The organism is Streptomyces sp. BE303 (assembly GCF_036290945.1).
GTDB lineage: Bacteria > Actinomycetota > Actinomycetes > Streptomycetales > Streptomycetaceae > Kitasatospora.
Window position 1 is genome coordinate 57,672 of record NZ_JAQYWZ010000880.1, and the last position, 57,671, is coordinate 115,342.

At 73.3% G+C, this 57,671-nt stretch carries 47 protein-coding genes and 3 tRNA genes (2 of these 50 cut by a window edge); 38 read left to right on the plus strand and 12 right to left on the minus strand.

The features are described from left to right. From folC to rodA, 8 genes are all read left to right on the plus strand, one after another. Window positions 1-867, plus strand: partial view of a bifunctional tetrahydrofolate synthase/dihydrofolate synthase gene (gene folC / locus PUR56_RS31545; RefSeq protein WP_329951473.1) — the 3' portion only. 525 nt of this gene lie to the left of the window's left edge; the window shows 867 of its 1,392 coding nt (coding positions 526-1,392); its start codon lies beyond the left edge, outside the window; it ends in the stop codon at window positions 865-867. Between the two features lie 2 nt (window positions 868-869). Beyond that, window positions 870-1,220, plus strand: coding sequence for a DUF4233 domain-containing protein (locus PUR56_RS31550; protein ID WP_329951474.1), 351 nt, complete (start codon window positions 870-872; stop codon window positions 1,218-1,220). 115 nt (window positions 1,221-1,335) lie between these two features. Continuing rightward, window positions 1,336-1,749 carry a nucleoside-diphosphate kinase gene (gene ndk, locus PUR56_RS31555; protein ID WP_329885131.1) on the plus strand — a complete coding sequence of 138 codons (414 nt, stop codon included), beginning with the start codon at window positions 1,336-1,338 and terminating at the stop codon, window positions 1,747-1,749. Between the two features lie 311 nt (window positions 1,750-2,060). Beyond that, window positions 2,061-3,086 carry a rod shape-determining protein gene (locus PUR56_RS31560; protein WP_327683829.1) on the plus strand — a complete coding sequence of 342 codons (1,026 nt, stop codon included), beginning with the start codon at window positions 2,061-2,063 and terminating at the stop codon, window positions 3,084-3,086. Window positions 3,087-3,175: 89 nt separating this feature from the next. Next, the gene (gene mreC, locus PUR56_RS31565; RefSeq protein WP_329885132.1) at window positions 3,176-4,129 is read left to right on the plus strand and encodes a rod shape-determining protein MreC; all 954 of its coding nucleotides are present in this window, start codon (window positions 3,176-3,178) and stop codon (window positions 4,127-4,129) included. Between the two features lie 3 nt (window positions 4,130-4,132). Further along, a complete protein-coding gene (gene mreD / locus PUR56_RS31570) occupies window positions 4,133-4,777 on the plus strand; it encodes a rod shape-determining protein MreD (protein WP_329885133.1) in 645 nt (214 codons plus the stop codon). Window positions 4,778-4,837: 60 nt separating this feature from the next. Continuing rightward, a complete protein-coding gene (gene mrdA, locus PUR56_RS31575) occupies window positions 4,838-7,108 on the plus strand; it encodes a penicillin-binding protein 2 (RefSeq protein WP_329951475.1) in 2,271 nt (756 codons plus the stop codon). Further along, window positions 7,105-8,304, plus strand: a complete 1,200-nt coding sequence (gene rodA / locus PUR56_RS31580) for a rod shape-determining protein RodA (RefSeq protein ID WP_329885135.1) — start codon at window positions 7,105-7,107, stop codon at window positions 8,302-8,304. The genes mrdA and rodA overlap by 4 nt, the downstream gene beginning before the upstream one ends. Window positions 8,305-8,398: 94 nt before the next feature. Here the strand turns inward: rodA and PUR56_RS31585 are convergent, their stop codons facing one another. Both PUR56_RS31585 and PUR56_RS31590 read right to left on the minus strand, forming a co-directional pair. Next, window positions 8,399-9,052 carry a nitroreductase family protein gene (locus PUR56_RS31585; protein ID WP_329885136.1) on the minus strand — a complete coding sequence of 218 codons (654 nt, stop codon included), beginning with the start codon at window positions 9,050-9,052 and terminating at the stop codon, window positions 8,399-8,401. Window positions 9,053-9,102: 50 nt separating this feature from the next. Further along, window positions 9,103-9,609 carry a MarR family winged helix-turn-helix transcriptional regulator gene (locus PUR56_RS31590; RefSeq protein ID WP_329951476.1) on the minus strand — a complete coding sequence of 169 codons (507 nt, stop codon included), beginning with the start codon at window positions 9,607-9,609 and terminating at the stop codon, window positions 9,103-9,105. Between the two features lie 138 nt (window positions 9,610-9,747). Here PUR56_RS31590 and PUR56_RS31595 point away from each other — a divergent pair, with 138 nt between their 5' ends. Beyond that, window positions 9,748-10,884: an SGNH/GDSL hydrolase family protein gene (locus PUR56_RS31595; protein ID WP_329951477.1), complete on the plus strand. Its 1,137-nt coding sequence runs from the start codon at window positions 9,748-9,750 to the stop codon at window positions 10,882-10,884. A 132-nt stretch (window positions 10,885-11,016) separates the two neighbouring features. On the opposite strand, the gene PUR56_RS31600 is transcribed toward PUR56_RS31595, so the two are convergent. Further along, on the minus strand, window positions 11,017-12,306 hold the full coding sequence (locus PUR56_RS31600; protein ID WP_329885139.1) for a M14 family zinc carboxypeptidase: 1,290 nt from the start codon (window positions 12,304-12,306) through the stop codon (window positions 11,017-11,019). A gap of 672 nt (window positions 12,307-12,978) precedes the next feature. Between PUR56_RS31600 and PUR56_RS31605 the strand changes: the two genes are divergently transcribed. After that, window positions 12,979-14,907: a TIGR03960 family B12-binding radical SAM protein gene (locus PUR56_RS31605; RefSeq protein ID WP_329951478.1), complete on the plus strand. Its 1,929-nt coding sequence runs from the start codon at window positions 12,979-12,981 to the stop codon at window positions 14,905-14,907. Window positions 14,908-14,991: 84 nt separating this feature from the next. Here PUR56_RS31605 and PUR56_RS31610 read toward each other — a convergent pair whose 3' ends face one another. Then, window positions 14,992-16,398, minus strand: a complete 1,407-nt coding sequence (locus PUR56_RS31610; RefSeq protein WP_329951479.1) for a recombinase family protein — start codon at window positions 16,396-16,398, stop codon at window positions 14,992-14,994. 363 nt (window positions 16,399-16,761) lie between these two features. Between PUR56_RS31610 and PUR56_RS31615 the strand changes: the two genes are divergently transcribed. The 10 genes from PUR56_RS31615 (at window position 16,762) to PUR56_RS31660 (ending at window position 29,469) form a co-directional block, all read left to right on the plus strand. Beyond that, window positions 16,762-17,562, plus strand: a complete 801-nt coding sequence (locus PUR56_RS31615) for a TIGR03936 family radical SAM-associated protein (protein ID WP_329951480.1) — start codon at window positions 16,762-16,764, stop codon at window positions 17,560-17,562. A 396-nt stretch (window positions 17,563-17,958) separates the two neighbouring features. Further along, window positions 17,959-21,651: an Rne/Rng family ribonuclease gene (locus PUR56_RS31620; protein WP_329951481.1), complete on the plus strand. Its 3,693-nt coding sequence runs from the start codon at window positions 17,959-17,961 to the stop codon at window positions 21,649-21,651. Window positions 21,652-21,870: 219 nt separating this feature from the next. Beyond that, complete coding sequence (gene rplU / locus PUR56_RS31625; protein ID WP_329885143.1) at window positions 21,871-22,188, plus strand: 50S ribosomal protein L21; 318 nt, start codon at window positions 21,871-21,873, stop codon at window positions 22,186-22,188. A gap of 12 nt (window positions 22,189-22,200) precedes the next feature. Next, window positions 22,201-22,458: a 50S ribosomal protein L27 gene (rpmA, locus tag PUR56_RS31630; protein ID WP_209416555.1), complete on the plus strand. Its 258-nt coding sequence runs from the start codon at window positions 22,201-22,203 to the stop codon at window positions 22,456-22,458. A gap of 112 nt (window positions 22,459-22,570) precedes the next feature. Continuing rightward, window positions 22,571-24,049: a GTPase ObgE gene (obgE, locus tag PUR56_RS31635; protein ID WP_329951482.1), complete on the plus strand. Its 1,479-nt coding sequence runs from the start codon at window positions 22,571-22,573 to the stop codon at window positions 24,047-24,049. 242 nt (window positions 24,050-24,291) lie between these two features. Beyond that, window positions 24,292-25,428 (plus strand): glutamate 5-kinase, encoded by a 1,137-nt coding sequence (gene proB / locus PUR56_RS31640; RefSeq protein ID WP_329885146.1) that lies wholly within the window; start codon window positions 24,292-24,294, stop codon window positions 25,426-25,428. A gap of 142 nt (window positions 25,429-25,570) precedes the next feature. Next, window positions 25,571-26,095, plus strand: a complete 525-nt coding sequence (locus PUR56_RS31645; protein WP_329885147.1) for a hypothetical protein — start codon at window positions 25,571-25,573, stop codon at window positions 26,093-26,095. Between the two features lie 102 nt (window positions 26,096-26,197). Beyond that, on the plus strand, window positions 26,198-27,520 hold the full coding sequence (locus tag PUR56_RS31650; protein WP_329951483.1) for a glutamate-5-semialdehyde dehydrogenase: 1,323 nt from the start codon (window positions 26,198-26,200) through the stop codon (window positions 27,518-27,520). A gap of 148 nt (window positions 27,521-27,668) precedes the next feature. Continuing rightward, complete coding sequence (locus PUR56_RS31655; protein WP_329951484.1) at window positions 27,669-28,256, plus strand: SCO2584 family spore wall biosynthesis protein; 588 nt, start codon at window positions 27,669-27,671, stop codon at window positions 28,254-28,256. A gap of 124 nt (window positions 28,257-28,380) precedes the next feature. Beyond that, window positions 28,381-29,469, plus strand: coding sequence for an SCO2583 family membrane protein (locus PUR56_RS31660; RefSeq protein WP_329951485.1), 1,089 nt, complete (start codon window positions 28,381-28,383; stop codon window positions 29,467-29,469). A 78-nt stretch (window positions 29,470-29,547) separates the two neighbouring features. On the opposite strand, the gene PUR56_RS31665 is transcribed toward PUR56_RS31660, so the two are convergent. Further along, window positions 29,548-30,642 (minus strand): M48 family metallopeptidase, encoded by a 1,095-nt coding sequence (locus tag PUR56_RS31665; protein WP_329951486.1) that lies wholly within the window; start codon window positions 30,640-30,642, stop codon window positions 29,548-29,550. A 299-nt stretch (window positions 30,643-30,941) separates the two neighbouring features. Between PUR56_RS31665 and PUR56_RS31670 the strand changes: the two genes are divergently transcribed. The 8 genes from PUR56_RS31670 (at window position 30,942) to PUR56_RS31705 (ending at window position 35,683) form a co-directional block, all read left to right on the plus strand. Next, entirely contained in the window at window positions 30,942-31,088 is a 147-nt protein-coding gene (locus tag PUR56_RS31670) for a hypothetical protein (RefSeq protein WP_329885152.1), read from the plus strand. Window positions 31,089-31,273: 185 nt separating this feature from the next. Then, on the plus strand, window positions 31,274-31,432 hold the full coding sequence (locus PUR56_RS31675) for a hypothetical protein (RefSeq protein ID WP_327676842.1): 159 nt from the start codon (window positions 31,274-31,276) through the stop codon (window positions 31,430-31,432). 153 nt (window positions 31,433-31,585) lie between these two features. Then, on the plus strand, window positions 31,586-32,218 hold the full coding sequence (nadD, locus tag PUR56_RS31680; RefSeq protein ID WP_329885153.1) for a nicotinate-nucleotide adenylyltransferase: 633 nt from the start codon (window positions 31,586-31,588) through the stop codon (window positions 32,216-32,218). An 18-nt stretch (window positions 32,219-32,236) separates the two neighbouring features. Further along, entirely contained in the window at window positions 32,237-34,123 is a 1,887-nt protein-coding gene (locus PUR56_RS31685) for a LytR C-terminal domain-containing protein (RefSeq protein ID WP_329951487.1), read from the plus strand. A gap of 128 nt (window positions 34,124-34,251) precedes the next feature. Further along, window positions 34,252-34,722, plus strand: a complete 471-nt coding sequence (gene rsfS / locus PUR56_RS31690) for a ribosome silencing factor (RefSeq protein WP_329885155.1) — start codon at window positions 34,252-34,254, stop codon at window positions 34,720-34,722. Continuing rightward, window positions 34,719-35,366, plus strand: coding sequence for a histidine phosphatase family protein (locus tag PUR56_RS31695; protein WP_329885199.1), 648 nt, complete (start codon window positions 34,719-34,721; stop codon window positions 35,364-35,366). The genes rsfS and PUR56_RS31695 overlap by 4 nt, the downstream gene beginning before the upstream one ends. A 134-nt stretch (window positions 35,367-35,500) precedes the next feature. Further along, window positions 35,501-35,573, plus strand: a tRNA-Ala gene (locus tag PUR56_RS31700). A 37-nt stretch (window positions 35,574-35,610) separates the two neighbouring features. After that, window positions 35,611-35,683 (plus strand) — tRNA-Ala (locus PUR56_RS31705). A 180-nt stretch (window positions 35,684-35,863) separates the two neighbouring features. Here the strand turns inward: PUR56_RS31705 and PUR56_RS31710 are convergent. Then, entirely contained in the window at window positions 35,864-36,853 is a 990-nt protein-coding gene (locus PUR56_RS31710) for a helix-turn-helix transcriptional regulator (protein ID WP_329951488.1), read from the minus strand. Between the two features lie 103 nt (window positions 36,854-36,956). On the opposite strand from PUR56_RS31710, the gene PUR56_RS31715 reads away from it, so the two are divergent. The 8 genes from PUR56_RS31715 to PUR56_RS31750 all read left to right on the plus strand — a co-directional run bounded on the left by PUR56_RS31715 (window position 36,957) and on the right by PUR56_RS31750 (window position 49,981). Continuing rightward, window positions 36,957-38,429 (plus strand): MFS transporter, encoded by a 1,473-nt coding sequence (locus PUR56_RS31715; protein WP_329951489.1) that lies wholly within the window; start codon window positions 36,957-36,959, stop codon window positions 38,427-38,429. 206 nt (window positions 38,430-38,635) lie between these two features. Further along, window positions 38,636-38,708, plus strand: a tRNA-Ala gene (locus PUR56_RS31720). A 146-nt stretch (window positions 38,709-38,854) separates the two neighbouring features. Then, window positions 38,855-40,432, plus strand: coding sequence for a hypothetical protein (locus tag PUR56_RS31725; protein ID WP_329951490.1), 1,578 nt, complete (start codon window positions 38,855-38,857; stop codon window positions 40,430-40,432). A gap of 451 nt (window positions 40,433-40,883) precedes the next feature. Further along, window positions 40,884-43,793, plus strand: a complete 2,910-nt coding sequence (gene leuS / locus PUR56_RS31730; RefSeq protein ID WP_329951491.1) for a leucine--tRNA ligase — start codon at window positions 40,884-40,886, stop codon at window positions 43,791-43,793. A 418-nt stretch (window positions 43,794-44,211) separates the two neighbouring features. Beyond that, window positions 44,212-45,018, plus strand: a complete 807-nt coding sequence (locus tag PUR56_RS31735) for a hypothetical protein (protein ID WP_329951492.1) — start codon at window positions 44,212-44,214, stop codon at window positions 45,016-45,018. Between the two features lie 53 nt (window positions 45,019-45,071). After that, the gene (locus PUR56_RS31740; protein WP_329951493.1) at window positions 45,072-45,917 is read left to right on the plus strand and encodes a DegV family protein; all 846 of its coding nucleotides are present in this window, start codon (window positions 45,072-45,074) and stop codon (window positions 45,915-45,917) included. A gap of 273 nt (window positions 45,918-46,190) precedes the next feature. Then, window positions 46,191-47,309 carry a ComEA family DNA-binding protein gene (locus PUR56_RS31745; protein WP_329951494.1) on the plus strand — a complete coding sequence of 373 codons (1,119 nt, stop codon included), beginning with the start codon at window positions 46,191-46,193 and terminating at the stop codon, window positions 47,307-47,309. A gap of 302 nt (window positions 47,310-47,611) precedes the next feature. Beyond that, window positions 47,612-49,981 carry a ComEC/Rec2 family competence protein gene (locus tag PUR56_RS31750; RefSeq protein WP_329951495.1) on the plus strand — a complete coding sequence of 790 codons (2,370 nt, stop codon included), beginning with the start codon at window positions 47,612-47,614 and terminating at the stop codon, window positions 49,979-49,981. A gap of 206 nt (window positions 49,982-50,187) precedes the next feature. Here PUR56_RS31750 and PUR56_RS31755 read toward each other — a convergent pair whose 3' ends face one another. After that, window positions 50,188-50,481 (minus strand): hypothetical protein, encoded by a 294-nt coding sequence (locus tag PUR56_RS31755; RefSeq protein ID WP_329885164.1) that lies wholly within the window; start codon window positions 50,479-50,481, stop codon window positions 50,188-50,190. Between the two features lie 71 nt (window positions 50,482-50,552). On the opposite strand from PUR56_RS31755, the gene holA reads away from it, so the two are divergent. Next, entirely contained in the window at window positions 50,553-51,551 is a 999-nt protein-coding gene (gene holA, locus PUR56_RS31760) for a DNA polymerase III subunit delta (protein WP_329951496.1), read from the plus strand. 162 nt (window positions 51,552-51,713) lie between these two features. On the opposite strand, the gene PUR56_RS31765 is transcribed toward holA, so the two are convergent. The 3 genes from PUR56_RS31765 to PUR56_RS31775 all read right to left on the minus strand — a co-directional run bounded on the left by PUR56_RS31765 (window position 51,714) and on the right by PUR56_RS31775 (window position 53,663). Continuing rightward, the gene (locus PUR56_RS31765; RefSeq protein ID WP_329885166.1) at window positions 51,714-52,400 is read right to left on the minus strand and encodes a hypothetical protein; all 687 of its coding nucleotides are present in this window, start codon (window positions 52,398-52,400) and stop codon (window positions 51,714-51,716) included. A 507-nt stretch (window positions 52,401-52,907) separates the two neighbouring features. Beyond that, window positions 52,908-53,177: a 30S ribosomal protein S20 gene (rpsT, locus tag PUR56_RS31770; protein WP_329885167.1), complete on the minus strand. Its 270-nt coding sequence runs from the start codon at window positions 53,175-53,177 to the stop codon at window positions 52,908-52,910. Between the two features lie 180 nt (window positions 53,178-53,357). Then, window positions 53,358-53,663 (minus strand): antibiotic biosynthesis monooxygenase family protein, encoded by a 306-nt coding sequence (locus tag PUR56_RS31775; protein WP_329951497.1) that lies wholly within the window; start codon window positions 53,661-53,663, stop codon window positions 53,358-53,360. Window positions 53,664-53,946: 283 nt separating this feature from the next. Between PUR56_RS31775 and lepA the strand changes: the two genes are divergently transcribed. After that, window positions 53,947-55,815, plus strand: a complete 1,869-nt coding sequence (gene lepA, locus PUR56_RS31780) for a translation elongation factor 4 (protein ID WP_329885169.1) — start codon at window positions 53,947-53,949, stop codon at window positions 55,813-55,815. Window positions 55,816-55,894: 79 nt separating this feature from the next. Here lepA and PUR56_RS31785 read toward each other — a convergent pair whose 3' ends face one another. Together PUR56_RS31785 and sigJ are read right to left on the minus strand one after the other, a co-directional pair. Further along, entirely contained in the window at window positions 55,895-56,962 is a 1,068-nt protein-coding gene (locus PUR56_RS31785; protein WP_329951498.1) for an NAD(P)/FAD-dependent oxidoreductase, read from the minus strand. 137 nt (window positions 56,963-57,099) lie between these two features. Continuing rightward, on the minus strand, window positions 57,100-57,671 hold the 3' portion of the coding sequence (gene sigJ / locus PUR56_RS31790; RefSeq protein ID WP_329951499.1) for an RNA polymerase sigma factor SigJ. It continues 367 nt past the right edge of the window; the window shows 572 of its 939 coding nt (coding positions 368-939); its start codon lies beyond the right edge, outside the window; the stop codon is at window positions 57,100-57,102.

The window sequence follows — 57,671 nt, forward strand, 5'->3', positions numbered from 1 at the left end:
ATCGACGCCGCCGTCGCGGTGATCACCCCGATCGGCCTGGACCACACCGACAAGCTGGGCGGGACCACCGGCGAGATCGCGGTGGAGAAGTCCGGGATCATCAAGCCCGACGCCATCGCGATCGTCGCCCACCAGCAGCTCGACGCCGCCGAGACCATCCTGCGGCGCGCCGTCGAGGTCGACGCCACGGTGGCCCGCGAGGGCATGGAGTTCGGCGTGATCCGCCGTGAGGTCGCGGTCGGCGGCCAGCTCGTCACCCTGCGCGGCCTCGGCGGCGAGGAGTACGAGGACGTCTTCCTCCCGCTGCACGGCGGCCACCAGGCGCAGAACGCGGCGCTGGCCCTGGCGACGGTCGAGGCCTTCTTCGGCGTCGGCGGTGCCCGCGGCGGGAAGCTGGACGTGGACAAGGTGCGGCAGGCGTTCTCCGGCGTCGACTCGCCGGGCCGCCTGGAGATCGTCCGCCGCAGCCCGACGATCCTCCTGGACGCCGCGCACAACCCGCACGGCGCCCAGGCGGCGGTCACCGCGATCGGCGAGTCCTTCGGATTCACCCGGCTGGTCGGCGTGATCGGCACCAGCGGCGACAAGGACGTGGCCGGTCTGCTGGAGGTCTTCGAGCCGCTCCTGGCCGAGGTCGTCATCACCCGGAACTCCACCCACCGCGCGATGGACGTGGACGCGCTGGCCGCGCTCGCGGTCGACATCTTCGGCGAGGACCGCGTCCAGGTCGAGCCCCGGCTCGACGACGCCATCGCCGCCGCCGTCACCCTCGCCGAGGAGGAGGGCGACCTCGGCGGCGCCGGGGTGCTGGTCACCGGTTCGGTCATCACGGTGGGCGAGGCCCGCCTGCTGCTCGGGAGGAAGTGACGATGAGGACGCTCTGTTCCTCGACGCTGATCGGCGAGGCACTGCTGATCATGTTCGCCGGTCTGGTGGCGATGCAGCTCTCGGACGTCCCCGCGGGCACCGTCTGGACCGTCAGCGGCATCGCGATGGCCCTCTGCGTGCTGCTCTGCGGCATGATCAACAGGCCCGGCGCGGTCGCCGTCGGCTGGGCGCTCCAGGTCGGGCTCATCGCGAGCGGCTTCGTCCTGCCGACCATGTTCGGCCTCGGCCTCGTCTTCGCCGGCCTCTGGTGGTGCTCGGTGCACTACGGCCGGAAGATCGACGAGATCAAGGCCGCCCGGACCGCCGCCGCCGAACCGGCGCCGGCGGCCTAGACCGGACCTCCGACGGGCGGCCGGGCATTCGCTCACGCAAGGTAACCTCTGCGGTAGTCGCACTCCGCACGTCGAACGGCGTGCGATCCGTACCGATTTCCCCAGGAGACGCACCGTGTCCCAGCGCACTCTCGTCCTGCTCAAGCCCGACGCCGTCAAGCGAGGCCTGACCGGCGAGATCATCAGCCGCATCGAGCGCAAGGCCGGCTGGCGCCTCGCCGCCGTCGAGCTGCGCACGTTCGACCGGGCGACGCTGGAGCAGCACTACGCGGAGCACGTCGGCCGCCCGTTCTACGAGCCGCTCCTGGAGTTCATGACCTCCGGCCCGTCCCTCGCCCTGATCGTCGAGGGCGAGGAGGTCGTCGCCGGCATCCGCATGCTGGCCGGCGCCACCAACCCGCTGGAGGCCGGGGCCGGCACCATCCGGGGCGACTACGCGACCATCACCCGCGAGAACCTGATCCACGCCTCCGACTCGTCCGAGTCCGCGGAGCGCGAGATCAAGATCTTCTTCCCGGCCCACGCCTGATCCGGACGGGCGCCAGGGACCTTCGGGTGCCCCGGTCGGGACCATTGGCCCGGCCGGGGCATTCTTATCGGGAAATAGGGAACCAGGGGGGCCGACACGGCGTCCCAATGCCCGGAGAAGCGATCACGCTCCGGACAATGGACGGTACGCCCCACGTCGACGTCCGTGCCGGCCGGCGTGACTACGATGGACGCGACTCAAGGGCCCGGTAAGGCAGCTCAGCTGGTCTCCGCCCAAGCGTGGGCGCGCGCATTCCGTCCACCTCCATGACACCGAGCCCGGGAAGGCACCCACACCCCATGGCGAGCAACCTGTCGTTCATCGGCCGCGACTTGGCGATCGACCTCGGAACTGCCAACACGCTGGTGTACGTCAGGGGCAAGGGGATCGTCCTCAACGAGCCGTCGGTGGTAGCGGTCAACACCAACACCGGGGGAATCCTGGCCGTCGGTTCCGAGGCCAAGAAGATGATCGGACGCACCCCGGGCAACATCGTGGCCATCCGCCCGCTCAAGGACGGCGTGATCGCCGACTTCGAGATCACCGAGCGGATGCTCCGCTACTTCATCCTCAAGATCCACCGCCGCCGCTTCCTCGCCCGCCCCCGCGTCGTCGTGTGCGTGCCCTCCGGCATCACCGGGGTCGAGCGCCGCGCCGTCATCGAGGCCTCCCTGCAGGCCGGCTGCCGCCAGGTGCACATCATCGAGGAACCGATGGCCGCCGCGATCGGCGCCGGTCTCCCGGTCCACGAGCCCACCGGCAACATGGTCGTCGACATCGGCGGCGGCACGACCGAGGTCGCCGTCATCTCGCTCGGCGGCATCGTCACCGCGCAGTCCATCCGGGTGGCCGGCGACGAGCTGGACAACGCCATCGTCCAGCACATCAAGAAGGAGTACTCGCTGCTCCTGGGCGAGCGCAGCGCCGAGCAGATCAAGATGAGCATCGGCTCCGCCTTCGGCCTGGAGGGCGAGAAGGACGAGCACGCCGAGATCCGCGGCCGCGACCTGGTCAGCGGCCTGCCCAAGACCGTCGTCATCTCCGCCGCCGAGGTCCGCGAGGCCATCGACGAGCCGGTCAACTCGATCATCGACGCGGTGAAGACCACCCTCGACCAGTGCCCGCCCGAGCTGGCCGGCGACGTCATGGACCGGGGCATCGTGCTCACCGGCGGCGGCGCCCTGCTCCGCGGCCTGGACGAGCGGCTGCGCCGGGAGACCGGCATGCCGATCCACATCGCCGAGAACCCGCTGGACTCCGTCGCGCTCGGATCCGGCAAGTGCGTCGAGGAGTTCGAGGCACTCCAGCAGGTGCTCGACGCCGCACCGCGCCGCTAACAGAACCGAAACGTCCGAACTGAGCGGGTCCCCGCCCGGGTCCACAGCCCGGGCGGAGGGGCCAGGTACGAAGGGGCAGCACCAGCACCGTGAGGGACACACGAGAGAGCCGGCTGCTGCTCATCCTGCTGGTGGCCGTCGCCTTCGCGTTGATCACCGTCGACATCAAGGGCGGTGAGAGCTCCCCGCTCGGCGGGGCCCGGCGAGCCGCGGCCTCCGTCCTCGGACCCGTCGAACGGGGCGCCGCCACCGCCGTCGACCCGGTCGCCGACACCGTCCGGGCCTTCCGCGACGCCGCGGCCCACAGCGGCCGCACCGACCAGCTCGCCCGCGAGAACACCGAACTGCGGCAGAAGCTGGCCTCCTCCGACATGGCCGGCGGGCGCACCCAGCAGCTCGACGACCTGCTGCGCACGGCCGGCGCCGGCGGATACACCGTCAAGGCCGCCCAGACCATCGCGATCGGCCCGGCCCAGGGCTTCTCCTGGACCATCACCATCGACGCCGGCAGCGACGACGGGCTCACCCGGGACATGACCGTGGTCAACGGGCAGGGCCTGGTCGGCCGGATCACCACCGTCGCCCCGACCACCGCCACCGTGCTGCTCGCCTCCGACCCCGGCTTCTCCGCCGGCACCCGGCTGGAGGGCACCGGCGAGATCGGCTTCGCCTCCGGCGGCGGCAGCAGCGCCATGAAGGTCTCGCTGCTCAACGGCAAGGCCCAGGTGAAGGAGGGCGACCGGCTGGTCACCTTCGGCTCGCAGAGCGGCCGCCCGTTCGTGCCCGGCGTCCCGGTCGGCAAGGTGGTCCAGGTCGAGGCCAACCCCGGTCAGCTCACCAAGACCGTCCTGGTCGAGCCGTTCGTCCAGTTCACCCGGCTCGACCTGGTCGGCGTCGTCGTCGTCCCGCCGCGCACCGACCCGCGGGACGCCGTCCTGCCGCCCGCCCCCGCGGCGGCCGGTCAGGGCCAGGCCCCGGCGGCGCCCGCCGCCCCCGCGGCCCAGGCCGCCGTCCCGCCCGCCAAGCCCAATGGGGGGAACTGAGCCATGCGCCTCGCCCGCATCCCCGTCTCCGCCGCCCTGATCCTGCTCGGCCTGATCCTCCAGGTCAGCGTCTTCGGCCGGCTGCAACTCCCGGGGGCCACCCCGGACATACTGCTGCTCGTCGTGGTCGGCCTGGCCATGGTCTACGGGCCGACCGGCGGCTGCCTGGTCGGCTTCGCGGCCGGCCTGCTCGCCGACGTCGCACCGCCCTCCGACCACGCCATCGGCCGGTACGCGCTGGTGCTCTGCCTGATGGGCTACGCCGCCGGGCTGCTCCGCCCCGAGCACGGCCGCCAGCGCTCGGTCTCCAGCGCGCTGCTCGTGGTCTCCGTCGCCGCGATCGCCTCCACCCTGCTGTACGCGATGGTCGGCGCCCTGGTCGGCGACACGGCCGCCCGGCACGTCGGGCTCGGCTCGCTGGTGCTGACCGCGATGCTCTACGACCTGCTGCTGGCCCCGTTCGTGGTGCCCGTCGTGATGGTGCTCGGCCGCCGCTTCGGCAAGGACCCGGTGGCCGCCGCGGGCCCCGGCGACGACGAGGGCGGCCCGGGTCTGGGCACCCTGGCCCGCTACCGCACCACCCGCGACGCCGCGTCCCGCCCGATGTACAAGAAGAAGCGCCTGCTCGGCGCGGGCAAGCGCCCGTAGTCCGGCCCCGGCCCCCGATCCGACCAGACCGCCCTCGCGATTTCCTGGAGCGCACGAGACGTGAGCAACATCCCCGAGACCGGCCGAACCCGGCGGGTGACGATCCGTCTGGTGGTGCTGCAGATCCTGGTGCTGTCGCTGCTCGCCACCCTCGGCGGACGGCTCTGGTACCTCCAGATCCGCAACGCCAAGGAGTACACGGCCAAGGCGACCGGCAACCACATCCGCGAGGTCGTCGAACCGGCCGTCCGCGGTGAGATCCTGGACGCCTCCGGCCGCATCCTCGCGGGCAACGAGACCAAGCTGGTGGTCTCCGTCAGCCGCACCTCGCTGCTCCAGCAGAAGGACGGCGGCAAGGCGGTGCTGACCCGGCTCGCCGAGGTGCTCGGGATGCCGGCCAAGGACGTCCAGGAGAAGGCCCGGCTCTGTGACGCCAAGACCCCGCAGCCCTGCTGGAACGGATCGCCCTACCAGCCGATCCCGGTCACCAAGGAGGCGACCACCCAGCAGGCGATGCAGATAATGGAACGCCGCGAGGACTTCCCCGGGGTCACCGCGCAGCCCACCGCCGTACGCCACTACACCGGCGTCGAGGGCGCCAACATGGCCCAGGTGCTCGGGTACCTCTCGCCGGTCACCGACGAGGAGGTCTCCAAGACCGCCGACAAGGCCGGGCTGGACCGCTACCTCCCGGCCGACCAGATCGGCCGGGCCGGGCTGGAGTCGGTGTACGACCGCGACCTGCGCGGCACCGCCGGCATCACCAAGCTGGAGGTCGACAACCTCGGCCGGGTGATCGGCACCGCGGACAAGGCGCCGCCGCGCACCGGCGACAACCTGGTGACCAGCATCGACGCCAGGGTGCAGAAGGTCGTCGAGGACAACCTGGCGCAGGCGATGGCGGACGCCCGCAAGACCTGGGACAAGAACACCAAGCGCAACTACGAAGCGGACTCCGGCGCCGCGGTCGTGATGGACGTCAAGACCGGCCGGATCGTCGCGATGGCCAGTGCCCCGAGCTACGACCCGAACATCTGGCAGGGCGGCATCTCCGGCAAGGACTACCAGGGGCTGACCAACAAGGACTCCAACTACCCGCTGCTGAACCGGGCCATACAGGGTCAGTCCGCCCCCGGCTCCACCTTCAAGGTGGTCTCCACGGCCGCCGCCGCCCAGGCCGGCTACGCGCTCAACGGCAACTACGCCTGCCCGAGCAGCATGACCATCGGCGGCCGCGAGTTCAAGAACTTCGAGAGTCAGGGCCACGGCTCGATCACGCTGGCCCAGGCGCTGGAGGTCTCCTGCGACACCGTCTTCTACGGCCTCGCCTACGACCAGTGGCTGGCCGACGGCGGCATCAAGCCGAAGAAGGAGACCGGGGACTGGTTCTACAAGACCGCCCACCAGTTCGGCCTCGGCGCCAAGACCGGCATCGACCTGCCCTCCGAGGCGACCGGCCGGGTGCCGGACCGGCAGTGGAAGCAGTCCTTCTACGACAACAACAAGGACGCCTGGTGCAAGCAGGCCGAGAAGGGCGGCAAGGAGTACTCCGACCTGATCGCCAAGGAGAACTGCGCCGACGGCTACGTGCTGCGTGCCGGTGACGCCGTCAACTACGCGATCGGGCAGGGCGACACCCTCGTCACCCCGCTGCAGATGGCGCGGATCTACTCGGCGCTGGCCAACGGCGGCACGCTGTGGCGGCCGACCGTCGCCAAGGCCGTGATAAGCCCGAGCGGCGAGCTGGTCCGCGAGATCGCCCCGCACGAGGACGGCAAGCTGCCGACCGACGCGAAGACGCTGCAGTACATCGACGACGCCACCAAGGGCGTCGTCTCGACCGGTACCGCCGCGTGGAAGTTCACCGGCGCAGGCTGGCCGCAGGGGAAGATCGAGCTGCACGCCAAGACCGGCACCGCCGAGGTCGAGGGCAAGCAGACCACCTCGTACCTGACCACCTACAGTCGCGACTACGCGGTCGTGATGACGATAAGCCAGGGTGGCACCGGCTCCGGCGGTTCCGGTGACGCGGTCCGCCGCATCTACCAGGCGCTCTACGGCGTCGACGACAAGGGCGGCGTCGACAACGGCAAGGCCCTGCTGGCCACGCCGCAGGCCGAGCTGCCGAAGTTCAACGCGGACGGCACCGCGATCATCAAGCCGGCGTCGTTCGGCGGGGACCCCGCCGGCGCGTTCGGCGACCCGGGCGTCACCGGCGGCTCGCCGCGGGTCTTCCTGGACCCGGCGCAGCCCTCCGGGACGGTCGTCGTACCGGTCGCGGCGGTCGCGGCCGTCGAACCCACCCGCTCCAACGGAAGGGGCCGGGCATGAGCTCCTACGGCTCGTACCGTCAGCTGCGGCTCGCCCCGCAGCGCCGCGGGGTCCCCAGGACACTCGCCAAGGACTCCCCGATCTGGCGGATCGACTGGATACTGCTGCTGGCCGCGGTGGTCCTCTCGCTCGGCAGCTCGCTGCTGGTCTGGTCGGCCACCCGCGGGCGGGACTCGCTCACCCACGGGGACCCGCAGTACTTCCTGTACCGGCACCTGACCAACGTCATGATCGGCGCCGTGCTGTGCGCGGTGGTGATAGCGATAGGGAGCCGGCGGTTCCGGACGGTGGTGCCGTTCCTGTACGTCGGCGTCATCGTGCTGCTGCTGGCCACGCTGAGCCCGCTCGGCTCGACCATCAACGGCCAGCACTCCTGGATCCAGCTGGGCGGCGGTTTCTCGGTGCAGCCGGCCGAGTTCGCCAAACTGGCGATCGTGCTGGTGATGGCGGTCGTGCTGTCCGAGCAGGTGGACGCGGGGGAGCGGGAGTTCCCGGCGAACCGGGCGGTCTTCCGCGGGCTGGTCTGGGCGACGCTGCCGATGGCGATAGTGATGCTGATGCCGGACGCCGGCTCGGTGATGGTGATGGCCGTCATCGTGCTCGGCATCCTGCTCGCCTCGGGCGCGGCCAACCGCTGGGTGTTCGGGCTGATCCTGACCGGGGTCGGCGGCTGTGTGGCGATCTGGAAGCTCGGCGTGCTGAGCAAGTACCAGATCGACCGGTTCGCGGCCTTCGCCAACCCGGCGCTCGACCCCTCCGGCGTCGGGTACAACACGGCCCAGGCCCGGATCGCGATCGGCTCGGGCGGGCTGACCGGCAAGGGGCTGTTCCACGGGACGCAGACCACCGGGCAGTTCGTGCCGGAGCAGCAGACCGACTTCGTCTTCACGGTGGCCGGCGAGGAGCTGGGCTTCCTCGGGGCGATGGCGATCATCGTGCTGCTCGGCGTGGTGCTCTGGCGGGCCTGCCGGATCGCCCGGCACGCCACCGACCTGTACGGCACCATCGTGGCGGCCGGGGTGGTCGCCTGGTTCGCCTTCCAGGGGTTCGAGAACATAGGGATGTGCCTGGGCATCATGCCGGTGGCCGGCATCCCGCTGCCGTTCGTGTCCTACGGAGGGTCGTCGATGTTCTCGACCTGGGTGGCGATCGGACTGTTGCAGGCGGTGCAGAGCCAGCGGCCGATAGCGGCCTGACCGGCGCGTCGCCGGAGGGTGGGCGGCGTGACGACGGCGGGGCCGGTCCGGGGAGATCCCGGGCCGGCCCCGCCGTCGTCGTCGGGGGCGGTGGTCACCAGGCGTCCCAGTGCGTGATCCGGTCGGTGGGCACGCGCGGGCCGGGGCGGAAGTCGGTGCCGACGGTGTGGGCGAGCGGGACGAGCGCGACCTGCGCCACCGTCTCGTAGGGGATGCCGAGCAGGTCGGCGGCCTCGCGCTCGTAGTGCAGGTGCGGGGTGGTCCAGGCGGTGCCGAGGCCGCGGGAGCGGGCGGCCAGCATGAACTGCCAGGTGGCGGGGAGGATCGAGCCCCAGGCGTTCGCCTGGCCGACGTGGGAGTCGAACTCGTGCCGGCCCTCGATCCGGACGCAGGGCACCACCAGGACCGGCACCTCGTGCAGACGGTCGAAGAGGTGCTGGGCGCTCTCGGCGAGGCGCAGCCGCCGGGCGGTGTCCTCGGTGGTGCGGTCCAGGCCGGTGCGGACGACGGGTCGGCGGGGGTTGACCAGGCCGAGCCGGTAGAGGTCGGCGAGGGCGGCCCGCCGGGCCGGATCGGTGACGATCACGAAGTCCCAGCGCTGGCGGTTGCGGCCGGTGGGGGCCTGGGTGGCGAGCGCGAGGCACTCCTCGACCAGTTCCCGGGCGACCGGGCGGGTGAGGTCGAGCCGCTTGCGGACGGCGCGGGTGGTGGTGAGGAGCTGTTCAGCGGTCAGGTCGGGATACGGCACGGCCGTGGCCTCCGGTCGGGATGGGCCGACCGGCCGCGCGGGGCGGGGTCTCAGTCGGCCGGCGGGACGTCGAGGAGCTTGCGGGTGAGGCGGACCAGGGTCGCCCGCTCGTCCGGGGTGAGGGCGGCGAAGGCGTGGTCCAGGACGGGGGCCATGGCGCGCTCGGCGTCGGCCAGGGCGGCGGCCCCGTCGGGGGTCGGGGTGACGGCGTAGGCGCGGCGGTCCCGGGGGTGGCGCTCGCGGCGGACCAGGCCGGCGTCCTCCAGGGCGTCCACGCAGCCGACCATCACGCTGCGGTCGATCCGCAGTTGCTCGCTGAGCTCCTGCTGGGAGCAGCTGCCGACGGCGTCGAGCATCTTGAGCACCAGGTGCTGGGCCACCGTCAGCGGGTTTCCGGAGAGCTGCTCGTCGATGGTCCGGGCGACCACGGTGGTGGCGCGGCAGAGGGCGACGTCGGGGCGGTCCTGGGTGAGCGCGGCGAAGTACCGCCGGCGCTCGCCGCCGTCGTCCGCCCGGCTCGGGGACGCGAGGCGGGCGGTCCGGGGGGCGCTGGCCATCGGGACTCCTTCGGTGGTGGACGGCCAGCATAACGCTCCTGAGAGATTGTTTGACGGTAGATGATTTTCACTGCTACTTTCCGATCGTACGTGATTGAACATCAGATTGTTGTCCAACAGACTAATTTGGGGGTCGGGATGGCCGGGGGCGACGACGCGGGCACGGTGGCGGGCGGCGGCGACGGGGGAGGCGCGGCAGCCGGCCGCGACGGGGCGACGGCCCTGGTGACCGGCGCGAGGCGGAGGGAGGAGTGGCTCGACCCCGAGGACGCACGGCTCGGCTGGGACGGTGTCTGCGGCTTCGAACGGGTCGGCGGCACCGTCCTGCCGCTGCGGATCCCGCAGGAGCGGATCGCCACCGCCCTCTCGGACAACTTCGCGCGGCTCGCCCGGATCCCGGCCGGCGTCCGGTTCGCCGTCCGCACCGACGCCACCGAACTGCTGCTGGACCTCGACGCCGAGCCCGGCGCCGCGCCGGTGGACGTCCTGGCCGACGGCGTACTCCTCCACCGGCGCCACCTCGACCCCGGGCCGCGCCGCCTCGACCTGGCACTGCCGGGCGGCCCGACGGAGGTGGAGGTCTGGCTGCCGCACCTGTCCCGCACCCGGCTCGCCGCGGTCGGCCTCCGCGGCCACCGGCTGCTGGCCCCCGTCGGGCGCACCGGCCCGCGCTGGATCGCCTACGGCAGCTCCCTCACCCACGCCATGTTCCCCGAGGGGCCGTCCGCGAGCTGGACCGCGCTGCTCGCCCGCCGCCACGGCTGGCGGCTGCGCAACCTCGGGTTCGCCGGCGAGGCCTACCTGGACCCGCTGGTCGCCCGGGTGATCCGCGACACCCCCGCCGACCTGGTCACCCTGGAGATCGGCACCAACGCCTACATCCGCTCCGTCTTCACCGCCCGCAGCTGGGGCCCCGCCGTCTGCGGCTTCGTCGAGACGATCCGGGACGGGCACCCGGACACGCCGATCGCCGTGATCGCCGCGCTCCCCTCGGTGGAGCACGAGCGGGTGGTCAACGCGGCCGGGCTGACCCTGGCCGACGTCCGCGACCTGACCGCTGCGGCCGTCCGGGTGCTCCAGCGGCTGGGCGACCGCCGGCTGCACCTGGTGGACGGCCGGGACGTGCTGCCGGTCGCCGAGGCGGACGGCCTGTACGCGGACGGCCTGCACCCGACACCGCAGGGGGAGCACCGGCTGGCCGGCCTGGTCGACCCCCACCTGCGGCCGCTGGTCGGCGGGTTCCGACCGGCCCCGACCGGCCCTGGCCGACTCTGACCGGCATCGACGGGTCAGTGATCGGCCGGGCCCGCGATCGGACCGGTACGGGCCGGCCCGACGCGCGATCGGACCAGCCCGCGATCAGACCGGTTCGCGATCGGACCAGCCCGCGATCGGACCAGCCCGCGATCAGACCGGCAGCAGCAGGTCCGCGGCGGCCAGCGCCGCCCGGGCCTGGTGGGAGACCTGGGCGTCGACCGGCACCCAGCGGGTGCCCAGCCGGTGCAGGCCGTCCAGGCTCGCCGCCACGATCGCCCGGGCCCGCGCCCTGGCCGCGTCGGCCGCCGGGCCCCCGGAGTCCGCCAGCAGCCGCAGCAGCATCGAGGCGACCCGCAGCGGCAGCCGCGCCGCGACGATCCGGGCGGTCGTCACCCGGGACACCGACAGCGGCGCCACCGACCACTCGGTGCGCCACTCCTCCAGCAGCAGCGGGCAGACCTCCAGGTTGAACTCGATCGAGCGCAGCAGCGGCCCGTACGCCACCCCGGCGTGCGGCGGCACCTGCGGCAGCATCCCGACCAGCTCCTCGACCCGGTCGCCCAGCGTCCGGGCGGCGGCCCCCACGGCGGCACGCGCGTCCGGGTACGGACGGGAGTCGCCGACCGCGTCGATCGCCCACATCGGCACCTCCAGCACGGCCGTCACCCCGCCGTACCGGCCCGCGTACGACCAGGTCGACAGCTCCGGACGGTCCGGCAGCGCCTGCGAACCGCCGCCCGGCGCCGGCATCACGTACGCCCCCGGGGCCGGGCTGTCCCAGCCGACCGCGTCGTAGGAGTCGACGTCCAGCGGGATGCCGGCCCGCGCCACCGACCGTGCGAACCCCTCCGCCAGGCCCGGCAGCGGCCGGGTGAGCTGCACGAACGCGCCACCGAAGTCCACACCGTGCAGCGAACACTGCAGCACCGGGCGCAGCTCGTCGATCAGGCCGGTCAGCGCCCGGCTCTCCGGCATCGGCGGCCGGTCGCCGTCCGGGGCCGGCGGCAGCTCGGGCTGCTCGTCGAACGCCGGCCGGAAGAAGTGCTCGTAGTGCCGGGCCGGGGTGAGCGGGCCGTGCAGCCAGCCCTCGTTGAGCGCGGCGCCGTCCGGGTCCAGGCAGAGCAGCACGTGCCAGCCGACCCCCGGGCGGGGCGGCAGCTCCAGCACCCGCTCGGCCAGCCGGACCGCGGCGGCCATGCCCACCGGCTCGTTCGGGTGCGGGCCGCCGACCGCCAGGACGGTGTGCTCCCCGTCGTCGACGGAGAGCAGCACCAGCGGCCGGCCGGCCCGGGAGCGGCCCACCTCGCGGACGCGACAGCGGTCGGGGTGGCGGCGGGCCAGCCGCTGGGCGGCCGCGACCGCGCGGGCGACCGTCGGGTAACTCTCGATGTCCTGGCGCGGCGGTCCGATCCGGCGTACCCGTGGGCCCGTGTCGGTCATGGCTCTCCTGTCCTCGGGCACGCCCGTGTGCGGGCGGCGCTGTGGCCTGTCCTCGGGGGCTGTCCTCGGGGTCGTCTCGACGGGGGAATGCGGTGGGGAATGCGGTGGGAAATGCGGTGGGGGCCTGTGGTGGGGGAATACGAGGGGGCACTGCGGGGGCCGACCGGTGAAGGCCGATCCGTGGGGGCTGTTCGGCGGAGGCTGTACGACGGAGACCGGTCGGTGAGGGCCGGTCGGTGAGACCCGTCTGCGGGACATACCCCGGTGGGGCGTCCGGATACCGCGCGTGGACGGGGCACCTGCGCCGGGGCCTGCACCGGGCCGCCCGCGGGGTCAGCCGCCCGCGGCTCCGGGCGGGAGGACCACGGTCCCGGGCAGGAGGCCGGGGCCGGTTGCCTTGTGCATGGTCAACTCCCTTGCCTCGACGGCGTGCAGGACCCTCCGACAGAGCCTTGCCAGTAGCGCACGCGCCCTTCGAACGTGTCAACCACCGTCGACGCCGCGCCGTAGGGCGCCGTTCACCCGCCGGAGCGGCCCCGGCCGCCCGCGAGCGCGGCACGGGCCGGCCGGAATGAGCCTGCCGCGATTCGGCTACCCTTGAGGGTCACCCCTCCCAGCCGTCGCCCATCGGTGAGCACGGCGGCCATCAAACGTCGTAAGGGTTCCTAGTACATGACTGTCGAATCGGTCTTCCCACGCCTGGAGGCCCTCCTCCCGCACGTCCAGAAGCCGATCCAGTACGTCGGCGGCGAGCTCAACTCGACCGTCAAGGACTGGGACGCCTGCGACGTCCACTGGGCGCTGATGTACCCCGACGCCTACGAGGTCGGCCTGCCCAACCAGGGCGTCATGATCCTCTACGAGGTGCTCAACGAGCAGGAGGGTGTGCTGGCCGAGCGCACCTACAGCGTCTGGCCGGACCTGGAGGCGTTGATGCGCGAGCACCGCGTCCCCCAGTTCACCGTCGACGCCCACCGGCCGGTGCGCGCCTTCGACGTGTTCGGGCTCTCCTTCTCCACCGAGCTCGGCTACACCAACATGCTCACGGCCCTCGACCTGGCCGGCATCCCGCTGAACGCCCGGGACCGGACCGACGAGGACCCGATCGTGCTGGCCGGCGGCCACGCCGCGTTCAACCCCGAGCCGATCGCGGACTTCATCGACTGCGCCGTGATCGGCGACGGCGAGCAGGCCGTGCTCGACATCACCCGGATCGTCCGGGCCTGGAAGGAGGAGGGCCGCCCCGGCGGTCGCGAGGAGCTGCTGCTGCGCCTCGCGCGCACCGGCGGGGTGTACGTGCCCGCCTTCTACGACGTCGAGTACCTGCCCGACGGCCGGATCGGCCGCGTCGTGCCGAACGCCCCCGGCGTTCCGTGGCGGGTCTCCAAGCACACCGTCATGGACCTCGACGAGTGGCCCTACCCCAAGCAGCCGCTCGTCCCGCTCGCCGAGACCGTGCACGAGCGGATGTCCGTCGAGATCTTCCGCGGCTGTACCCGCGGCTGCCGTTTCTGTCAGGCCGGCATGATCACGCGCCCCGTGCGGGAGCGAAGCATCACCGGCATCGGCGAGATGGTGGAACGCGGGCTCAAGGCCACCGGCTTCGAGGAGGTCGGCCTCCTGTCGCTCTCCTCCGCCGACCACACCGAGATCGGCGACATCGCCAGGGGCCTCGCGGACCGCTACACCGAGGACAAGATCGGCCTGTCGCTGCCGTCCACCCGCGTCGACGCCTTCAACATCGACCTCGCCAACGAGCTGAGCCGCAACGGCCGCCGCTCCGGGCTCACCTTCGCCCCCGAGGGCGGCAGTGAGCGCATGCGCAAGGTGATCAACAAGATGGTGTCGGAGGAGGACCTCATCCGCACCGTCGCCACCGCCTACGGCAACGGCTGGCGCCAGGTGAAGCTGTACTTCATGTGCGGCCTGCCCACCGAGACCGACGACGACGTGCTCCAGATCGGTGAGATGGCGAAGAACGTCATCCAGAAGGGCCGCGAGGTCACCGGCCAGAACGACATCCGCTGCACCGTCTCCATCGGCGGGTTCGTGCCCAAGCCGCACACCCCGTTCCAGTGGGCCCCGCAGCTCTCCGCCGAGGCCACCGACGCCCGCCTGGCCAAGCTGCGCGACTCCATCCGCGGCGACCGCAAGTACGGCAAGAACATCGGCTACCGCTACCACGACGGCAAGCCCGGCATCGTCGAGGGCCTGCTCTCGCGCGGCGACCGCCGGATCGGCGCCGTCATCCGGGCGGTCTACGAGGACGGCGGCCGTTTCGACGGCTGGCGCGAGCACTTCTCGTACGACCGCTGGATGGCCTCCGCCGAGAAGGGCCTGGCCGGCACGGGCGTGGACGTCGACTGGTACACCACCCGTGAGCGCACCTACGAGGAGGTGCTGCCCTGGGACCACCTGGACAGCGGTCTCGACAAGGACTGGCTCTGGGAGGACTGGCAGGACGCCCTGGAGGAGGTCGAGGTGGACGACTGCCGCTGGACCCCCTGCTTCGACTGCGGCGTCTGCCCGCAGCTCGACCTCGACATCCAGATCGGCCCCACCGGCAAGAAGCTGCTGCCGCTGAGCGTGGTCAACAAGTAACGCCGGCCGGTGCCGTCGGCCCCGTCCCGGTACGGGGCCGACGGCATCAGTGGGATCCGCCCGCGAACACGTCCCGCTTGATGATCAGGCGGTCCTCCACATCGGGTGGGACGGCCAGGTCCAGGCCCACCTCAGGCGCCCGCTGCCCGGGAACCTTCGCCCGGCGGACCGGCAGGTGACCCGCGCCCGTCGCAGGTCGTCCGCCATCGTCCTGGTCCCCTCGCGCTGCCAGCGGTCGCCGAAGGTGTCGCCGGTCGAGGACAGCGTCCAGCACGCTTCCGCCGGTGCGTCCTCGTCGGCCGTGGCCGCCTGGTACTCCCGTACCCGCACGGGAAGCGCCCCGAGTCCGGTCATGACCTCGGCGGAGAGCCGTCCGTACACGGCATCCGGTTGCGGCGCTCCCAGACCCCCGCTCGGACAGGTCCGGCAGCGCAGGTAGGCGTAAGTGCGTTGATTCGTCCTGGTTCGCTGGACCGTCATGTTGGTGTCGCAATCCGCGCACACCAGAACTCCCAGGAATTCGGTGGCGCCACCGGGGCTTCGGCGGGGCTGGGCGATGGCCCTACGACCGAGGGCCGACTGCAGTGACTGCCATTCCTGCTCGGTGAAGATCGGCTCAGCCACCCGGATGGGGGCGCCCTTCCGGTCGAGCACGACCCTCGACCGGCGGGTGCCCACGTCCTCGTCCATCTCGACCCGCCACCCGCACAGCGCCGGGTTCCGCAATCGTCGAAGAAGGGTTGCGGCGGTCCACCGGCCCCCACCACCGGTGGGGACCCGGGCCCGGAGGAGTACGGCGGCCATCCGGCGAGCCGACACCCCGCGCAGTGCCGCGCCGTGGCACCAGCGCAGAACGCGGCGGGCCCCGGGCTCGATGACCAGTCTGCCGCCTGCGTCCGTGGTGTAGCCGTAGGGGGGTCTGCCCACGAGCCAGTCCGACTGGGTCTTCGTGTATGCCCAGAGACTGGCGACGCGTGTGCTGGTGCCGCCTGCCTCGAGTTCGGCCACGCCCCCGATCACCGTCGCGAGCTCCTTCCCCGCTGCTGTGGACAGGTCGATGGCCTCGTGCCTTGAGACCAGGTTCTTCCCGTGAGCCGTACACCACTCGATCATGACGCTGAGGTCGGTCAGGCGGCGGACGAAGCGATCCAGCTTCCAGAAGAGCAGGACATCGAAGTCGGGCGTGCGATCGATCAGCCAATGCCCCAATTGCCGCCGCTTCCACGGCGGGACCCGGGTTGCCGAGACATTCAGGTCGCTGGCCACGCCGACGACGCGGAAGTGGCGTTCCCGCGCCAGTCGCCGTAGGTCGAGCTCCTGACGTACCGGCGATGTGGTGTCGGCGGTGAAGATCGAGAGTCTCACCGACAGCAGAGCGCGCGGGGCGTTCCGTGGAAGGCGCCGCTCATCCGCCAGCAGTTCATCGAGGAGTGCGAGGTCGTTCTCGCGCCAGTGCACGCGTGGTGCGATTCGCGCCGGTTCCGTGTTCACGGCCTGACCGACGAGGCAGCTGTTCCTCGGATGTGGTCATGTCGCTTTCTGTCCGCAGATGGACACGAGCATCCAGAGGCCCCACCGGGAAGAAGCTCCTCCCGCTGAGCGTGGTCGGCAAGTAGCGGCACCCGGGACGCCCCCGCCGGACCTGTCCGGCGGGGGCGTCCCGTCGTCTCCGGACGCCGGACCGGACGGCCCTGAGCAGGAACGGAGCGAGGGGGTGGCGGGGACGCGTACCCTTTGGGGTGACAGAGTCCGGACAGTGGCGGGAAACCGCCGCCGCGACGGACGGGGACAACTGACTAAGGACTGAGCGACCTGGCACGCCGCACGCCCGACGGTCCGCCGCCCGCACCGACCGTGCAGCGGATCCGTCTCCGCTACACCAAGCGCGGCCGGCTCCGCTTCACCAGCCACCGCGACTTCCAACGCGCCTTCGAGCGCGCCCTGCGCCGGTCGGCCGTGCCGATGGCCTACTCGGCCGGCTTCACTCCGCACCCGAAGGTGTCGTACGCCAACGCGGCACCGACCGGTGTGGCCAGCGAGGCGGAGTACCTGGAGATCGGCCTCGCCGCACTGCGCGACCCCGAGGAGCTGCGCGCCCAACTGGACGAATCGCTCCCCGCGGGTCTGGACGTCATCGACGCCGTCGAGGTGCGGACGCCGAACTTCGTGGAGCGCCTGGAAGCCTCCGAGTGGCTGGTCCGTCTGGACGGTGTCACCCCGGAGGAGGCGGCCCGCGCGATCGCGGCGTTCCTGGCCGAGGAGCGGGTCGAGGTCGAACGCCTCACCAAGAACGGCGTGCGTGTCTTCGACGCGCGCGGCGCGGTGGCGGCGCTCGAAATCGCCTCGCCGCAGGTCGACGACGGTGCGGACACGGACGGCGAAGGGGGCCGCGATGTTCGGACCGGCCGTCCCTGTGCGATACTGCGCCTGGTAGTACGACAGGCCACACCCGCCGTACGACCCGACGACGTGTTGTCCGGTCTCCGTGTGACGGCCGACCTGGCGCCGCCGGTCCCCGCAGAGGTGACCAGGCTGGCGCAGGGGCCGCTAGACGAGGAGACCGGCACGGTGACCGACCCGTTGGCGCTCGACCGCGCCGCGGCCACGGCCGGCCCTCTGACGGCCGGCGAGCCGCGCGCAACCGCGTCCGCCTAGCGGGCGGAGGCCGGGTCCAGTTCACACTGGGCCCGCTGGTCCTCCAGGCCCCCGCTGCTCCCCAGGGGAGCGAGCGTCGTCGAAGCACAGGCCGGCCTCTTGTGGCCCTCCGACCCCGATGGTCGGTGGGCCCGAGGACCCCGTCCGGGAGCCACCCGGGGTTGGGGAACGGCGCAGCTTGGGAAAACCTCAGAAGACTGGTCAGACCAGAAGACTTTCGACACCCCGCGAGTGCGGGGCGCCGAGCGAGACTACGAGCCCCTGTGCGGCCTCGCGTCCGCGCGGCGGCACCGTGAAAGGGTCCGGCCCGAGCATCGTCATGATGCCGGCCGGCGCCACCGGTGCCCCGCCGTGCCAGGATGCGGAGCCCGGGGGCCTGACGGGAGATCCACCCGCATGCTCGATAACACCGATCCGCAGCAGTCCGCGGCGACGGAACAGAACGACACCACCGTGACCGGTGGCGACGGCGCGTCCGCCGCGCCGCCGCGTCGGCGCCGCCGCGCGGTGTCCCGCCCGGCCGGAACGCCGCAGGGCGCGGCCTCGGCGGTCGCCGAGACGGTCATCCCGGCCGATGCCGAGGTGAAGCCGGTCGAGACGCCGGCCGCCGCCGAGACGCCCGCCGCCGAACCGGCGGCCGAGAAGCCCGTGCGCGCCCGTCGGACCCGCAAGCGGGCCGAGGCGCCCGCCGGTGCGCCCGAGGCCACCTCGATCGTCGTCACCGCGCCGGACGCCGGTGCGACCGCCGTCCCGGCCGACACCGAGGCCCCGGCGGCCGAGAAGCCCGCCGGAAGGGCCGCGAAGGCCGACAACGCGAAGGCCGAGAAGGCCGCCGACCAGGCGCCCGCGGCCGAGAAGCCCGTGCGGGCCCGAAGGACCCGCAAGAAGGCCGAGGCCGCTCCGGTCGAGGCACCGGCGGTCGAGGAGCAGCCCGCCGCCGAGCAGCCGGCCGTCGCCGAGGTGGCGCCGGTCGAGGCCGCTCCGGTGGAGGAGGCGCCCGCCGCGCCGGCCCGCCGTCCCCGCCGCCGCCGTGTGGTCGAGGCGGCCCCGGTCGTCGAGACCCCGGTCGAGCCGGCCGTCGAGGAGCCGGTGGCCGAGGAGGAGCCGGCCGAGGAGCCGGCCGCCGAGGTGAAGCCCGCCGTCGCGGAGCCCGTCGCCGCGGCGCCCGCACCGGTCGCCGAGCCCGAGCCGGTCACCGGCCGGGTGCGCCGCCGCGCGGTCCGCCCGTCCACCGCGATCTTCCAGGCCCCGGTCTTCCAGGAGCCGGCCCCCTACGTCGCCCCGCCCGCGGCACCCGCGGCGCAGCCCGCCGCGGCGGCTGCCCCGGTCGAGGCCCCGGCCGTGCCGGAGGAGCGTGGCGAGGAGGACGAGTTCGAGTACAGCGGCGTCGGCCGCCGTCGTCGCACCCGCACCCAGGTCCGCGTGCAGTCCTCGGGCCGGCAGCGCAGGGCCGCCGCGGAGAAGCCGCCCGTCGAGCGTCCGGCCGCCGTCGAGCGGCCCGCGCCCGTCGTCGAGCGTCCGGCCGCCGTCGAGCGTCCCGCGCCCGTCGTCGTCGCCGAGCCGGTCGAGACGCCCGTGGTCGAGGCCCCCGCCACCGGCCCCGAGGCCGAGGCCGAGGACGAGTGGGAGGACGGTCGCCCGTCGCGCCGCCGCCGCCGGGGTGGCCGTCGCCGCCGCCGCGGTGAGGCCGAGGAGACCGAGGCCGAGGCCCCGGAGACCGTGCACCCCGCCGACGCTGCGCTCGCCGCCGCCGAGGACGAGGAGGACGACGAGGACGACCTGGCCTCCGGCCTGTCCTCCTCCCGGCGTCGCCGTCGCCGTCGCCGCCGCAGCGGTGAGTCCGGCGCCGTCGAGGCCGCCGAGACCACCGAGGACGGCGTCCGCACGGTGGTGAAGGTGCGCGAGCCGCGCCGCCGCTCCACCGAGCCGTCGTTCGACCCGGACGAGGTGCAGTCCATCAAGGGCTCCACCCGTCTGGAGGCCAAGAAGCAGCGCCGCCGCGAGGGCCGCGAGCTGGGCCGCCGTCGGGTGCCGATCATCACCGAGGCCGAGTTCCTGGCCCGCCGCGAGTCGGTCGAGCGCGTCATGGTGGTGCGCCAGAACGGCCAGCGGACCCAGATCGGCGTCCTTGAGGACGGCGTGCTGGTCGAGCACTACGTCAACAAGGAGCAGGCCACCTCGTACGTCGGCAACGTCTACCTGGGCAAGGTCCAGAACGTGCTGCCGTCGATGGAGGCCGCCTTCGTCGACATCGGCAAGGGCCGCAACGCGGTCCTGTACGCCGGTGAGGTCAACTTCGGCGCGCTGGGCGGCCACGGCGGCCCGCGCCGGATCGAGTCGGTGCTGAAGTCCGGCCAGTCCGTGCTGGTCCAGGTCTCCAAGGACCCGATCGGCCACAAGGGCGCCCGCCTGACCAGCCAGATCTCGCTCCCCGGCCGCTACCTGGTGTACGTGCCCGAGGGCTCGATGACCGGCATCTCCCGCAAGCTGCCGGAGAACGAGCGCGCCCGTCTGAAGCAGATCCTCAAGAAGATCGTCCCGGACGACGCGGGCGTCATCGTGCGCACCGCCGCCGAGGGCGCCTCCGAGGAGGAGCTGACCCGCGACGTCCAGCGGCTGCAGCAGCAGTGGGAGGACATCCAGAAGCGGGCCACCAGCGGGAACGCCCCGGCGCTGCTGTACGGCGAGCCGGACATGACCGTCCGGGTCGTCCGCGACATCTTCAACGAGGACTTCACCAAGGTCATCGTCTCCGGCACCGAGGCGTGGAACACCATCCACGACTACGTCTCCAACGTGGCGCCGGACCTCGCCGGGCGGCTCCAGCGGTGGACCTCCGAGGTGGACGTCTTCGCCACCTACCGGATCGACGAGCAGCTGATGAAGGCGCTGGACCGCAAGGTCTGGCTGCCCAGCGGCGGTTCGCTGGTGATCGACCGCACCGAAGCGATGATCGTCATCGACGTCAACACGGGGAAGTTCGTCGGCCAGGGCGGCAACCTGGAGGAGACGGTCACCCGGAACAACATCGAGGCGGCCGAGGAGATCGTGCGCCAGCTGCGGCTGCGCGACCTCGGCGGCATCATCGTGATCGACTTCATCGACATGGTCCTGGAGTCCAACCGGGACCTCGTGCTGCGCCGTCTGCTGGAGTGCCTGGGCCGGGACCGGACCAAGCACCAGGTGGCCGAGGTCACCTCGCTGGGCCTGGTGCAGATGACCCGCAAGCGGGTCGGCCAGGGCCTGCTGGAGTCCTTCTCCGAGCCGTGCGTCCACTGCAACGGCCGCGGCGTGATCGTCCACATGGAGCAGCCGAGCTCCCACGTCCACGGCAACGGCGGCGGCGCGCTCGCCGTCGAGGCCGGCGCGGGTGGCGGCAAGCGCCGTCGCCGGGGCAAGGGCGGTGCGGCCCACGAGGAGCCGCAGGCCGTCGAGGCCCTGGAGATCGAGGAGACCGAGGAGACCCTGGAGGCGGCCGAGGACTTCGACGCGCCGGTGCACGAGGAGATCGAGGGACAGCTGGCGATCGAGGTGCCGGGGGCCGAGGTCCCCGCCGCCGAGCCGGTGGCCGTCGAGACCGTCGAGACCGTCGTCGAGGCCCCGCAGGCCGTCGAGACGGCTCCCGCCGCTGCGCCGGCCGGTCGTACCCGCCGCCGTGCCGTGCGCAAGGCCACGGCCCCCGCCGGGGCCCCGGGCGGTGCGGAGATCGTCGTCCTGCAGGCCAAGGCCGAGGCGGCGCTGCAGTCGGCCTTCGCGGCCGCCGAGAAGCCCGCCGAGGAGGCCCCGGCCGAGCCGGTCGCCGAGCCGGCCGAGCCTGTCGCCGTCGAGCCGGCCGCCACGGAGGAGGCCGCCGAGGCGGTCGCCGACGGGACGGACGCGGACACGGAGGCCGTGACCGAGGAGCCCGCCGAGGAGGCGCCGGCACCGAAGAAGCGGGCCGCCCGCAAGACCGCCGCCAAGAAGACCGCCGTCGCCAAGAAGACGACGACGGCGGCCAAGAAGACCACCGCCCGCAAGACCGCCACCAAGCGGACCAGCGCGGCGGCCAAGAAGGCGGCGGCCGCCGAGGGTGATACGGCGGCCGAGTAGTGCCCGGCCCGGGGCGGACCCAGTCCGCCCCGGGCCCGTACGTGCCGGTTTGCTCCCGAGGCGGCCGGTCCGTATTCTTGACCATCGGCGTGTCTACGCCTTGCTCCCGAGCACATCACCTTCCGGGCCCTCGTCAGAGGTGTCGGGGAGAGGCCCCTGTGTCCGTACCCAGGCGGCTGGCATCAGGAGCTCCGACCGAGTTAGGAAAGTAGGTACCGCATGTACGCGATCGTTCGCGCAGGCGGCCGCCAGCACAAGGTCGCCGTCGGCGACGTGCTGGAGATCGACCGTATCGAGGCCAAGTCGGGTGACTCGGTGGAGCTCTCCACCATCCTGATCGTCGACGGTGACGCTGTCACCTCCGACCCGTGGGTGCTGGCCGGTGTGAAGGCTCACGCCGAGGTGGTCGACCAGACCAAGGGCGACAAGATCGTCATCCTGCGCTACAAGAACAAGACCGGTTACCGTCGCCGCCAGGGTCACCGCCAGCAGCACACCGCTGTGCGGATCACGAGCATCGACTCCGTCAGCAAGTAAGGGGATAGCGAGATGGCACACAAGAAGGGCGCAAGCTCTACCCGTAACGGCCGTGACTCGAACGCCCAGCGCCTCGGCGTCAAGCGCTTCGGCGGCCAGGTCGTCTCGGCCGGCGAGATCCTCGTCCGCCAGCGCGGCACCCACTTCCACCCGGGTGCCGGTGTCGGCCGCGGTGGCGACGACACCCTGTTCGCGCTGACCGCCGGTGCTGTGCAGTTCGGCACCCGCCGCGGCCGCAAGGTCGTCAACATCGTGGCCACCGAGGCCTGAGTCACACCAGACTCACAATGAGGGGTGGGCCGGAATGATCCGGTCCACCCTTCGTGCTTTACCGCAGGTAGCGACATCGCACCGCACACTCTTCGTACTGGAGGCACACCCCATGACCACCTTCGTGGACCGCGTCGAGCTCCACGTCGCCGCGGGTAACGGGGGCCACGGCTGCGCCTCCGTACACCGGGAGAAGTTCAAGCCGCTCGGCGGCCCGGACGGCGGAAACGGCGGCGAGGGCGGCAGCGTCATCCTCACCGTCGACGCGCAGGTGACCACCCTGCTGGAGTACCACCACTCGCCCAAGCGCAAGGCGACCAACGGCAAGCCCGGCGCCGGCGGCCACCGCACCGGCGCCGACGGCCACGACCTCGTGCTGTCGGTCCCGGACGGCACCGTCGTGCTCGACCGGCAGGGCAACGTGCTCGCCGACCTGGTCGGCCACGGCACCAGCTTCGTCGCCGCCCAGGGCGGCCGCGGCGGCCTCGGCAACGCGGCGCTCGCGTCGTCCCGCCGCAAGGCGCCCGGCTTCGCGCTGCTCGGCGAGCCCGGTGACGCCCGTGACATCGTCATGGAGCTCAAGTCCGTCGCCGACGTGGCCCTGGTCGGCTACCCGAGCGCCGGCAAGTCCTCGCTGATCTCGGTACTCTCCGCCGCCAAGCCGAAGATCGCGGACTACCCGTTCACCACCCTGATCCCCAACCTCGGCGTGGTCACCGCCGGCGACACGGTCTACACCATCGCCGACGTGCCCGGCCTGATCCCCGGCGCCAGCCAGGGCAGGGGCCTCGGCCTGGAGTTCCTGCGGCACGTCGAGCGCTGTTCGGTGCTCGTGCACGTGCTCGACTGCGCCACCCTGGAGCCCGGCCGCGACCCGGTGAGCGACCTGGAGACCATCGAGGCCGAGCTCGCCGAGTACGGCGGGCTGGAGGACCGGCCGCGCCTGGTCGCGCTCAACAAGATCGACGTGCCGGACGGCCAGGACATCGCCGACCTCACCCGCACCTCGCTGGAGGAGCTCGGCTACCGCGTCTTCGAGGTCTCCGCGGCCTCCCGCAAGGGCCTGCGCGAGCTGAGCTTCGCCGTGGCGCAGATCGTCACCGAGGCCCGCGCCGCCAAGCCGCTGGAGGAGTCCACCCGGATCGTGCTCCGGCCGACCGCCGTCGACGACGCCGGCTTCACGATCACCGAGGAGGACGGCGCCTTCCGCATCCGCGGCGTCAAGCCGGAGCGCTGGGTCCGCCAGACGGACTTCTCCAACGACGAGGCCGTCGGCTACCTGGCCGACCGGCTGGCCCGCCTCGGCGTCGAGGAGAAGCTCTGGAAGGTCGGCGCCCACGAGGGCGACACCGTCATCATCGGCGCGGAGGACAACGCCGTCGTCTTCGACTGGGAGCCGACCATGGCCGCCGGCGCCGAGATGCTCGGCCGCCGCGGTGAGGACCACCGCATGGACAGCCCGCGTCCCGCGGTCGACCGCCGTCGTGACAAGCAGAAGAACCGGGACGCCGCCGAGGCGGAGTTCCTGGCCTTCGAGGCGCTCTCCAGCGGCCGTCCGGCCGCCCTGGAAGGCGACGACGAGGAAGAGTAGCCGGTACCGGCCTGTACGGCCCCTGTCTCCCGAACGGGAGGCGGGGGCCTGCTCGTTGACGGGGGGTCGGCGGAAGGCGCGGTCTCCGGGCCGCCGTCCGGCCGCCTCCGGGCCGCCGTCCGGGTCGCTGTCCGGCGGCTGGAACGCGCGGCGGACGGTCCGTACCGATCGCGTAGATTGCGGGGGTGGCGGCCGGGCCCGGCCCCGCCGTAGCGCACCACACCGGAAGGGCGAACAGCGAGATGAGCGAGGACTCCCTGCGGACGGAGGTGCTGACCGCACGCCGGATCGTCGTCAAGGTCGGCTCCTCCTCACTCACCACGGCGGCCGGGGGCCTGGACGCCGACCGCGTCGACGCCCTCGTCGACGCCCTCGCCAAGGTGCGCGCCCGCGCCGACGCCCCCGAGGTGGTCCTCGTCTCCTCCGGCGCGATCGCCGCCGGCCTCGCCCCGCTCGGACTGGAGCGGCGCCCCAAGGACCTCGCCCGCCAGCAGGCCGCCGCCAGCGTCGGCCAGGGCCTGCTGGTCGCCCGCTACACCGCCTCCTTCGCCCGCTACGGCCTCCGGGTCGGCCAGGTGCTGCTCACCGCCGAGGACGCGAGCCGCCGCGTCCACTACCGCAACGCCTACCGGACCCTCGACCAGCTGTTGGCGATGGGCGCGATGCCGATCGTCAACGAGAACGACACCGTCGCCACCGCCGAAATCAAGTTCGGTGACAACGACCGGCTGGCCGCGCTGGTCGCCCACCTGGTCCGGGCCGACCTGCTCGTCCTCCTCTCCGACGTGGACGGCCTCTACGACGGCGATCCCAGCCGCCCCGGCACCAGCCGGATCGCCGAGGTGTCCGGCCCGCACGATCTGGACGGCATCGAGATCGGCAGCGCGGGCAAGGCGGGCGTCGGCACCGGCGGCATGGTCACCAAGGTCGAGGCGGCCCGGATCGCCACCGGCGCCGGCATCCCCGTGGTGCTCACCGCGGCCAGCCACGCCGCCGACGCCCTGTCCGGCCGGCCCACCGGCACCCTCTTCCGGCGCACCGGCAGCCGCTCCTCCGACCGGATGCTCTGGCTGGCCCACGCCAGCAGCCCGCGCGGCGCCCTGCACCTCGACGCCGGAGCCGTCCGCGCCGTCGTCTCCGGCGGCGCCTCGCTGCTGCCCGCCGGGGTGGTCGGGGTGGACGGCGAGTTCGCCGCGGGCGATCCGGTGGACCTTCTTGCCGAAAACGGCCACATCGTGGCGCGCGGACTGGTCAACTTTGATGCGAGGGAGTTGCCCCGCCTGCTCGGCCGGTCCACCCGAGACCTGGCCCAGGAGTTCGGCGCCGCCTACGAGCGGGAGGTCGTCCACCGCGACGACCTGGTCGTCCTGCGCGGCTGACCGGCCGTGGGCCGGCCGGCGGAAGGCGGGCGGCTCCGCACGGGGAGCACGTCCGGCCGCGGGCGAGGAGGGGCGCAGCCGTACGCGTCGGGCCGGGGCCGGCGGGCACGACGACACGACATCGCCGAACAGGAGGCCGCCGGTGGAAAGCAGGCGCGAGGCAGCGCTGACCGGAGGGACGGCAGGCCGGCGGCTGACCAGCATCGACGGCGGCGGGGGCGACGCTCCCGCGGGTTCGTCCGGTCCGCCGTCCCAGGGGCCGGGCACGGTGCGCCCGCTCCGGCCGGACCGGCGTGACGAGACCGAGCCGCCCGTCGTGCCCGAGCAGGCCCGGCTCTGGCACGTGGTGCTGAGCGTCGCCGGGCAGGTCACCCCGCTCACCGCGCTGCGGGCCGGGCTGGAGCGGCTGGCGCACGACCACTCGTTCTTCCTGACCGCCCGCTACGCCGCCGACCACGCGGAGATCCGGTACTGGGAGCAGGCCCGGGACCTGCACGACGCGGCCGCGATCGCGCTGCGGCTCTGGGGCGAGCACAAGGTGACCGCCGGCCTGCCGCCGTGGGAGATCGTCGGCCTGGAGGTGGTGGACCGGGCGACCTACCACAAGCGGGTCGCCGAGGGGTTCGGCGGCGCGCAGCCGCACCTGGGCGGAGTCCACCCCTACTGACCGCCCCCGGCGGGACACCCCCGGGGGCCGGGTCGGGCCGGGGGTGTCTCACCGGGCGAAATACCCGGCGGGCGGGGTCGGGGCAGTCGCTACCCTTGGCGCATGACCAGCGATCTCGCCACCGCCGACAGCCCCGTCCTCGCCGTAGCGCGCCGTGCCCGGGAGGCGGCCGCCGCGCTCGCCCCGCTGCCGCGCGGGGCGAAGGACTCCGCGCTGCAGGCCGTCGCGGACGCCCTGGTGGCCCGCGCGGCCGAGATCACCGCCGCCAACGCCGAGGACGTCGCCCGCGCCCGCGCGGCCGGCACCCCCGAGTCGGTGATCGACCGGCTGACCCTCACCGAGGAGCGGATCGCCGCGATCGCCTCCGACGTCCGCGACGTGGCCGGTCTGCCCGACCCGGTCGGCGAGGTGATCCGCGGCTACACCCTGCCCAACGGTCTGGACGTGCGCCAGGTCCGGGTGCCGCTCGGCGTGGTCGGCATCATCTACGAGGCCCGGCCGAACGTCACCGCGGACGCCGCCGCGCTCTGCCTGAAGTCCGGCAACGCGGTGCTGCTGCGCGGCTCGGCCTCCGCCTACCGTTCCAACAGCGCACTGGTCGCCGTCCTGCGCGACGCCGTCGCCGGGGCGGGGCTGCCCGCCGACGCCGTCCAGCTGGTGCCGGGCGAGAGCCGGGACTCCGTCCAGGAGCTGATGCGGGCCCGCGGCCTGGTCGACGTGCTGATCCCGCGCGGCGGTGCCTCGCTGATCCGCGCCGTCGTCGAGGGTTCGACCGTTCCGGTGATCGAGACCGGGACCGGCAACTGCCACGTCTACGTGGACGCGCAGACGGACCTCGCCATGGCCGTCGGCATCCTGCTCAACTCCAAGGCACAGCGCGTCAGCGTCTGCAACTCGGCGGAGACCCTGCTGGTCCACCAGGACGTCGCCGACGCCTTCCTGCCGCTCGCCCTCGCCGCGCTCGCCGAGGCCGGGGTCACCGTGCACGGTGACGACGCGGTCCTCAAGGCCGCCGAGGGCACGGCCGCCACGGTGCTGCCCGCCACCGACGAGGACTGGGAGACCGAGTACCTCTCCTACGACCTGGCCGCGGCCGTGGTGCCCTCGCTGGACGCCGCCGTCGCGCACATCCGCCGCTGGTCCTCCGGCCACACCGAGGCGATCGTCACCACCTCGCAGGCCGCCGCCCGCCGTTTCACCCAGCTGGTCGACTCGACCACGGTGGCCGTCAACGCCTCCACCCGGTTCACCGACGGCGGCGAGTTCGGCTTCGGGGCCGAGATCGGGATCTCCACCCAGAAGCTGCACGCCCGCGGCCCGATGGGGCTTCCCGAGCTGACCAGCACCAAGTACATCGTCACTGGTGACGGGCATGTGCGGGGCGAGGCGACGCAGACCGTGGGGGGCACGGCCGACGCCGTCTGACCGGCGTCCGGAGCGGTCTCCGGCCCGGGGCCCGGGCCGGAGACAGGCAGCGCCCGGGGGCCGGTCCGGGCAGGCCCGCGTCACACGGGTGATGGACCAACTGCGAGGAGCCACAGACAAATCGCCCTCCCGGTAATACGCTGAATCCGTGGCTGAGGATGTGGGGGGCTTGCCGTACCCCGACGGCGCCGACCACGGTGGTGCGGACGACGAGTTCGCCACCGTGGTCTTCGATGAGGCCTTCGTGCGGTCCGCCGCCGTGCACGAGCCGACGGCCAAGGAGCGGCAGCTCGCCGCTGCCGAGGCCCGGTTCGAGCCGGACGCGGCCGGTCCGGCCTGGGGCTACGAAGCCCCGGTCGGTGACGGGGTGCCGCTGGAGCTCCGCCCGTACCCGGGCGGACTCGACGACGATCACCGCTATCCCGATCCGTGGACCGGCCCGGGCCGGTCCACCCAGCGGCGTGCGCGCCGCTGGGGCCGGGTCGGCTTCGACCCGCTCGGCGCTCGGCGCGGCCGTTACGTCGCCCAGCAGCGCTGGCACCGGCCGGTGGCCTGGGTGCTCGCCGTGATCATGGGCGTGGGCCTGATCGCCATGGCGGTCGCCGCCGTCTACCAGGGTGTGGGCGGCCCCGGGGGCGCGCCCAGGCGGCCCGAGTCCGGGAACAGCAGCCCGGGGAACGACCCGGCGCCGCCCCCGGCTGAGCCGTCGCTGGTGGTCACGGCCCCGGCGGGCTGAGCCGCCGACCGGCGGGACGGCGGCCCGTTGCGCCCCGGGGCGGCTGCCACCGGTCACGGAGAGCTTCCGGTGTTCTGTGTCAGAGGCCTCGTGGCGGGGCGAGGGTGCGCCTTACCCTGGTGTCATGGGTGACCCGCGTGAGCCTCCGGAGGGTGCGCCCGACGGTGGTTCCGGAAACGACGACGAATACCGGTCCGTGGTCTTCGACGAGTCGTTCGTCCGCGCTGCCCGGATCCAGGAGCTGTCGGCGCGGGAACGGCTGGCCGGCGCGTACGGCAGGGCCACCCGGCCCAAGGTCCGCCTCGGGCCGCTGGGCACCGTGCCCCGCCAGGCGCTCGCCCTGCTGCTGGTGATCCTGCTGGCCTTCGGCGCCGCCGTCTACTTCGGAGTGAGCTCGCCGACGCGCCCCGCGGCCCGGCCCGAGGGAAGTCAACTGACCGTCAGCCTGGTGGCGTTGAGTCCGGCCTCGGCGGTCCGGGCGGTCGCCGACCCGGCCGACCCGTTCGCCGGACTGCCGCCAGGCTACGGCGACGGCGCGGTCGGGCTCGGGACGCCGGCCGGGGCCGCGACCGGGCACTTCTCCCGGATCGAGGTGACCAAGGCGCTCGACACCGTCCAGCGCTACCTGGTCGCCTCCTCGCTCGCGCCCGCCACGCTGGTGCAGGGCGCGACCGCCGACGTCCGGGCCTTCGTGACGCCGGGCGAGCAGGCGCAGTTCGACGCCAGCGTGGTCCAGCCGACCGACGACCGGCACCACGCGCTGACCGGCTGGCTGGTCCGGTTCGACCCGGCGCAGGTCGCGCTGGCCGCCGACACGGTGAAGGTCGCGGGCGCGATGCGGATCGACGAGGCGGACAACGGGACCCTGGAGATCGCCACCGACCACACCTTCGTCTACGCGCTGAAGGCGGCCGGTGCGCCGAGCGGCGCGCCGGTCACCCTGGAGACCGTGCGGCGACAGCTGAGCTTCGAGTTCGACCGGACCGACCTGGCGTCGGCGCGGCTGCGGCTGGTGGACTCGGTGCTGCAGGCCGGGCCCGCGCCGTGCGACGGCTCGCTGGCCGGCGCCGTCCAGCCGGTGCTGGCGACCGCGGACGCCGCCGCGCCGCCCACGCCGCCACCGGCCTCGCCGTCCACGGTGCCGCCGCCCGTCGACCCGGGCAACCACGCCCGGCCGGCGTGGCAGATGTGCGGGGTGCTCGCCGGGAGCTGAGGCGGGAGCCGTCGGGCCGGGGCAGCGGGACGGCCCCCGGCGGGTGCCGAGGGCCGTCCTGGTGTGCGGGGGAGCGGGTCAGCTGCCGTCGCGGGAACCGTCGCCGTTGCTGCCGTTCCCGTTCCCGTTGGCGCCGTTTCCGTTGCCGTTGCGGGTGGCGCCGGTGAAGGTGTCGCGCAGCTTGCCGCCGACGGTGGCCGCACCGCCCGCCACGTCGCGGATCAGGCCCATCAGCGGGTCCTTGCTCTCCTTCACCGTGGTCGTGTAGTGGTCGGCGGCGGCCTTCCACTGGTCGCCGACCGAGGTCTCGGAGTCGTCGGTGCGGCGCGGGTAGGCGCCGGCCAGGATCGAGCGGTACTCGTCGCCCTCCGCCCACTTCTTCAGCTGCGCGACCCGGACCACCGCGAACGGGTGGCTCTGCGGCAGCACCTGGAGCAGCTTGAGCACGCCGTCGCGCAGGTCCCCGGCCTTCTCGTACTCCTCGGCCTGCTCCAGGAAGGCGTCGACGTTCATCTCGGCCAGGTTGTGGCCGCCGGCCAGCTTCATCAGGGCCCGCATGGACGCCTGGAGGTCCTGTCCGGCCAGCAGGCCGGCCCGGTCGCTGGAGAGCTCGGCCTTGCGGAACCACTCCTTGAGCGCGGTGATGATCGCCATGATCGCCAGGTTGCCCAGCGGCACCCAGGCGATCCGGGCGGCGATGTTGGTGAGGATCAGCAGCATCGTCCTGTACACCGCGTGGCCGGACATCGCGTGACCGACCTCGTGGCCGATCACCGAGCGCAGCTCCTCCTCGTCCAGCAGCTCCACCAGGCCGCTGGTGACCACGATGATCGGCGTGTCGATGCCGATGCAGAACGCGTTGACCGCCGGGTCCTGGGTGACGTACAGGTCCGGGACCTTGTCCAGGTCGAGCACGTAGGCGGCGTCGCGGACCATGGCGTGCAGCTCGGGGAACTGGCGCTCCGAGGTCTTCACGGCGGTGGCCAGGAACATCAGGCGGATCGAGCGCTCGGAGACCAGACCGGCGAGCTTCCTCAGCACGTCGTCGAAGCCGGTCAGCTTGCGCAGCGCGACCAGCGCCGAGCGGTCCGCCGGATGCTCCCAGGCCCGGGTGGAGATCTCCGGGAACCGCTGGCGGCGACGGCTCGGGGTCTTCGCGGTCGTGTCGGTCATGTGTGAGTACCTCCTGGTCGACGGCGGCCCCGGCCGCTGGCCGGCCCCCGCTGCTCTTCGCCTACAACGACTGTCTCTGCAACGTCCGCGGTTGCGTACTCGTCCCCGCCGTCACCCTACGTGCGCCCGGGCGGGCGCCCGTGGCGGGCCCTGGGCGTGGCCCGGGTGCGTGCCCGGCGACGCGTTTCCGGGGCCGAGGGGGCGGTGGGCGGCGCCGGTGTGAGGCCGGTTTACCCTGAATGCCCGGGAGAGCCGAGCCAGACCTGGCCGCGGCACCGAGCAGTCCGAGGAGCCCGCAGATGTCCACCGAAGCCCTTGTCAGCCTGGCCGCCCCGATCTCCTCGGAGAACGGTCCCGGGATCTTCCTGCGGATCATCGTGGTGGCCTCGTTCGTCGGGGTCGGCCTGCTCGCCTGGCTCCTGCTCCGGGCCGGCCGCAACAACTGACCTGCCGCGGACCGGCGGTCGGCCGTGCATCGGCGCGGGGACGTCCGCGGGCGCGGGCTCACGGCGGTTCAGACGCGGTGGGCCGCCGAGCGGTTGCCGTGTAACCCCCCGTACGATGACGGACGGGCCCTCACCGGCCCGACGACACCTCCTGCCCGTCACCGAGCCGAGAAGGTCCGCCGACCATGAGCACTGCCGCCGCACTCCCCGTCCTGAACCTTCTCGCGAACGAGGGCGAGGGGGGCAACCACGACAGCCTCAACCCGTACCTGACGGGTGGCGCCGCCCTGTTCGTCCTCCTGCTGCTGCTCTTCGTGACCACCCGCTTCAACAAGGACCGCTAGGCCCGCAGGCAGGACCGCCGGGCGCTCGACCCGGCGGCCGACGGCCCGGGGGAGCGTCCGGCGGAGTAGCCGGCCGCTCCCGTACGTGTGCCCGGAGGGCCCGGCCCCCAGGCGTTCCCGCACCGTAACGGGCGTCGCGTAAGGTGTGGCGCCATGGGAGAGCAGACCGGGAATTCCGGCGGATCGGCGCCGGTGAAGAGGCGCCTCGGTGTGATGGGCGGCACCTTCGACCCGATCCACCACGGACACCTCGTCGCCGCCAGTGAGGTCGCCAGCGCGTTCCACCTGGACGAGGTGATCTTCGTCCCGACCGGACAGCCCTGGCAGAAGAGCGACCGCCACGTCACGCCCGCCGAGGACCGCTACCTGATGACGGTCATCGCCACCGCGGAGAACCCGCAGTTCTCGGTCAGCCGGATCGACATCGACCGCAAGGGACCGACCTACACCGTCGACACCCTGCGCGACCTGCGGGCGCTGCACCCCGACGCCGACCTGTTCTTCATCACCGGCGCCGACGCGCTCGCCCAGATCCTCTCCTGGCGGGACTCCGACGAGCTCTTCTCGCTCGCCCACTTCATCGGTTGCACCCGGCCGGGGCACACTCTGACGGACGCCGGGCTGCCGGTGGGCGGGGTCTCCCTGGTGGAGGTCCCGGCGCTGGCCATCTCTTCCACGGACTGCCGCAACCGGGTCGCCAAGGGCGAACCGGTCTGGTACCTCGTCCCGGACGGCGTGGTCCGCTACATCGACAAGCGTGCGCTCTACGCGCCGCACCGGACCTGATCCCGGAGGGGCCGACGGATGAGCGATCGCAGGGGACCGCAGGGGCAGCCGGGGCAGCCGGACGACTGGCCCGCCGGGCAGTACCAGCAGCAGTACCAGCAGGCCTACCAGCAGCAGGAGCCGCTGTACGAGCAGTCCGAGCAGCAGTACGACCAGTACGGCCGGCCGGTGCAGCCCGCGCAGCAGGCGTACCCGCAGCAGGACGACTGGTCCACCGGGCAGTACCCGCAGCAGTACCAGCAGGGCTACCCGCAGCAGGGCGGCTACGGCGGGCAGCAGCAGGAGCCGGCGTACGAGCCGTACGAGCAGCGTGAGCAGCAGCAGTACGACCAGTACGGGCAGCCGGTGCAGCCCGCGCCGCAGGCGTACCCGCAGCAGGGCGGCTACGGCTACCAGGACCCGTACCAGCAGCAGCAGGTCTACGACCCGTACCAGCAGCAGGCCCAGCAGCCGTACGCGACCGCGCAGATGCCGGTGGTGGCCGAGCCGGAGCAGACCGCGCCCGAGGCGCCCGCCGCCGTGCCCGCGCCCGCCCCGGTGACGCCGCGCCCCCGGCTGCCCCGGCCGACCGCCGCCGAGCCGGCCCCCGCCCGGCCCGAACCGCCGTCCGAGCAGGTCGGCGGCAGCCGCGCCGCCAAGGGCAAGGCCCCCAAGGGCGACTACCCGACGGGCGAGTTCACCTTCGTCGACGACGAGGAGGGGGAGGACTCCGAGGACGTCATCGACTGGCTGAAGTTCGCCGAGTCCCGCAGCGAGGTTCGCGCGGAACGCCGCCGCAAGCTGCGCAACCGGCTGGTCGGCGCCGGCGCGGCGCTGGCGCTCGTCGGCGCGGGCGTCGGCGGCTACCTCTGGTTCACCGGTGACAAGGAGAGCGCGGCCGTCGCCGCCGGACCGCGCCAGGTCAACGTGGTCCACCTGCGCGACCTGCAGGGCAAGGTGTCGAGCGCGCTGCTCGTCAACGACGCCGCGGGCAAGAAGGGCACCGTCCTGCTGCTCCCGGACACCCTGCGGCTGCCCGGCCCGGGCGACCCGCCGATCACCACCGTCGGCCAGGCCATGGACAGCCTCGGCGCCTCCGGAACCCGCGACGGCCTGGCCACCGTGCTCGGCGCCCCCGTCGCCGGCACCTGGCGGCTGGACACCCCGTACCTGGAACTGCTGGTCGCCCAGCTCGGCGGTGTCCGGGTGGACACCGACGCGGAGACCCGCGAGGGCGGCAGGCCGGACGGCAAGGTGCTTTCCGCCGCCGGGAAGAACACCCTGCTGAACGGGAAGGCGGCCGTCGCCTACGCCACCCTGCAGAACCAGGGCGAGAGCCGTGACGCCCAGCTGGCCCGGTTCGGCCAGGTGATGGACGCGGTGGTGCGCACCATGCCCGTCGAGTTCAAGGACGCCAAGGACGACGTCCACCGGATGAACGCGGTGCTCGACCCCTCGCTGCCCGAGGACGCCCTGGCCGGTGTGCTCACGCAGCTCGCCCAGCTGGCCAGGAACGGTCAGTTCGGCGCCACCGCACTGACCGTGAAGCCGGACGGCACGCTGGACGAGGCCACCGCCGGCAAGCAGGTCAAGGACGTGCTGGGCGGCACCGTCAAGGCGGCCACCTCCGCCGACGCGCCGGCCCGCGTCTCCGTCCAGGACGCCACCGGGAACGACCAGGCGGCCGCCGCCGCACAGGTCCAGGTGGTCAACGCCGGCCTCACCTTCGTCCCCGGCGGGGCCAGGACCGCGCCGCAGCCGGCCAGTGAGATCCGCTACACCGACGACGCCCGGCAGGCCGCCGCGAAGTCGCTGGCGACCAGCCTCGGCCTGCCGGAGACGGCCGTGAAGAAGGTCGCCGAGGCGCAGAACGCGGACCTGCTGGTCGTTCTCGGCAAGGACTACGCCCCGCCGAAGACGCAGTAGGCACCCGGCTCGCGTCGGGCGGCTCCGGAAAACGGTTCCGGGGCCGCCGGGGCGGCGTGAGATCCTGGAAGGCGATCCCGGCGCCCCGCGCTCCGGGGCGCCCCAAGCCTCCGAGCCGGAAGAACACCGTGACCGTCACTGACCACAGCCAGGAACTCATCAACGTCGCCGCCCAGGCGGCGGCCGACAAGCTGGCCCACAACATCATCGCGTTCGACGTCAGCGAGGTGCTGTCGATCACCGACGCCTTCCTGATCGCCTCGGCCAACAACGACCGCCAGGTCCGTTCCATCGCCGAGGAGATCGAGGACCAGCTGCGCGAGAAGCTGGACATCAAGCCGGTCCGCCGGGAGGGCGAGCGCGACGGCCGCTGGATCCTGCTCGACTACCTGGACATCGTGGTGCACGTCCAGCACTCCGAGGAGCGTTCCTTCTACTCGCTCGACCGGCTCTGGAAGGACTGCCCCGAGCTGCCCCTGCCGGAGGACGCCCTGGCCTCCCGCAACCGTCCCGACGCCCACACCGACGCGGTCGGCAACGCCGTCACCCCGGCCGAGCAGGCGCCCGCGGACGACTTCGGCGCCGAGGACTACAGCTGAGCCGGGACGCGCGGGGCCCGCGCATCGTCTTCTGGCGGCACGGCCAGACGTCCTGGAACCTCGAGTCGAGGTTCCAGGGCACCACGGACATCGAGCTGACCGGGCAGGGCGTGCTGCAGGCGCAGCGGGCCGCCCGGCTGCTCGCCGGCCTCCGCCCCGACCTGCTGATCTCCTCCGACCTCAAGCGGGCCCGGCGCACCGCCGAGGAGCTGGCCAAGGTCACCGGCCTCGACGTGCAGCACCACGAGGGGCTGCAGGAGACCTACGCGGGCTCCTGGCAGGGCCTCACCAACGCCGAGATCCGCGCCCGGTTCCCGGAGGAGTACGCGGCCTGGGCGCAGGGCGAGCCGGTCCGGCGCGGCGGCGGTGAACTCTCCACGGAGGTCGCCGACCGCTCGGTGCCGGTGGTGCTCGACGCGGCCGACAAGCTGCCCGAGAACGGCACCCTGGTCGTCGTCAGCCACGGCGGCACCATCCGCACCATGCTGGGGCGGATGCTCGGCCTGGAGCCGGAACTCTGGGAGTGCTTCGGCGGGCTGTCCAACTGCTGCTGGTCCGTGCTGGGCCGGGGCGCGCGCGGATGGCGACTGCTGGAGCACAACGCCGGCACGCTGCCGGAGCCGGTGATCGGCGACGACACCTGAGCGGTGCGCGGAGGGGGCGTGGAGTGGTCTACGGGGAGCGGATTTCGCAGTTCCGGGCCTGACCGGTTAGAGTCTTCCTCGTTCGCACGGAGGAAACGCAACCCGGTGAGGGAAGCGGGAAATCCGGTGAGTGCGGGGCTGTAGCTCAGTTGGTAGAGCGCTTGCATGGCATGCAAGAGGTCCGGGGTTCAATTCCCCGTAGCTCCACTCCGCACCTGCGGTCCGCGAGGGCCGTGCGTGTCGCGGGGCTGTAGCTCAGTTGGTAGAGCGCTTGCATGGCATGCAAGAGGTCCGGGGTTCAATTCCCCGTAGCTCCACAGACGACGAGAAGGCCGCCACCCACCGGGTGGCGGCCTTCTCGCCGTGCGCTGCGGCCGGGGGCGCTCGCCGCGTGTGCCCTGTCCGGTCGCCGGTCGCCGGTCGCCGGCCGCCGGTCGCCGGTCGCCGGTCGTGGCGGTCGTGGCGGTCGGGTGGGTCGGGTCGGTCGCTCGGCTCGCTCAGCTCGTTCCGCCGGAGCGGTCGGGACAGGTGTCGGAGTGGTCGCACGGGTTGGCCCAGCCGCCGGGCGGCAGGGTGGCCAGCCGCTCGATCCGTTCGCGGTCCGCCGGCCCGTCCGGCGTGTAGACCACCACGAACGTCTCGGGCACCCCCGGGATCGTCAGGTAGGTCGCGTTCAGCCGCAGCACCCCCACGTCCGGGTGCCGGAAGACCTTCAACGACGTCCGCTGCGGCGCCACCTCCTGCCGGGCCCACAGCTCCCGGAAGTCCTCGCTCACCGCGGCCAGCGCCCGCACGTGGTTCTCCCAGACCGGCTCGCCGACATGCTTGCCGTACGCGTTGCGCAGCACCGCGACCATCTGCGGCAGCGCCTCCTCCCGGTTCAGGAAGGGGTTGCAGCACGTGGGGCTGGTCACCGTGCACCAGAGGCTGTTGAACCAGCCCTCGTCCGTCCGTGCCCGGCTCGCCGCGAACAGCGCCTCGTACGGTCCGTTCCAGGCCAGCACGTCGAACCGGGTGTTGGAGACGGCGGCGGGGAGCGGCACCAGCGGGTCCAGGATCACCTGGGTCGACGGGTCCAGGACGGGCGGCTCCGGTTGCGCCGGCGGACGCACCGCTACCTCGGCCAGCCGGAGCAGGTGCTCGCGCTCGGTCGCGTCCAGCCGCAGTGCCCGCGCCACCGCGGTCACCACCTGCTCGCTGGCGTTGATCGGACGCCCCTGCTCCAGCCACGTGTACCAGGTCACCCCGACGCCGGCGAGCTGTGCGACCTCCTCCCGGCGCAGCCCCGGCGTGCGGCGGCGCAGCCCAGGCGGCAGGCCGACCTCCTCGGGGGCCACCCGGGCCCGGCAGGCCCGCAGGTACCGGGCGAGCTCGGACCGGCGGCGGCCCCGGCGGCCGGGCGCGGCGCCGCCGGCGGTGGAGGCGGGAGGAGTGGTGGGGCGTTCGGTCGTGAGCCCGGCGGCGCCGCGGTCGTCCAGGACGGTCATACCCGCCATCGTGCCGCAGCCCGCCCGGGCCGGACAGGGTGCTGCCAGTACCAGGATCAGCAGGCTCTAACCACCGGTACCGGCGCTCGGTGACGCTCGGTCCATGACGGATCTCCAGACCCGGCGCGGCCCGTCCGGCGCCGCCCCACCCGCCGACCCGCTCGGCGCCCCACCCGCCGCAGCGCCGGGCACCCGGCCCGGGCTGCTCCTCGCGCTCGTGCTCTGCGGCCAGTTCACGGCCGTCCTCGACACCGCCGTCGTCAACGTCGCGGTGCCGACCATCCGCACCGACCTGGGCGCCTCCGGCGCCGCCCTCCAGTTCGTCGTGGCCGGTTACACCGTCGCCTACGCGGTCCTCCTGATCACCGGCGCCCGGCTGGGCGCCCGGTACGGCTACAGCCGGCTCTTCCAGCACGGCCTGGCCCTCTTCACCGCCGCCTCGCTGGCCTGCGGGCTCGCCCCCTCCACCGGCTGGCTGATCGCGTTCCGGCTGCTCCAGGGCGCCGGCGCGGCCCTGATGGTGCCCCAGGTGATGAGCCTGGTGCAGCGGACCTTCACCGGACCGGCCCGGACCAGGGCGCTCGGGCTCTACGCGGCCGTGCTGGCCGGGGGCGTGGCGGCCGGTCAGGTGCTCGGCGGGATCCTCGTCAACGCCGATCTGTTCGGTTCGGGCTGGCGCCCCGTGTTCCTGGTCAACGTGCCGATCGGGCTGCTGCTCCTCGCGGCCGGTGCCCGGCTGCTGCCCGACCTGCCCGGGGACCGCGACCGCGGCTTCGACGTCCCCGGCCTGGTCGTGCTGGCCGCAGCCCTCGGCCTGCTGGTGGTGCCGCTGGTGCTCGGCCACGAACTGGGCTGGCCCGCCTGGGGCTGGGCGATGCTCGGCGCCGGCACCGCCCTGGTCGTCGTGTTCGTGGTGGTCGAACGGCGGATCGCGCGGCGCGGCGGGCAGCCGCTCATCTCCGGCCGGGTCCTCGGAGCGGCCGGTCTGCTTCCGGCGGCCGGCGCCCTGTTCATGATCATGGCGGCCTTTGCGGGCTTCATGTTCGCCTTCGCCCTGCACCAGCAGACCGGACTCCACTACAGCGCGCTGCACGCCGGACTCTGCTCGGCGCCGATCGCGGTCGGCTTCGGCGTCGCGAGCCTGCACTGGCAGCGGCTGCCCCGTCGGCTGCACGGCGCCCTGCCGGTCCTCGGCACCGCGCTCCTCGCCCCCGGCTACGTGCTGCTCGGTCTGATGCTGGGCGGTGGTACCGGGGTCGGTGCGGGCGCGCTGCTGCTGACCGCCGTGCTGGGGCTGGTCGCGGGCTGTTCCTACGCGCCGCTGTTCGCCCGGGCGCTCGGCCGGGTCGCCTCGGCGGACGCGGCGGATGCCAGCGGGGTGATGGTCACGACCATCCAGCTCGGCCAGGTCGCCGGGGTGGCGCTGCTCGGCTCGGTGTTCCTCGGCTCGGTCGACGTGCCGGCACCCGCCCGGGACTCCGGGTACGCCCTACTCGTCACCACGGTCGTGGCCGGCGTGGGAGCGGCGCTCGCGGCCTTCTTCGCGGTGCGGGTCCGGCGGGCGTCGGCCGAGTAGCGCGCCCGGTCGCGCGCCCACCGCGCGCTCACCGCACGGGCCGGCCGCGCGGTGGGCCGGCGCGGTTGCCCTGCGCCGTGGACCCGTGCGGCGGGCCTGCGCGGTGAGCCCGGAGAACGGATTCGTGGAGCACCCCTCCGACCGTGTAAAGTAGGCGATGTCGCCGAGGGAAACGGAACGAAACCCCCGGTGACACTGCAAGTCAAGGGGCTGTAGCTCAGTTGGTAGAGCGCTTGCATGGCATGCAAGAGGTCCGGGGTTCAATTCCCCGTAGCTCCACAGAAGTCGAAGGCCGCCTCCCGGATCGGGAGGCGGCCTTCGGCGTTCTCCGGGGTCGGGGTCGCCGGATGGGGCCGGCGCGGGGCGACCGCGGCTTTTCGCAACGCCGGGGCGTGCGGCCCCGGCGGACCGCTACCGTCGGAGCCATGGCGGATCTGGAGCGCAGGCGCAACGAGGAACTCGCCCGGATACTGCACCAGCTCGGCTGGAACCCGGAGCGGCTGGCCCGCGAGGTCAACCTCGCGCTGCCGGCGCGGCTGGCGATCAGCTCCACCGCCCCCTACAAGTGGCGCGACCGCGGCATGGTCCCGCGCAGTCCGCACGACCAGGCCGTCTGTGAGGTACTCAGCCGCACCCTCGGTATCGCCGTCACCTACGAGCAGCTCTGGGGCCGGATGGGCGGCCACCGGGGCGCCAAGATCCTCTCCCCGCGGCTGCTCACCGACCCGTGGACGGCCGACACCGCGCAGACCGCGCTGCGCGAGGCGGCCACCGATGCCGGACCGGTCCGCCTGGCCGACCTCTTCCGCGACTCGGACCTCGCCGAGGCGGCCCGCCGGCTGACCACCCCGCCGCCGCCCGTCGCCGGCGGTGACGGCGTGCTGCGCATCGCTCCCGGCCTGGTCGGTGAACTCGACCTCGGGTACCGCAGCAAGCTCCGGTTGGAACGCTCCTGCGGCGGCGGACTCGTCCTCGGACCGGCGCGTGCCGAACTGGCCATGGTCGCCAAGCTGTTGGAGCTCGGCGCCTACGACGAACCGCTCGGCCGGGCCCTGTACGGCGCGGCCAGCCGACTGGCCGGGCTGGCCGGCTGGGCGGCCTACGACCTCGGCCACGAGGCCGCCGCCCAGCGGGCGTTCGCGGCCGCGCTGCGGGCTGCGCACGTGAGCGGCGAGCACGGACAGGGGGTGGCGGTGGTGGGCGGCCTGGTGGTGCTGGCCACCCAGGGGGCGGGCGGACGCGGGCCGGACGTGGTCACCGTGCTGGCGGAGGCGGTGGCGGCGGCCGGGGACGCGCTCGGTCCGGCCGACCGGGCGCTCCAGTTCGGACGGATCGCGCGCGCGTACGGACGGCGGGGCCACGGGGACGCCCTGGCCGAGGCCGCGGAGCGGGCCTTCACGGAGCTGGGCGCGGTCGGGGTGGGCACCGCCGCCGGTGCGGGACGGGCGGTCGCCGGGGGCGCCGAGGCGGACGGGCACGGCGGAGGTGACGGGGCCGGCCCGGATGAGGTGCGGGCCGATCTGGCGGGCATGGTGGGGGAGGGGTACCTCTTCCTGGGCGACCACCGGCGTGCCCAGGCCCTGCTGGCCGAGGCGGTGGCGGGCCTCGGGCCCGACCGGGCGCGGGCCCGGGCCCTCCTCATGGTCAGGCTGGCCGACTCCCGGCGCCGCACGGGTGACACGGCTTCGGCGATCGCCACGGCGGACGAGGCCCGGGCGCTGGCCGCAGGGATGCAGTCGGAGCGGGTCGCGCGGGCGCTGCGCGACATCGACGCGGCGTTCCGGGCGGCGGCGGTGACGGTGCCGTCCTCGGCGGCGACCGCCGATCCGGCGGAGACGGCGACGGAGGCGGCTGCGGCTGCGGCCTCGGCAGGTGTTCCGGGGGTGGCGGAGGTGCCAGGGCCGCGTGACGGTGGTGCGGTCGGCGGTACTGCCGCGGGCGCCCGTACCGGAACCACCCGTGGGGGTGCGGAGGAGACCGCCGGCACCGCCGTCGCGGTCTGAAGCGCAGTCCCGAACCGCAGTCCTGAAGCGCTGTCCCGATCGGCGTCCGACCGCCGGCCGGGCCGCCGCCCGAAACGTGGGCCCGATCGGCGTCCGGACGGACCGCCCGGAACACCGCCCGGGCCGTCCGTCCGGAATACCCGCCCGGGCCGCTGCCGCGGGCGCTGCGGATCCACCGGCGGGAACGGCCGGGAGGGGGCTGACCCCCTTGCGGTACCCTGAGCCCATGCGAACCGTGCGCCTGCTCCTTAGCCGGCCGCGCTGACCAGGACCGGCCGCGCCCTCGGGCGGAGCCGGAGTCGGCGTGGCGTCCCCTCCTGCGAGGGGCTTTTTTGTTTTCCGCCCGGGTGTTCGCCCGGTCTCCGCCCGGGTTTCCCGGCCCGGGCGCCGTTCGCCGCAGCCGGCCCGGCGCGCCGGTTCGCCAACTGACATCGATGGAGCTTGAAGGACCATGAGCGAGACGACCCCTGCGTCCGGCGCGGCCGAGACCGCGACCGAGCCGTTCCGGTACAGCGCCGCCCTGGCGGCGGAGATCGAGTCCCGCTGGCAGGACATCTGGGAGAAGGAGGGGACGTTCCACGCCCCCAACCCGGCCGGTGACCTGGCCGACCCGGCAGCCGGTGACGTCGCCGCGAAGCCGCACAGCTTCATCATGGACATGTTCCCCTACCCGTCGGGCGCGGGCCTGCACGTCGGCCACCCGCTGGGCTACATCGCCACCGACGTCTTCGCCCGCTACCAGCGGATGACCGGCCACAACGTGCTGCACACCCTGGGCTACGACGCGTTCGGCCTGCCCGCCGAGCAGTACGCGGTGCAGACCGGCACCCACCCGCGGATCTCCACCGAAGCCAACATCGCCAACATGCGCCAGCAGCTGCGCCGGCTGGGCCTGGGCCACGACCCGCGCCGCTCGATCTCCACGATCGACCCGGAGTACTACCGCTGGACGCAGTGGATCTTCCTGCAGATCTTCAACTCCTGGTACGACGCGCAGGCCGGCAAGGCCCGCCCGATCACCGAGCTGATCGCCCGCTTCGAGGACGGCTCGCGCGAGGTACCGGGCGGCCGGGCCTGGGCGTCGCTGAGCGCCGCCGAGCGCGACGAGGTGCTGGGCGAGTACCGGCTGGCCTACGCCAAGGAGGTGCCGGTCAACTGGTGCCCCGGCCTGGGCACCGTGCTGGCCAACGAGGAGGTCACCGCGGACGGCCGCTCCGAGCGCGGCAACTTCCCGGTGTTCAAGTCCAACCTGCGCCAGTGGATGATGCGGATCACCGCCTACTCGGACCGGCTGATCTCGGACCTGGACCTGCTGGACTGGCCCGAGGCCATCAAGCTGCAGCAGCGCAACTGGATCGGACGCTCCGAGGGCGCCCGGGTCGACTTCGCCGTCGACACGCCGACCGGTGACGCCGAGAAGATCACCGTCTTCACCACCCGTCCCGACACCCTGTTCGGCGCCACCTACATGGTGCTGGCCCCCGAGCACGACCTGGTCGACGCGATCGTGCCGGCGTCCTGGCCGGAGGGCACCCGGGAGGAGTGGACCGGCGCCGCCGCCACCCCCGCCGAGGCCGTCGCCGCCTACCGCGCCGCGGCAGCCGCCAAGTCCGACGTCGAGCGCCAGGTCGAGGCCAAGGTCAAGACCGGCGTCTTCACGGGCTCCTACGCCGTCAACCCGGTCAGCGGCGAGCCCGTACCGGTGTTCATCGCCGACTACGTGCTGATGGGCTACGGCACGGGCGCCATCATGGCCGTCCCCGCCCACGACCACCGCGACTTCGCCTTCGCGCAGGCCTTCGAACTGCCGATGCGCTGCGTCGTCGAGCCGACCGACGGCCGCAGCGAGGACCCGCACGACTGGGACGACGCGTTCGACACCTACGACTCCGTCATCGTCAACTCGGCGCACGCGGACGGGACCGAGGACGGCATCTCGCTGAACGGCCTGGGCGTCGTCGACGCCAAGGCCGCCGTCACCGCCTGGCTGGCCGGGCGCGGCATCGGCGAGGGCACCGTCAACTACCGCCTGCGCGACTGGCTGTTCAGCCGCCAGCGGTACTGGGGCGAGCCCTTCCCGATCGTCTACGACGAGGACGGCGTCATGCACGCGCTGCCCGAGTCGATGCTGCCCGTCGAGGTCCCCGAGGTCGACGACTACTCGCCGCACACCTACGACCCCTTCGACGCCACCTCCTCGCCGAAGACCCCGCTGTCCCGCAACGAGGACTGGGTCAACGTCGAGCTGGACCTGGGCGACGGCGTCAGGAAGTACCGCCGCGAGACCAACACCATGCCCAACTGGGCCGGTTCCTGCTGGTACGAGCTGCGCTACGTCGACCCGACGAACGGCGCCGACGTCGTCGACCCGGCCAACGAGCGGTACTGGCTGGGCCCCACCGAGCAGAAGCCGGGCGGCGGCGCCGACCTGTACGTCGGCGGTGCCGAGCACGCCGTGCTGCACCTGCTGTACGCCCGCTTCTGGCACAAGGTGCTGCACGACCTGGGCCACGTCTCGTCCGTCGAGCCGTTCCACAAGCTGTTCAACCAGGGCATGATCACCGCAGACGTCTACCGTGACGAGCGCGGCTTCCCGGTGCCCGCCACCGAGGTGGAGGAGCGCGACGGCGCTTACTCCTGGCAGGGCGAGCCGGTCAAGCGCGAGGCCGGCAAGATGGGCAAGTCCCTGAAGAACGCCGTCGCCCCGGACGAGATCGCCGACGAGTACGGCGCGGACACGCTGCGCCTGTACGAGATGTCGATGGGCCCGCTGGACGTCTCCCGTCCCTGGGACACCCGCGCGGTCGTCGGCTCGTACCGCTTCCTGCAGCGGCTGTGGCGCAACGTCGTCTCCGAGACGACCGGTGAGCTGGTCGTCGTGGACGAGCCGGCCGACGAGCCGACCCTGCGCGCGCTGCACAAGGCCATCGACGGCATCCGCGGCGACATGGCCGGGCTGCGGTTCAACACGGCCGTCGCCAAGGCGATCGAGCTGAACAACTTCCTGGTGAAGCGCGGTTCGACGCCGCGCGAGGTGGCCGACCAGCTGGTGCTGATGGTCGCCCCGCTGGCCCCGCACATCGCCGAGGAGCTGTGGCGCCGGCTGGGCCACGTCGAGTCGCTGGCCCACACCGACTACCCGGTCGCGGACCCGGCGTTCGTGGTCGACGAGTCGGTGACCTGCGTCGTGCAGGTCAAGGGCAAGGTCAAGGCCCGGCTGGAGGTCGCGCCCTCGATCTCGGACGCCGAGCTGGAGGCGCTGGCGTTGGCCGACCCGGCGGTCGTCGCGGCGATCGGCGGGGCCCAGGTGCGCAAGGTGATCGCACGGGCGCCGAAGCTGGTCAACATCGTCACCGGCTGACGTCGGTCGGCCACGCCCGGTCGGCCTCGGCCGGCGGACCTCGCCGACCGGGTGACGCCGATCGGGTGACGTCGACCGGCGTGAGGACGTTCGGACGGCGAGCTGTGGGCGGGTGTCCCTTCGGGGGCGCCCGCCCCGCGGCGTTCCGGGGCCGGCCCCGCCGGGCGCGCGCAGGCAGAGCGGGTGTGGGCAGAGCGGGTGTGGGCAGAGCGGGTATGGGCAGAGCGGGTATGGGCAGAACGGCGGCCGGAGCGGCCGGGTGCTCTCGGGGTGATCCCGGATCTGTCCCTGATCTCGGGCCCGCCGGGCCCGATCGGTCTCCTCCCCGGCGACTACGGGGGCTACGGTGGAACCCTCGGTGGTCCGGCCCGCGTTGGGACCGGTGGGGGCCGGTTCGGCTGGCGGAAGGTGGCTCGTGATGGACGTGCTCGGCGTGATGGTCGGACTGGCCCTGCTGTTCGGGCTCGTGGTGGCTGCGCTCGTCGTGGTCGGCGTGGTGAAGGCGGCCCGCGCGGTCGGCGAGAAGATGGAACGCCAGGAGGCCAAAGCCCGGCGTGCGGTGGAGAACGTCACGCTCAAGGCCAAGACCTACACCCAGACCGGCCCGCAGGGCCAGATCTCCGCGGTCCGGCTGGGCTTGCGGACCTCCCTGAGCGGCACCCGGCAGGTCCTGGAGGGCGGCCTCACCCAGGACGGCCAGCTCACCGAGTCGCTCGCGCTGCTGGCCCGGCTGGACACCCACGCGGCCGAGCTGGACGGCGAGCTGCGGACGCTGGAGCGCGAGCCCGACGTCGGCCGGATCGCGGCGAAGCTGCCCGAGCTGCGGGAGCGGGCCGAGCGGATCACCCACTCCGCGGAGACGATGCGCTGGGCCGCCCAGGACCGGATGCACCGGTTCGCGGACGACGAGCTGGGCCGGTTGAGCCAAGAGTGCGAGAACGAGGCGGGGGCGCTGCGCCACTGGGACGCTGCTGCGGGTGCTGCGGGTGCTGCGGGTGCGGGTGCTGCGGGCGCTGCCAGCGGGGCGCGTTCGGGCGCGGCGAGCGGCGGGGCGGCCGGTTCGGGCGCCGCGCGTGAGGCCGCGCGGGACGGGGCGGCCCGGAACGCGCTGCCGGACGGAACGAGCGGTCGGCCGAGCGCGGAGGAGCTGCTGGGTCTCTCCGACCCGCTGGCCAAGCTGGCGCACCGGCTGCGGAAGCCTACGGCCGGTCCCTCGGCGGGCTGAGCACGGCGTCCGGGCGCTGTCGCCCGGGCCATGCGGGGGGTAACCTCCGCCTCATGCCCGCCGACCTCGCGCTTGTCACCGATTCCACGGCCTACCTGCCCCAGGAAGCGGTCGACAGGCACAGCATCACGGTGGTCCCGCTGAGCGTCGCGGTCGGTGACGACGTGTTCGCGGAGGGGGTCGAGATCTCTCCCAAGGACGTCGCCGAGGCGTTGCGGGGCCGACACCGGGTGACCACCTCACGGCCCAGCCCGGAGTCGTTCGCGGCCGCCTACCGGTCGGCCGCCGAGAACGGCGCGCAGGGGATCGTCTCGGTGCACATCTCCGGCGAACTCTCGGGGACGGCGGAGGCGGCCCGGCTGGCCGCCGCGGAGTCGCCCGTCCCGGTCCGGGTGGTGGACAGCCGACTGGTCGGCATGGCGCTCGGGTACGGGGTGCTCGCGGCTGCCGAGGCGATCGCGGCCGGGCGTGGCCTGGACGAGGCCGCGGAGGCCGCCACCCGGCGGACGGCCGTGAGCAGCGGTTTCTTCTACGTCGACACGCTGGAGTACCTGCGCCGGGGCGGCCGGATCGGCGCCGCTCGGGCGCTGCTCGGTTCGGCGCTGGCGGTCAAGCCGCTGCTGCACCTGGACGGGGGGCGGATCGAACCCCTGGAGAAGGTCCGGACGGCGTCCCGCGCGATCGCCCGGCTGGAGGAGATCGCGGTCGATCGGGCGGGGGAGCAGGAGGTCGACATCGCGGTCCACCACCTGGCCTCGGAGGACCGGGCCGAGCCGCTCGCGGAGCGGCTGCGCGGGCGGGTACCGGGGCTGCGCGACCTGTACGTGGGTGAGGTCGGTGCGGTGATCGGTGCGCACGTCGGACCGGGGCTGCTGGCGGTGGTGGTCTCACCCCGGTGAGTCGTGGTGGGCTCCGGTGAACCTTGGTGGGCCCGGTGGGCCCGGCGCGGGTGGCTCCGTCCGGCTCCCGTGAGTCGCGGCCAGGGGGTTGCTGCGAACGGGCCGGTGGCGGAACGCTTCGTAGGCTCGGGGGCCCGTGGAGCCGGCGTACCGTCAATGCGCACATGGTCAACTACCCCCTGTGGGTGACATCTTCTCTCCACAGCCCCCCGGTTTTCCACAGGGCTTCGGCAATTTCCGCGCGACTCCGCAGCGACTCCTACCGTGCTCCGCATGACGAGCATGCGCATCGGCGCGACAAGGCGCCGCCGGATTCAGCACATCACCGAGACCGCAGGGTTGCGGATGGCGGCACTGCTGCCGGCCGCCGAGGAGCCGCCCGAAGAGCTGTCGGTGTACGAGAAGCCCGCGGCGCGGGCGCGGGCGGCGGAGCGCGCCGGAGCCTCCCCGGCCGGTGGGCCGCCGAGCGGCGGGCCCCTGCACGCCGGCCTCTTCGCCGGCGACCTTCCCATCGGTGACTTTCCTGCGGGTGGCTCCCTGGCCGGTGGTGAACCGGCCGGGACCGGGCCGCCCCGCGGGCGACCGGACGCGGCACCCGCTTCACCGCCCGGTGTGCCGCCCGTCGGGCCGGGCGAACCCCCGTCCGACAGCCTGCCGACCGGGCCGCCCGGCGGGAGCCCGGCCGTCGTACCGGCGGGCGCGTACCCGTGGGCGGGCGCGGCCCACGCCCTCGACCGGCGGGCGGTGGCGGGACTGCTCGTCCTGCTGCTGCTCGCCGTGGGCTACGGAGTCCAGCACTTCTGGCTGGCCAGGCCGCAATCCGTCGACGTGCCGACGGTGGCGGTCGCCTCGGTGGGGCCCGGCACCCCGCTGTCGGGCCTGGCCGGTCCCGAGGCCGGTGGCGGCCCCGGGGCGGGCGCTGCGGACAGCGGCACCGCCGCGGGCGCGGGCGCGTCCGCCCCGGTGGTGGTCGACATCGGCGGCCGGGTCCACTCGCCGGGGCTGCACACCCTGCCCGGCGGTTCCCGGGTCGCGGACGCCCTGCGCGCGGCCGGCGGCCCGCTGCCGGGGACGGACACCAGGAACCTCAACCTGGCTCGCGTACTGACGGACGGTGAGCAGATCCTCGTCGGCGAACCCGGCCTCCAGCCGGCCGCCGGTGCGGCGACCGGGCCACCGCCGGCCAGTGCGCCGAAGCAGCCCGTCAGTTTGAACCGTGCCACCCTCGAACAGCTCGACACCCTCCCGGGCGTCGGTCCGACCCTGGCCCAGCGGATCATCGCCTTCCGCACTTCGCACGGCGGCGCGTTCCGTTCGATCGACCAGCTCCTGCAGGTGAGTGGCATCGGGGAGCGGACCTATACGGAGATCAAACCGCTGCTCACCCTCTGACGACCGGCCGGACCGCTCCCACCGGCGGCTCCCGTACCCACCCCTGCCCGGAAGGAGGTGCCGTCATCGCCACCACCGCCCTCACCCCCGTCACGAGGAAGAGCCCGACACCGACCACGACGCGGCCGAGCGACTTCCGCCTGCTCCTGCCCGCCGTCTCCGCCTGGGCGGTCTCGGCTGCGGCCCTCGGGATGGGGCCCGGTCACGGGGCGGTTCTTCTCCCGGCCGCAGGGGCGGCCGGACTCCTCGGGCTCGTCCTGCTCGTCCGCCCCCCGGGCACCGGCAGCCGCCGTTCCGCCGCCGTGACACTGGCAGCCCTGCTGCTCACCGGGGCCGCCGCCGCGGGCGCCACCTTCCTCCACACCGCCGACCTGCACCGGGGCCCGCTGCCCGAGCTGGCCCGCGCCGCCCTTCCCGCCACGGACGTCGACGTCGAACTGACCGTCACCGGCGATCCCCACGTACACACCTCACGGACCGGGGGATCCGGCACCGGACAACGTCTGCTCACCGTGGACGCGGTCGTGGACCGGGTCGCCGTCCCGGACGGCCTCCTCCCCGGCCCGGGCCCGCACACGGTCCGTACCCGCACACCGGTCACGGTGATGGTCCGAGGGGACGGGGCGGACACCTGGGAGCGCCTGCTGCCCTCGACCGAACTGGCCGTCGCGGCGACGGTCCGCCCGGCGGGGGAGCAGGACGACGCGTCGGCGGCACTCCTGATCGTGCACGGCGAGCCGCGACAGCTCGCGCCGCCGAACGTCGCGCAACGCATCGCCGGCCGCCTGCGGTCCGGGTTGCGCGCGGCGACCGACCACCTCCCGCCGGACGCGCGAGGGCTCCTGCCCGGTCTGGTGGTGGGGGACACCTCGCGCCTGCCCGACGAGCTCCGGGAGGCGTTCCGGAGCACCGACCTGGCCCACCTGGTCGCCGTCAGCGGAGCGAACCTCGCGATCGTGCTCGGCGTACTGCTGGGCGCGCCGGGCCGGGCCGGAACCGCCGAACGGCGCGGCCTGGCCGCCCTGTTCGGGATCCCGCTACGCACCAGCGCGCTGCTCGGAGCCGTTGTCACGCTGGCCTTCGTCACGATCTGCCGTCCGGAACCCAGCGTGCTCAGGGCGGCGGGGACAGGACTGCTCGGACTGCTGGCGCTGGCCACCGGCCGCCCCCGCCAGGCGGTGCCGGCCCTGGCGGGCACCGCCCTGCTCCTGGTCCTCCTCGACCCGTACCTGGCTCGCTCCTTCGGCTTCCTGCTGTCGGTGCTCGCCACCACCGGACTGCTGGTTCTCGGCCCGCACTGGGCGGACGCCCTGCGGGCCCGTGGCTGGCCGGACCGCCTCGCGGGTGCCGTCGGGGCGACGGCTGCGGCCCAGGCGCTCTGCGGGCCGGTGACGGTGCTGCTCTCCGGGCACGTCAGTCTGGTCGGTGTCCCGTGCAACCTGCTGGCCGAGCTGGCGGTGGCCCCGGCGACCCTGCTCGGGTTCACTGTCCTCGCGGTCGATCCGCTCTCCCCGGCGCTGGCCAGGCTGCTGGCCGAACCGGCCGCGGTGCCGGCCGGCTGGCTGGCTGCGGTGGCCAGGCACGGTGCCGAGCTTCCGGGGGCCCGGTTGTCCTGGTCGGGCGGCCTCGTCGGCACGGCCACGCTCGCCGTGGGGACGGTCGCGTTCTGCTGGACGGTTCCGCTGCTGCTGCCCCGCCGTGCCGGCCCGGGGGGACGGCGAGCGCCGCGCGGCAGGCTCCGGCCGGTGGTGACGGGCGTGCTCCTGCTGGCCCTGCTCGCCGTGCTGTTCCGGCCACCCCTGCTCGCCAGGGTCGCGACCGGCTGGCCGCCCCCGGGCTGGCGGCTGGTCATGTGCGACGTCGGGCAGGGGGACATGCTGGTGCTGCCCGTCGTCGGGGAGGGCCACGACCCGCCGGACAGTGCCGTGGTGGTGGACGCCGGGCCGGATCCCCGGACGGCCGACCGGTGCCTGCGCGACCTCGGGATCACCCGGGTGCCGCTGATCCTGGCGACCCACTTCCATGCCGATCACGTCGAGGGGTTGCCCGGCGTGCTGCGGGGCCGACGGGTCGGGGCGTTGGAGGGGACGGTGCTGGACGACCCGCCGGGCGAGGCCGCCAGGGTGGCGGCGTGGGCGGCGGCGGCCGGGGTGCCGCTGATGCGGGCGGGGCGCGGGGAGCGACGCTCGGCGGGGTCGGAGGTGTCGTGGGAGGTGCTGTGGCCGGACGGAGCGGAGCCGCTGGTGGCCTCAGGCGCGAACAACGCGAGCGTCGCGGTGCTGGTGACGTTGGCGGGCGGGTTGCGGCTGGCCCTGCTGGGCGATCTGGAGCCGCCGGCGCAGGAGGCGCTGCTGAGCCGGCTCAGTGCGGCCGGTGGCCGTGCGCGGGTGGACGTGCTGAAGGTGGCCCACCACGGCTCGGCCCATCAGGACTGGTCCCTGACTGCGGCGTTGAGCCCTCGGCTGGCGTTGATCTCCTGTGGTGCGGGCAATCCGTACGGCCACCCGTCGCCTCGGACGGTGGACCGGTTGCGCGCGTTGGGGGCCACGGTGCTGCGGACGGACCGCGTCGGTGACATCGCGGTGACGGGGGACTCCCCGGCCCGCCTCGGAGTCGTCGTCCACGCGCAGGGTCCGCACGCGGCCCCGGGGCGGCGTGCCCCGCCGGGGTGATCCCCCGGAGCTCCGCCCTCCTCCCAACCCCGAGCGGGGCTGCGGGCCAGGGGAGCGGGCCAGGGGCCAGGGAGGAGGTGGGGAGGGGGTGGGGGGGAAGCCCGGGGAGCACGTTGTTGTTCGCGATCGCCTCGCACAGGAAGTCGGACCCGCCGACTTCCTGTGCGAGGCCACCGGTGGAGGCCGTCCGCGAGGGGCAGCGGCGGTCAGCCCTGCTCCCGCCAGCCCTCGTGAGTGGCGGCGAGGGCGTCGAGGGCGCGGAGGCGGTCCGGGGTCCAGCCGGAGTCCGGAGGCTCCAGGACCACCAGCCACTGGGCGTCCTCGGCGTCGTCCTCGCCGGCGAGAGCGTCGCGGACGATTTCGAGTTCGCCGAGGTCGGGGTGGTCGAAGCCGAGCTCCTCCGCGGCCTCCTCGGCGGCATCGCGGTCGGGCAGGACGAGCAGTTGCCGGGCGCCGGGGTCGAAGCCGCCGGGCTGGTCGGTGGTGGGATCTTCGGTCACCGGGCCATTGTCCCGTGAGCGGCGGACGGGTGGGCCAGCGGTGTCCGTACCCCGTGGGATGCTGGTAGGCGATGGCCAGGAAGAGTGCACCCGACGACCTGCTCGCCCCGCTGACCCTCGCGGTCGGCCAGGAGGAGCTGCTGCTGGATCGCGCGGTCGCCCAGGTGGTGGCCGCGGCGAAGGCGGCGGACCCGGACACCGACGTGCGGGATCTCGCGCCAGGGAGCCTCCAGCCCGGCAGCCTGGCCGAGCTCACCACGCCCTCGTTGTTCGCCGAGCGCAAGGTGATCGTGGTCAGGGCCGCGCAGGACCTCTCCGCCGACTCCGTGAAGGAGGTCAAGGCGTACATCGAGGCCCCCGCCGAAGAAGTGATCATCGTCTTGGTCCACGCGGGTGGCGCCAAGGGCAAGGGTCTGTTGGACGCGGGGCGGAAGGCAGGAGGCCGGGAGGTCGCCTGTGCCAAGCTGGCCAAGGCGAACGAGCGGCTGGCGTTCGTCAAAGGCGAGTTCCGGACGCTCGGACGCTCGGCGACGCCGGAGGCCTGCCAGGCCCTGCTGGACGCGCTCGGCAGTGATCTGCGTGAACTGGCGGCCGCGTGCAGCCAGCTGACCTCGGACGTCGAGGGCACGATCGACGAGACCGTGGTGGCCCGCTACTACAGCGGCCGGGCCGAGGCGACCGGCTTCGAGGTGGCGGACCTCGCGGTCACCGGTCGGGCCGCCGAGGCGCTGGAGCGGCTGCGCTGGGCGCTCGCCGTGGGGCAGCCGCCGACCGGTATCACCTACGCGCTGGCGTCAGGTGTGCGGAGTATCGGGCGGCTGGCGACGACCGGACGGAACATGCGTCCGGCGGACCTCGCACGCGAGCTGGGAATGCCGCCCTGGAAGGTCGACCGGGTGCGGCAGCAGATGCGCGGCTGGACCGGTGACGCCGTGGCCGTGGCGCTGACCGCGATCGCGCAGGCGGACGCCGCCGTCAAGGGCGGCTCCGACGACCCGGCCTTCGCACTGGAGCGGGCGGTGGTCGCCGTGGCCAGGGCCGCCCGGGCAGGCTCCCGCCCGTCGTACTGACTACGTCCACCGGGGGATGCTCGTAGGGCTCGTAGGGCTCGTAGGGCCCGGGGGGCCCGGGGGCCAGGACGGCCGGAGAGGGACGGCCGGGCCGCTCGGCCAACGCGGGCGCCCCGGCCTCCGGGACGGACACACCGGCCGCCGCCCCGGCGCCCCTCCCGGTTACTTGCCGCCGATGGCCTTGAGCATGTCGCGGGTGTCGTCGAGGATGGTCCGCCGGACGGTCTCGCGGTCCAGCGTGTGGTTCTTGCCGACCTGGTAGTTGTCGGTCCAGTAGAACGAGTACGTCATACCGCCGTCGCGGACCTGTAGGTAGTAGTTGATGTCGTGCAGACTCTTGTCGGAGCTGGTCGGCTCGTCCCCGTAGGCGAAGTAGGCCTCTTCGCCGAGGTTCGGCACGTCGGTGATCTCGTACTTCTGCTGCTCGAAGTAGTGCCGGGTGGCGGCGAACTCGGGTGAGGAGTCGACGGCCTTGTGCAGCTCGACACGGATGTCGAGGGTGGCGTAGTCCGGGGTGTCGCTGTCGCTGACCGTCCGCTTCACCAGGGCGTAGCACCGCATGATGTCCATGGACTCGCTGCGCCCGGTGTGCTCCAGCGGATAGTTGTCCACCATCTTGTACTTCTGTCGGAACCCGGTGAGCTTGCCCGCCTCGCAGATCTTGTCGACGGGGTGGTAGCCGCGGAGGCTCTGCGCCGAGGAGCCGCCGTCCACGAGGCTGGGCACGACGGCGACGGCGCCGGCCCAGGCGGCCGAGGCGATGATCGCACCGACGAACGCCCAGACCGCGTTCCGGCGCAGGTTCCCGCCCTTCCGGTCGCCCGCGGCACCGGCTGCGCCGCCGGGCACGGTGGGGGTCCCGGGCGGGGTGGGTGCGCCGGGCGAGCTCGGCAGCCCGGGCGGCGGACCGAAGCCGGGAGGGCCGCCCGGTGCGGGGACCGTCGGCGGTGACGAGGGCGGTGGCTGCTGCGGGAAGCCGGCGAAGCCCGACCCGCTCTGTGGCGGCGGCGGTGGCGGCGGCGGTGGTGTCCCCAATGTGAGCCCCCCTTGGGCCTGCGACGAAGGTGCCGGAACCAGACCTTATCGGTCGGGCCGCAGGACGCGACAGGAGTCGCAGCGGCCCCGCCCGACCGCTGTCACCGGGCTCCGGAAACGACTACTGCCCGCCCGGGTGTGTACCGGGCGGGCAGCAGTGGAAGGGCCTAGGAACCGGCACTTCTGGTGGCGCTCTGTGCACCGCACCCGCGTGGCGAACGCAGGCCGCGTGCGGTGCGAGTCGTTCTGTGCTCCTCGGGCGTCCGGGTAGAGGGCCGGTGCGTCCCGAGGGGAGGGGCCGTCGATGCGGCCCCGAGGGCGTCAGGCCTGGACGGCGGTGTTGACGCGCTTGGTGATGGCCGACTTCTTGTTGGCGGCCTGGTTGGCGTGGATGACGCCCTTGCTCACGGCCTTGTCGAGCGCCTTGGAGGCGGCGCGGGCCAGCTCGGCGGCCTTCTCGGTCTCGCCGGCGGCAGCGGCCTCACGGGCCTTGCGCAGAGCGGTCTTCAGCGAGGACTTGACGGCCTTGTTGCGCAGGCGCGCCTTCTCGTTGGTCTTGTTGCGCTTGATCTGGGACTTGATGTTCGCCACGAAGGAGCCTCAGTCTTGTCTGGAATGAAACGGTTGGAACGGGCTGCACCGCGCGGCCGCCGGACCAGCTGAGAGGGCATGCCGGGGCCAGGTGCAGCGGCCAACGCTACCAGGGGCGCACCGTCCGCCCCAAACCGGGCGGCGGTCCGTACGGCGGTCCGGTCCGGTTCCGGGCGTGGTCTAGGCACGCAGGACCGGTTCGCCGTAGTGCTCCACCTCGGGGAACGGCCGGTAGTGGTGGTGCAGCGACTCGCGCCACCGCTGGTACTCGGCGGAGCGGCGGAACCCCTCGGTGTGGTCCTCCAGTCTCTCCCACTCCACCTGCAGCAGGAACCGTGAGCCCCGCCCCTCGTCCAGGCAGCGGCGCAGTTCCAGTGAGCGGAAGCCGGGTTGGACGGAGATCAGCGGTCGGGCCTCGGCGAAGGCGGAGAGGAAGGCCTCCTCCTGGCCGGGCAGGACGTCGAGCAGTGCGCTTTCCAGGATCATGCGACGTCATCCTGCCCGGGCCCGGTCGCCCGGGGGAGAGTCGACGGCCGAGGTCCGCAGGAGAGGCCCGTGGAACGCGCCCGGCGGAGGCGTGGACCGTCCCCGGAGGCGCCCCGGAGGCGCCCCGGCAGGGGCGAACCGGACGGCGGCGCGCGTCCTGCTCGCGGGAAGTGGGAGGATGGGAGGAACTATCTCGATCGGACGACCGTCCGGTCGCCCGGGAAGCCGGTCAGCGATGACCCGGACACCCCCGGCCCCCGGACCAACGGAGAATCGGACCAAGGTGCCCGCGACCCCCAGCAATGTGCCAGAGCCCAGCCGTACCGACCCGGCGCTGATCCGCAACTTCTGCATCATCGCCCACATCGACCACGGCAAGTCGACGCTCGCAGACCGGATGCTGCAGATCACCGGTGTGGTCGACCCGCGGCAGATGCGCGCCCAGTACCTCGACCGCATGGACATCGAGCGCGAGCGCGGCATCACGATCAAGTCGCAGGCCGTCCGTCTCCCGTGGGCGCCGAAGACCGGCGTCAACACCGGCAGCACGCACATCCTCAACATGATCGACACCCCGGGCCACGTGGACTTCACGTACGAGGTGTCCCGCTCCCTGGCGGCCTGTGAGGGCACCGTCCTGGTGGTGGACGCGGCCCAGGGCATCGAGGCGCAGACCCTCGCCAACCTGTACCTGGCGCTGGAGAACGACCTCACGATCATCCCGGTGCTCAACAAGATCGACCTGCCGGCCGCGCAGCCCGAGAAGTACGCGGCGGAGATCGCGCACATCATCGGGTGCGACCCGGGCGACGTGCTCAAGGTCAGCGCCAAGACCGGCCTCGGCGTCGAGGAGCTGCTGGACCACATCGTCGACAACATCCCGGCCCCGGTCGGCGTGAAGAACGCCCCCGCCCGCGCGATGATCTTCGACTCGGTCTACGACTCCTACCGCGGCGTGGTCACCTACGTCCGTGTCGTCGACGGCCAGCTCACCAAGCGTGAGCGGATCGCGATGATGTCGACCGGCGCGACGCACGAGCTGTTGGAGATCGGCGTCATCTCGCCGGAGCCGAAGGTCGCGGACGGCCTCGGCGTCGGTGAGGTGGGCTACATCATCACCGGCGTGAAGGACGTCCGGCAGTCCAAGGTCGGTGACACGATCACCTCGATGCACAAGGGTGCGACCGAGGCGCTGGGCGGCTACAAGGACCCGCGCCCGATGGTGTTCTCCGGCCTCTACCCGCTGGACGGCTCGGACTACCCGCTGCTCCGCGACGCCCTGGACAAGCTGCGGCTGAACGACGCCGCGCTGGTCTACGAGCCGGAGACCTCGGTCGCGCTCGGCTTCGGCTACCGCTGCGGCTTCCTGGGCCTGCTGCACCTGGAGATCATCCGGGAGCGCCTGGAGCGCGAGTTCAACCTCGACCTGATCTCCACCGCCCCGAACGTGATCTACCGCGTGGTGATGGAGGACGGCACGGAGCACACCGTCACCAACCCGAGCGAGTTCCCGACCGGCAAGATCGCCGAGGTGTACGAGCCGGTCGTGCGCGGGACCATCCTGGCGCCGAACGAGTTCGTCGGCGCGATCATGGAGCTGTGCCAGTCCCGCCGCGGCAACCTGCAGGGCATGGACTACCTCTCCGAGGACCGTGTCGAGCTGCGCTACACGCTGCCGCTCGCGGAGATCGTCTTCGACTTCTTCGACTACCTGAAGTCCAAGACCCGCGGTTACGGCTCCTTCGACTACGAGCCGATCGGCGAGCAGTCGGCCGACCTGGTGAAGGTCGACATCCTGCTGCACGGTGACGCGGTGGACGCGTTCTCCGCGATCGTGCACAAGGACAAGGCCTACAACTACGGCGTGATGATGGCCGGCAAGCTGCAGAAGCTGATCCCGCGCCAGCAGTTCGAGGTGCCGATCCAGGCCGCCATCGGCTCGCGCGTGATCGCCCGCGAGACGGTCCGGGCGATCCGCAAGGACGTCCTCGCGAAGTGCTACGGCGGCGACATCTCGCGTAAGCGCAAGCTGCTGGAGAAGCAGAAGGAAGGCAAGAAGCGGATGAAGATGGTCGGCCGGGTGGAGGTCCCGCAGGAGGCCTTCATCGCCGCGCTGTCAACGGACGCAGAGGCGCCGAAGGAGAAGAAGTAACGACGGTGCCGTCGAGGGGCCCGGGACGTGACGTCCCGGGCCCCTCGGGCGTTCCGGGGCGCTTCAGGTGCGGTTCGGTTCAGCGCAGCGACATGACCACGCCGTTGACGATGGCCGCCTTGATCAGCCGTCCGGTGAGGCCGGTGAGGACGGAGGTCCGCATCGAGTCGTCGCCGTGGATCAGCTGGACCATGCCCTCGCGCCGTCCGAGGCTCAGGCACTGCACGGCGTACCGGAACGCGAACGGCTTGTCGGTGCGTCCGGCGAGGACGTTGCCGAGGTAGCGGCCCATCGGCTGGGCGGTGGCGCAGCCCATCCGCAGGGTGCCGGTGCCGGGGACGGTGACCTCGGCGGCGTCGCCGATCACGTACACGTCGGGGTGCGAGACCGACCGCAGGTGGCCGTCGACGACGGCCCGGCCGGTCGGGCCGACGGTGAGGCCGGCCTCGGCGGCGAGCGGGTGCGGTTCCATGGCGGCGGCCCAGACGACGAGGTCGGCGGGGATCCGGCCGGCCGTGGTGGTGAGGCCCTCGGGGTCGACGGCGGTGACGGTGTGGTGCTCGTGGATCTCGGCGCCGAGTCCGCGGAGCACGGTGTGGACGTGGCGGCGGCCCTTGGCCGAGAACCAGCCGCCGACCTGGCCGGCGGCGACGATCCGGACCTTCCACCCGGGGTGGGCCTCGGCGAGTTCGGCGGCCAGTTCGATGCCGGTGGCGCCACCGCCGACCACGGCGAGGGTGCCGGGCCGTTCGGCGGTGCGCAGCCGTTCGGCCACCTCGCCGGCCCGCTCGACGCCGTAGGCGTGGTCGGCGGCGCCGGGGACGCCGTGCCAGGCGGTCCGGCTGCCGAGCGCGTAGACGAGGGTGTCGTAGGCGACGGCGTCGCCGTTGTCGAGGAAGACCTTGCGGGCGGTGAGGTCGAGCCGGGTGGCGCGGGCCGGGAGGTGCCGCACGCGGCGGCCGCGCAGGACCTCGGCGACGGCGGGCCGGTGTTCGGGGTGGCCGGCGGCGGTCTCGTGCTGGCGCACGCGGTGCAGGAAGCGGCTCTCGGGGGCGATCAGGGTCACGCGGTCGCGCTTGCCGGCCCGGGTCGCTGCGGTGAGACCCGCGTAGCCGGCGCCCAGTACGACGATCTGCTTCTCGGTCATGTCGTCCCGCTCCTTCGCGGCGCCCGGGGGCGCCCTCTCGCGGCGTCCCCGGGGTTGCCGGGAGCGCTTCTGCGCGTGTTCGAGAAGGGGACGACGCGGCCGGACGGACTGTGACCGTGATCTGCGTCACGGGAAGGTCAGGAGGCTGCCACGTTCAGGTGGGCGAGCTTCTCCGGGTTGACGACGGTGTACGCCTCGGTGATCCGGCCGTCGGTGACGGTGAACGCGATCACGCCGCCGACCAGCCCGGGCTGCGGGTACCAGATCACCCCGGGCTCGCCGTTGACCAGCGCGAAGCCGAAGCTCCAGCCGGGTGCGAGGAACTTGGCGGCCAGGCCGCGGACGAGCCGGGAGACCTTGTCGGCGCCGAACACCGGGCGGGCGCCGGCGGTGACGATGCCGCCGCCGTCGGAGTGCCAGACCACGTCGGGGTCGAGGACGGCCAGCAGGCCCTCGATGTCGCCGCGGGCGGTGGCGGCGGCGAACGCCTCGACGGCCTGCCGGTGCTCGGCCGGGTCGGCGGTGGACCGGCGGCTGCCGGCCTTGACCCGGCGGCGGGCCCGGGAGGCCAGCTGGCGGGCGGCGTCGGGGGTGCGGTCCAGCGAGGCGGCGATCTCGTCGAAGCCGACGGCGAAGACGTCGTGCAGCACGAACGCGGCGCGCTCGGCCGGGGTGAGCTGTTCCATGACGGCGAGCAGCGCCATCGAGA

What these genes read in the sequence shown, in the direction of transcription:
- PUR56_RS31550 (WP_329951474.1), top strand. Translation starts at nt 870, where the DNA reads ATGAGGACGCTCTGTTCCTCGACGCTGATCGGCGAGGCACTGCTGATC.
- mreD (WP_329885133.1), top strand. Translation starts at nt 4,133, where the DNA reads ATGCGCCTCGCCCGCATCCCCGTCTCCGCCGCCCTGATCCTGCTCGGC.
- rodA (WP_329885135.1), top strand. Translation starts at nt 7,105, where the DNA reads ATGAGCTCCTACGGCTCGTACCGTCAGCTGCGGCTCGCCCCGCAGCGC.
- PUR56_RS31590 (WP_329951476.1), bottom strand. Translation starts at nt 9,609, where the DNA reads ATGGCCAGCGCCCCCCGGACCGCCCGCCTCGCGTCCCCGAGCCGGGCG.
- PUR56_RS31595 (WP_329951477.1), top strand. Translation starts at nt 9,748, where the DNA reads ATGGCCGGGGGCGACGACGCGGGCACGGTGGCGGGCGGCGGCGACGGG.
- PUR56_RS31600 (WP_329885139.1), bottom strand. Translation starts at nt 12,306, where the DNA reads ATGACCGACACGGGCCCACGGGTACGCCGGATCGGACCGCCGCGCCAG.
- PUR56_RS31605 (WP_329951478.1), top strand. Translation starts at nt 12,979, where the DNA reads ATGACTGTCGAATCGGTCTTCCCACGCCTGGAGGCCCTCCTCCCGCAC.
- PUR56_RS31620 (WP_329951481.1), top strand. Translation starts at nt 17,959, where the DNA reads ATGCTCGATAACACCGATCCGCAGCAGTCCGCGGCGACGGAACAGAAC.
- rplU (WP_329885143.1), top strand. Translation starts at nt 21,871, where the DNA reads ATGTACGCGATCGTTCGCGCAGGCGGCCGCCAGCACAAGGTCGCCGTC.
- rpmA (WP_209416555.1), top strand. Translation starts at nt 22,201, where the DNA reads ATGGCACACAAGAAGGGCGCAAGCTCTACCCGTAACGGCCGTGACTCG.
- obgE (WP_329951482.1), top strand. Translation starts at nt 22,571, where the DNA reads ATGACCACCTTCGTGGACCGCGTCGAGCTCCACGTCGCCGCGGGTAAC.
- proB (WP_329885146.1), top strand. Translation starts at nt 24,292, where the DNA reads ATGAGCGAGGACTCCCTGCGGACGGAGGTGCTGACCGCACGCCGGATC.
- PUR56_RS31650 (WP_329951483.1), top strand. Translation starts at nt 26,198, where the DNA reads ATGACCAGCGATCTCGCCACCGCCGACAGCCCCGTCCTCGCCGTAGCG.
- PUR56_RS31660 (WP_329951485.1), top strand. Translation starts at nt 28,381, where the DNA reads ATGGGTGACCCGCGTGAGCCTCCGGAGGGTGCGCCCGACGGTGGTTCC.
- PUR56_RS31665 (WP_329951486.1), bottom strand. Translation starts at nt 30,642, where the DNA reads ATGACCGACACGACCGCGAAGACCCCGAGCCGTCGCCGCCAGCGGTTC.
- PUR56_RS31670 (WP_329885152.1), top strand. Translation starts at nt 30,942, where the DNA reads ATGTCCACCGAAGCCCTTGTCAGCCTGGCCGCCCCGATCTCCTCGGAG.
- PUR56_RS31675 (WP_327676842.1), top strand. Translation starts at nt 31,274, where the DNA reads ATGAGCACTGCCGCCGCACTCCCCGTCCTGAACCTTCTCGCGAACGAG.
- nadD (WP_329885153.1), top strand. Translation starts at nt 31,586, where the DNA reads ATGGGAGAGCAGACCGGGAATTCCGGCGGATCGGCGCCGGTGAAGAGG.
- PUR56_RS31685 (WP_329951487.1), top strand. Translation starts at nt 32,237, where the DNA reads ATGAGCGATCGCAGGGGACCGCAGGGGCAGCCGGGGCAGCCGGACGAC.
- PUR56_RS31710 (WP_329951488.1), bottom strand. Translation starts at nt 36,853, where the DNA reads ATGACCGTCCTGGACGACCGCGGCGCCGCCGGGCTCACGACCGAACGC.
- PUR56_RS31715 (WP_329951489.1), top strand. Translation starts at nt 36,957, where the DNA reads ATGACGGATCTCCAGACCCGGCGCGGCCCGTCCGGCGCCGCCCCACCC.
- PUR56_RS31725 (WP_329951490.1), top strand. Translation starts at nt 38,855, where the DNA reads ATGGCGGATCTGGAGCGCAGGCGCAACGAGGAACTCGCCCGGATACTG.
- leuS (WP_329951491.1), top strand. Translation starts at nt 40,884, where the DNA reads ATGAGCGAGACGACCCCTGCGTCCGGCGCGGCCGAGACCGCGACCGAG.
- PUR56_RS31735 (WP_329951492.1), top strand. Translation starts at nt 44,212, where the DNA reads ATGGACGTGCTCGGCGTGATGGTCGGACTGGCCCTGCTGTTCGGGCTC.
- PUR56_RS31740 (WP_329951493.1), top strand. Translation starts at nt 45,072, where the DNA reads ATGCCCGCCGACCTCGCGCTTGTCACCGATTCCACGGCCTACCTGCCC.
- PUR56_RS31745 (WP_329951494.1), top strand. Translation starts at nt 46,191, where the DNA reads ATGACGAGCATGCGCATCGGCGCGACAAGGCGCCGCCGGATTCAGCAC.
- holA (WP_329951496.1), top strand. Translation starts at nt 50,553, where the DNA reads ATGGCCAGGAAGAGTGCACCCGACGACCTGCTCGCCCCGCTGACCCTC.
- PUR56_RS31775 (WP_329951497.1), bottom strand. Translation starts at nt 53,663, where the DNA reads ATGATCCTGGAAAGCGCACTGCTCGACGTCCTGCCCGGCCAGGAGGAG.
- PUR56_RS31785 (WP_329951498.1), bottom strand. Translation starts at nt 56,962, where the DNA reads ATGACCGAGAAGCAGATCGTCGTACTGGGCGCCGGCTACGCGGGTCTC.